General features: G+C 69.2%; 46 protein-coding genes and 4 pseudogenes. 21 read left to right on the top strand and 29 right to left on the bottom strand.

The window, feature by feature from the left end; translation table 11 throughout:
* The first annotated feature begins 44 nt into the window (after positions 1 to 44).
* Together ABTZ94_RS07100 and ABTZ94_RS07095 are read left to right on the top strand one after the other, a co-directional pair.
* Entirely contained in the window at positions 45 to 581 is a 537-nt protein-coding gene (locus tag ABTZ94_RS07100) for a TerD family protein (RefSeq protein WP_351198320.1), read from the top strand.
* Positions 582 to 1,367: 786 nt separating this feature from the next.
* A pseudogene (locus tag ABTZ94_RS07095) lies at positions 1,368 to 2,220 on the top strand (amidinotransferase); the annotation flags it as partial.
* Here ABTZ94_RS07095 and ABTZ94_RS07090 read toward each other — a convergent pair.
* Positions 2,204 to 2,716, bottom strand: a complete 513-nt coding sequence (locus ABTZ94_RS07090; RefSeq protein WP_351198318.1) for an IS3 family transposase — start codon at positions 2,714 to 2,716, stop codon at positions 2,204 to 2,206. The pseudogene ABTZ94_RS07095 and the gene ABTZ94_RS07090 sit on opposite strands and share 17 nt — an antisense overlap.
* A gap of 36 nt (positions 2,717 to 2,752) precedes the next feature.
* Between ABTZ94_RS07090 and ABTZ94_RS07085 the strand changes: the two are divergent.
* Positions 2,753 to 2,866: pseudogene (locus tag ABTZ94_RS07085) on the top strand (ISAzo13-like element transposase-related protein); the annotation flags it as partial.
* Positions 2,867 to 3,027: 161 nt separating this feature from the next.
* Here the strand turns inward: ABTZ94_RS07085 and ABTZ94_RS07080 are convergent.
* Both ABTZ94_RS07080 and nrdR read right to left on the bottom strand, forming a co-directional pair.
* Positions 3,028 to 5,931, bottom strand: a complete 2,904-nt coding sequence (locus ABTZ94_RS07080) for a vitamin B12-dependent ribonucleotide reductase (protein ID WP_351198316.1) — start codon at positions 5,929 to 5,931, stop codon at positions 3,028 to 3,030.
* 162 nt (positions 5,932 to 6,093) lie between these two features.
* Positions 6,094 to 6,606, bottom strand: a complete 513-nt coding sequence (gene nrdR / locus ABTZ94_RS07075) for a transcriptional regulator NrdR (RefSeq protein ID WP_351198314.1) — start codon at positions 6,604 to 6,606, stop codon at positions 6,094 to 6,096.
* 535 nt (positions 6,607 to 7,141) lie between these two features.
* Between nrdR and lexA the strand changes: the two genes are divergently transcribed.
* On the top strand, positions 7,142 to 7,936 hold the full coding sequence (lexA, locus tag ABTZ94_RS07070; protein WP_351198312.1) for a transcriptional repressor LexA: 795 nt from the start codon (positions 7,142 to 7,144) through the stop codon (positions 7,934 to 7,936).
* 83 nt (positions 7,937 to 8,019) lie between these two features.
* Here lexA and ABTZ94_RS07065 read toward each other — a convergent pair whose 3' ends face one another.
* Genes ABTZ94_RS07065 through ABTZ94_RS07045 form a run of 5 tightly spaced genes read right to left on the bottom strand, consistent with a single transcriptional unit; the run spans position 8,020 to position 16,149 of the window.
* A complete protein-coding gene (locus ABTZ94_RS07065; protein ID WP_351198311.1) occupies positions 8,020 to 9,990 on the bottom strand; it encodes an ATP-dependent DNA helicase in 1,971 nt (656 codons plus the stop codon).
* A gap of 38 nt (positions 9,991 to 10,028) precedes the next feature.
* A complete protein-coding gene (locus ABTZ94_RS07060) occupies positions 10,029 to 11,945 on the bottom strand; it encodes an IucA/IucC family protein (protein WP_351198309.1) in 1,917 nt (638 codons plus the stop codon).
* Between the two features lie 60 nt (positions 11,946 to 12,005).
* Positions 12,006 to 12,809 carry a GNAT family N-acetyltransferase gene (locus tag ABTZ94_RS07055; protein WP_351198307.1) on the bottom strand — a complete coding sequence of 268 codons (804 nt, stop codon included), beginning with the start codon at positions 12,807 to 12,809 and terminating at the stop codon, positions 12,006 to 12,008.
* Between the two features lie 44 nt (positions 12,810 to 12,853).
* Entirely contained in the window at positions 12,854 to 14,743 is a 1,890-nt protein-coding gene (locus ABTZ94_RS07050) for an IucA/IucC family protein (protein ID WP_351198305.1), read from the bottom strand.
* A gap of 47 nt (positions 14,744 to 14,790) precedes the next feature.
* On the bottom strand, positions 14,791 to 16,149 hold the full coding sequence (locus ABTZ94_RS07045; protein ID WP_351198303.1) for a diaminobutyrate--2-oxoglutarate transaminase family protein: 1,359 nt from the start codon (positions 16,147 to 16,149) through the stop codon (positions 14,791 to 14,793).
* A gap of 333 nt (positions 16,150 to 16,482) precedes the next feature.
* Between ABTZ94_RS07045 and ABTZ94_RS07040 the strand changes: the two genes are divergently transcribed.
* Positions 16,483 to 17,703, top strand: a complete 1,221-nt coding sequence (locus tag ABTZ94_RS07040) for a trypsin-like serine peptidase (RefSeq protein ID WP_351198301.1) — start codon at positions 16,483 to 16,485, stop codon at positions 17,701 to 17,703.
* 252 nt (positions 17,704 to 17,955) lie between these two features.
* Here the strand turns inward: ABTZ94_RS07040 and hflX are convergent, their stop codons facing one another.
* The 6 genes from hflX to miaA form a co-directional block, all read right to left on the bottom strand.
* Complete coding sequence (hflX, locus tag ABTZ94_RS07035; protein ID WP_351198299.1) at positions 17,956 to 19,467, bottom strand: GTPase HflX; 1,512 nt, start codon at positions 19,465 to 19,467, stop codon at positions 17,956 to 17,958.
* Positions 19,468 to 19,608: 141 nt separating this feature from the next.
* A complete protein-coding gene (locus ABTZ94_RS07030) occupies positions 19,609 to 21,063 on the bottom strand; it encodes a M1 family metallopeptidase (protein WP_351198297.1) in 1,455 nt (484 codons plus the stop codon).
* Positions 21,064 to 21,159: 96 nt separating this feature from the next.
* A complete protein-coding gene (locus tag ABTZ94_RS07025) occupies positions 21,160 to 23,316 on the bottom strand; it encodes a RelA/SpoT family protein (RefSeq protein WP_351198295.1) in 2,157 nt (718 codons plus the stop codon).
* 140 nt (positions 23,317 to 23,456) lie between these two features.
* Positions 23,457 to 24,323, bottom strand: coding sequence for a diaminopimelate epimerase (gene dapF, locus ABTZ94_RS07020; protein WP_351198293.1), 867 nt, complete (start codon positions 24,321 to 24,323; stop codon positions 23,457 to 23,459).
* Positions 24,324 to 24,474: 151 nt separating this feature from the next.
* Complete coding sequence (locus ABTZ94_RS07015; protein WP_351198357.1) at positions 24,475 to 24,912, bottom strand: hypothetical protein; 438 nt, start codon at positions 24,910 to 24,912, stop codon at positions 24,475 to 24,477.
* A 107-nt stretch (positions 24,913 to 25,019) separates the two neighbouring features.
* Positions 25,020 to 25,958, bottom strand: coding sequence for a tRNA (adenosine(37)-N6)-dimethylallyltransferase MiaA (miaA, locus tag ABTZ94_RS07010; RefSeq protein ID WP_351198291.1), 939 nt, complete (start codon positions 25,956 to 25,958; stop codon positions 25,020 to 25,022).
* A 295-nt stretch (positions 25,959 to 26,253) separates the two neighbouring features.
* On the opposite strand from miaA, the gene ABTZ94_RS07005 reads away from it, so the two are divergent.
* The gene (locus ABTZ94_RS07005) at positions 26,254 to 26,526 is read left to right on the top strand and encodes an antitoxin (RefSeq protein WP_351198289.1); all 273 of its coding nucleotides are present in this window, start codon (positions 26,254 to 26,256) and stop codon (positions 26,524 to 26,526) included.
* A 93-nt stretch (positions 26,527 to 26,619) separates the two neighbouring features.
* Here ABTZ94_RS07005 and ABTZ94_RS07000 read toward each other — a convergent pair whose 3' ends face one another.
* Positions 26,620 to 27,333 (bottom strand): class III extradiol dioxygenase subunit B-like domain-containing protein, encoded by a 714-nt coding sequence (locus ABTZ94_RS07000; RefSeq protein ID WP_351198287.1) that lies wholly within the window; start codon positions 27,331 to 27,333, stop codon positions 26,620 to 26,622.
* A 68-nt stretch (positions 27,334 to 27,401) separates the two neighbouring features.
* Positions 27,402 to 28,895 (bottom strand): tRNA (N6-isopentenyl adenosine(37)-C2)-methylthiotransferase MiaB, encoded by a 1,494-nt coding sequence (gene miaB, locus ABTZ94_RS06995; RefSeq protein WP_351198355.1) that lies wholly within the window; start codon positions 28,893 to 28,895, stop codon positions 27,402 to 27,404.
* 181 nt (positions 28,896 to 29,076) lie between these two features.
* Here miaB and ABTZ94_RS06990 point away from each other — a divergent pair, with 181 nt between their 5' ends.
* On the top strand, positions 29,077 to 30,075 hold the full coding sequence (locus ABTZ94_RS06990) for a TAXI family TRAP transporter solute-binding subunit (protein WP_351198285.1): 999 nt from the start codon (positions 29,077 to 29,079) through the stop codon (positions 30,073 to 30,075).
* 57 nt (positions 30,076 to 30,132) lie between these two features.
* Here the strand turns inward: ABTZ94_RS06990 and ABTZ94_RS06985 are convergent, their stop codons facing one another.
* The gene (locus tag ABTZ94_RS06985; RefSeq protein ID WP_351198283.1) at positions 30,133 to 31,527 is read right to left on the bottom strand and encodes a sensor histidine kinase; all 1,395 of its coding nucleotides are present in this window, start codon (positions 31,525 to 31,527) and stop codon (positions 30,133 to 30,135) included.
* Positions 31,528 to 31,542: 15 nt separating this feature from the next.
* Entirely contained in the window at positions 31,543 to 32,235 is a 693-nt protein-coding gene (locus ABTZ94_RS06980; RefSeq protein ID WP_351198281.1) for a response regulator transcription factor, read from the bottom strand.
* Positions 32,236 to 32,586: 351 nt separating this feature from the next.
* Here ABTZ94_RS06980 and ABTZ94_RS06975 point away from each other — a divergent pair, with 351 nt between their 5' ends.
* From ABTZ94_RS06975 to ABTZ94_RS06935, 9 genes are all read left to right on the top strand, one after another.
* Positions 32,587 to 33,372 (top strand): amino acid ABC transporter ATP-binding protein, encoded by a 786-nt coding sequence (locus tag ABTZ94_RS06975; RefSeq protein WP_351198279.1) that lies wholly within the window; start codon positions 32,587 to 32,589, stop codon positions 33,370 to 33,372.
* A 68-nt stretch (positions 33,373 to 33,440) separates the two neighbouring features.
* Entirely contained in the window at positions 33,441 to 34,286 is an 846-nt protein-coding gene (locus ABTZ94_RS06970) for a glutamate ABC transporter substrate-binding protein (protein ID WP_351198277.1), read from the top strand.
* A gap of 75 nt (positions 34,287 to 34,361) precedes the next feature.
* A complete protein-coding gene (locus tag ABTZ94_RS06965) occupies positions 34,362 to 35,027 on the top strand; it encodes an amino acid ABC transporter permease (protein ID WP_351198275.1) in 666 nt (221 codons plus the stop codon).
* Positions 35,024 to 35,923, top strand: coding sequence for an amino acid ABC transporter permease (locus ABTZ94_RS06960; protein WP_351198273.1), 900 nt, complete (start codon positions 35,024 to 35,026; stop codon positions 35,921 to 35,923). Before ABTZ94_RS06965 ends, ABTZ94_RS06960 begins: the two co-directional genes overlap by 4 nt.
* Positions 35,924 to 36,150: 227 nt before the next feature.
* Positions 36,151 to 37,764 (top strand): FAD-dependent monooxygenase, encoded by a 1,614-nt coding sequence (locus ABTZ94_RS06955; protein ID WP_351198271.1) that lies wholly within the window; start codon positions 36,151 to 36,153, stop codon positions 37,762 to 37,764.
* Between the two features lie 32 nt (positions 37,765 to 37,796).
* Positions 37,797 to 37,883: a putative leader peptide gene (locus tag ABTZ94_RS06950; RefSeq protein ID WP_311605579.1), complete on the top strand. Its 87-nt coding sequence runs from the start codon at positions 37,797 to 37,799 to the stop codon at positions 37,881 to 37,883.
* Between the two features lie 105 nt (positions 37,884 to 37,988).
* Positions 37,989 to 38,510, top strand: coding sequence for a cupin domain-containing protein (locus tag ABTZ94_RS06945; protein ID WP_351198269.1), 522 nt, complete (start codon positions 37,989 to 37,991; stop codon positions 38,508 to 38,510).
* Positions 38,507 to 38,914 carry a rhodanese-like domain-containing protein gene (locus ABTZ94_RS06940; protein WP_351198267.1) on the top strand — a complete coding sequence of 136 codons (408 nt, stop codon included), beginning with the start codon at positions 38,507 to 38,509 and terminating at the stop codon, positions 38,912 to 38,914. The genes ABTZ94_RS06945 and ABTZ94_RS06940 overlap by 4 nt, the downstream gene beginning before the upstream one ends.
* A gap of 535 nt (positions 38,915 to 39,449) precedes the next feature.
* Positions 39,450 to 40,088, top strand: coding sequence for a DUF6197 family protein (locus ABTZ94_RS06935; protein WP_351198353.1), 639 nt, complete (start codon positions 39,450 to 39,452; stop codon positions 40,086 to 40,088).
* Positions 40,089 to 40,121: 33 nt separating this feature from the next.
* Here the strand turns inward: ABTZ94_RS06935 and recX are convergent, their stop codons facing one another.
* Together recX and recA are read right to left on the bottom strand one after the other, a co-directional pair.
* Positions 40,122 to 40,841: a recombination regulator RecX gene (recX, locus tag ABTZ94_RS06930; RefSeq protein WP_351198265.1), complete on the bottom strand. Its 720-nt coding sequence runs from the start codon at positions 40,839 to 40,841 to the stop codon at positions 40,122 to 40,124.
* Positions 40,842 to 40,844: 3 nt separating this feature from the next.
* The gene (recA, locus tag ABTZ94_RS06925) at positions 40,845 to 41,972 is read right to left on the bottom strand and encodes a recombinase RecA (protein ID WP_351198263.1); all 1,128 of its coding nucleotides are present in this window, start codon (positions 41,970 to 41,972) and stop codon (positions 40,845 to 40,847) included.
* Between the two features lie 265 nt (positions 41,973 to 42,237).
* On the opposite strand from recA, the pseudogene ABTZ94_RS06920 reads away from it, so the two are divergent.
* Positions 42,238 to 42,438 (top strand): annotated as a pseudogene (locus tag ABTZ94_RS06920) (short-chain dehydrogenase); the annotation flags it as partial.
* A gap of 204 nt (positions 42,439 to 42,642) precedes the next feature.
* Here the strand turns inward: ABTZ94_RS06920 and ABTZ94_RS06915 are convergent.
* Positions 42,643 to 43,809 carry an AI-2E family transporter gene (locus ABTZ94_RS06915; RefSeq protein WP_351198351.1) on the bottom strand — a complete coding sequence of 389 codons (1,167 nt, stop codon included), beginning with the start codon at positions 43,807 to 43,809 and terminating at the stop codon, positions 42,643 to 42,645.
* A 163-nt stretch (positions 43,810 to 43,972) separates the two neighbouring features.
* Positions 43,973 to 44,167 carry a DUF3046 domain-containing protein gene (locus tag ABTZ94_RS06910; protein ID WP_351198261.1) on the bottom strand — a complete coding sequence of 65 codons (195 nt, stop codon included), beginning with the start codon at positions 44,165 to 44,167 and terminating at the stop codon, positions 43,973 to 43,975.
* A 79-nt stretch (positions 44,168 to 44,246) separates the two neighbouring features.
* Here ABTZ94_RS06910 and ABTZ94_RS06905 point away from each other — a divergent pair, with 79 nt between their 5' ends.
* Positions 44,247 to 45,161, top strand: a complete 915-nt coding sequence (locus tag ABTZ94_RS06905) for a hypothetical protein (protein ID WP_351198259.1) — start codon at positions 44,247 to 44,249, stop codon at positions 45,159 to 45,161.
* A 204-nt stretch (positions 45,162 to 45,365) separates the two neighbouring features.
* On the opposite strand, the gene ABTZ94_RS06900 is transcribed toward ABTZ94_RS06905, so the two are convergent.
* From ABTZ94_RS06900 to ABTZ94_RS06890, 3 genes are read right to left on the bottom strand one after another with little or no spacing between them, the layout of a single operon-like run.
* On the bottom strand, positions 45,366 to 45,680 hold the full coding sequence (locus ABTZ94_RS06900) for an AzlD domain-containing protein (protein WP_351198257.1): 315 nt from the start codon (positions 45,678 to 45,680) through the stop codon (positions 45,366 to 45,368).
* A complete protein-coding gene (locus tag ABTZ94_RS06895; RefSeq protein WP_502967192.1) occupies positions 45,677 to 46,483 on the bottom strand; it encodes an AzlC family ABC transporter permease in 807 nt (268 codons plus the stop codon). The genes ABTZ94_RS06900 and ABTZ94_RS06895 overlap by 4 nt, the downstream gene beginning before the upstream one ends.
* A gap of 10 nt (positions 46,484 to 46,493) precedes the next feature.
* Complete coding sequence (locus tag ABTZ94_RS06890; RefSeq protein WP_351198255.1) at positions 46,494 to 47,366, bottom strand: helix-turn-helix transcriptional regulator; 873 nt, start codon at positions 47,364 to 47,366, stop codon at positions 46,494 to 46,496.
* An 81-nt stretch (positions 47,367 to 47,447) separates the two neighbouring features.
* On the opposite strand from ABTZ94_RS06890, the gene ABTZ94_RS06885 reads away from it, so the two are divergent.
* From ABTZ94_RS06885 to ABTZ94_RS06875, 3 genes and pseudogenes are all read left to right on the top strand, one after another.
* Positions 47,448 to 52,130, top strand: coding sequence for a DEAD/DEAH box helicase (locus tag ABTZ94_RS06885; RefSeq protein ID WP_351198253.1), 4,683 nt, complete (start codon positions 47,448 to 47,450; stop codon positions 52,128 to 52,130).
* 138 nt (positions 52,131 to 52,268) lie between these two features.
* On the top strand, positions 52,269 to 53,060 hold the full coding sequence (locus tag ABTZ94_RS06880) for a DNA-formamidopyrimidine glycosylase family protein (protein ID WP_351198251.1): 792 nt from the start codon (positions 52,269 to 52,271) through the stop codon (positions 53,058 to 53,060).
* Positions 53,061 to 53,610, top strand: a pseudogene (locus ABTZ94_RS06875) (SDR family NAD(P)-dependent oxidoreductase); the annotation flags it as partial.
* A 710-nt stretch (positions 53,611 to 54,320) separates the two neighbouring features.
* Here ABTZ94_RS06875 and ABTZ94_RS06870 read toward each other — a convergent pair.
* The 4 genes from ABTZ94_RS06870 to rimO all read right to left on the bottom strand — a co-directional run bounded on the left by ABTZ94_RS06870 (position 54,321) and on the right by rimO (position 57,574).
* Positions 54,321 to 54,704, bottom strand: coding sequence for a helix-turn-helix domain-containing protein (locus ABTZ94_RS06870; RefSeq protein ID WP_018105285.1), 384 nt, complete (start codon positions 54,702 to 54,704; stop codon positions 54,321 to 54,323).
* A 109-nt stretch (positions 54,705 to 54,813) separates the two neighbouring features.
* Positions 54,814 to 55,323 carry a CinA family protein gene (locus tag ABTZ94_RS06865; protein WP_351198249.1) on the bottom strand — a complete coding sequence of 170 codons (510 nt, stop codon included), beginning with the start codon at positions 55,321 to 55,323 and terminating at the stop codon, positions 54,814 to 54,816.
* On the bottom strand, positions 55,320 to 56,102 hold the full coding sequence (gene pgsA, locus ABTZ94_RS06860; RefSeq protein WP_351198247.1) for a CDP-diacylglycerol--glycerol-3-phosphate 3-phosphatidyltransferase: 783 nt from the start codon (positions 56,100 to 56,102) through the stop codon (positions 55,320 to 55,322). Before pgsA ends, ABTZ94_RS06865 begins: the two co-directional genes overlap by 4 nt.
* Positions 56,099 to 57,574 (bottom strand): 30S ribosomal protein S12 methylthiotransferase RimO, encoded by a 1,476-nt coding sequence (gene rimO, locus ABTZ94_RS06855; protein ID WP_351198245.1) that lies wholly within the window; start codon positions 57,572 to 57,574, stop codon positions 56,099 to 56,101. Before rimO ends, pgsA begins: the two co-directional genes overlap by 4 nt.
* Positions 57,575 to 57,671 lie beyond the last annotated feature (97 nt).

Here is a 57,671-nt window from a genome sequence, read left to right as displayed (position 1 = left end):
ACGGCCCGACGACGGCCCAGCGGCAAGCCAGGGAGGCAAGTCCGATGAGCACGCCCAACAAGGACATCGAAAAGGTCGAAATCAGGCTCAAATGGGATCCCAGCCCTCCGGGTGCCCCGGCCCATGACCTGGACATCATCGCGGCGACCTACCTCGCGCAGGCGCCGTACGGCAGCCCTGCGTATCTCGTGCACTTCGACAGCCGCTCCCCGGACGGCACCATCACCCTCAACCGTGACAGCAGGACCGGTCAGGGCCTCGGTTTCGACGAGGTCATGACTCTCGAGCTGGACCGGTTGTCGACCACGTACACCCGGGTTGTCGTCGGAGTCGCCATTCAGCAGCGAGACGGCCGCAGGACATTCGCCGAAATAGCGAACACCGGCGTTCAGATTCGAGAGGGCTACACGAACCTTGCGGAGGACGACTTCTCCGCGGTCGGCGCCGCCACCGCAGCAACCGTCGCCGAGTTCGTCCGCGGTGCGTCCGGCGTCTGGGAGTTCCACGGATCGGTCCGGAGTTTCGACGGGGACCCCGATTCGTTCGCCGCAATGATGGGAAGCCGTACGCCCGGAACGTGACACGTCACAGGGCACGGTCCACGCAGCACACCTGGGCAGCCACCGTGTGCAGCCACTCGGCTGTGCCGGTCCGAATTCCCGGCCCGGGCGGTGATCCCGGAGATCGCGCCGCGCGGCGCTTGCCGGAGTGGCGGGTGCCGCAAATCCCCCGCTGTGCCGTGCGCGCGGAGACGCGGTAGGTGGCGGTTGAGGGCAGGCTCACCCCGCCCAATAGCGGAACTTCAACAACCAAGACCAGCCGTGAATTTGACGCACCCGTGCGAGGGCGAACTGAGGAAACAAGGCCTCCTGGGCGGACCGGCCGGTTTCAATACCCCCGAACTACTCAAGAGGCCCTGTCCTCATGCGCCGATCGCCCCGAGATCATCCGATCAGGAAACCCGGTCCGATTCCCGAGCTCGATAACCGGTACGAATACGGCTTCCTGACTTCCCGTCAATGGGCTGAAGAGAGCGAGCCGGCACCGCTCTTCCCCACCTGATTCTCGGCTGCCGATGGAAGCGTGGACCGCTCCGGGCGCGCTCCGCGTGTGCACACGGCTGCCCGCAACCGAGAGGCCGGTTTTCCCAGTCCGAGGGTTCATCCGTAGTTGCCAGAGGCCAGGCAGATGGTTCTGTCCGTTGACACAGATAGCCAGACCAGGACACCGTGAGCAGTTTATTGGATACAGTGAGTCACTGACTTCTGCGATCGAAAGCGGTCGAGCATGGCGGTAGTACAGAGGCCCGACATTCTGACGGCGGCGGCAGACAACGATGCCCATACGTGGGCTGCGGACCACGCGTGATGTCGGCGCTATCGCCCATGATCGACAGCGCTGCGGAACCCCTCGTTTCGCCGGTCAATTCGCACAACGAGTGGGACCCGCTGGAGGAGATCATCGTCGGGCGTCTCGATGGCGCGACGATCCCCTCCAGCCATCCGGTCGTGGCCTGCAACATCCCACGATGGGCGGCGCGGTTGCAGGGGGTTTGCCGCCGGCTTCAAGTATCCGCGCATGCTGATCGAGCCGGCGCAGCAGGAGCTCGATCAGTTCATTTCCCTCCTGCAGTCCCTCGGTATCACGGTCACGCGCCCGGACGCGGTCGACCACAGGCAACGCTTCGGTACCCCCGACTGGTCGTCGCGCGGTTTTTGCAACACCTGTCCTCGTGACAGCATGCTCGTGATCGGCGACGAGATCATCGAGGTCCCGATGGCATGGCCGTGCCGATATTTCGAGACCCACTCCTATCGCGCGATCGTCAAGGACTACTTCCGGCGCGGTGCGCGCTGGACGGTGGCACCAAAGCCGCAGCTCACCGACGCATTGTTCGAGGCGGATTTCTGTATCCCCGAGGTCGGCGAGCCTATGCGCTACATCCTCACCGAGTTCGAGCCAGTGTTCGACGCGGCGGATTTCGTGCGCGCGGGACGCGACCTGTTCGTTACGCGAAGCAACGTCACCAACCGAATGGGCATCGACTGGTTGCGCCGCCATCTCGGACCTGGCTATCGCATCCACGAGATCGAGAGCCGCTGCCGCGCTCCCATGCACATCGACACGACATTTCTCTTGCTCTCGCCCGGCAAGGTACTGATCAACCCTGAATACATCGACGTCGACCGCCTGCCCGACGTCCTCAGCTCGTGGGACATCCGCCATTTAGCGACTTCACTCCTGCCACCGGCAAGTACGTGATGTCGCCTACGTACTTGGTGTTCGGCAGTGAGGCGGTGAAGTCGCGTCCGATCAGATCGGTCGCCTTCGCGGAGGCCGGGTCCGCAACTGTCGTGCGGTGCTTGCGGCGCAGGCCGGCGAGCCCGATGCCGCGCGTGACAGGGGCGATGCGCTTGTCGTTGACGCGCTCGCGGTCCTCGTGGAGTTCGGCGGTGATGCGCCGGACGCCATAGCTGCCGTCCGACTCGGCGTGGACGACCTGTATGCGTCCGGCAAGCCTGGCGTCGGGCGCATGCCGGGCGGCCCGGGCAGGCGCGGTCTTGCGCCAGTAGCAGAAGCTCGAGCGGGCGATCCCGAGGATGGTGCACAGCCGCTTCACGCCGAAGCGGCGCCGGTGGTCGGCGACGAACTGGAAGCGGGTCAGGAGCCGTGAGGAAACTACTGCCGGATTCGAGCCAACTTCTCGGTGCGGCATGGTGGATGGGCTGCTGCGGCGATACCGGATGAGGTTGAGCCGGTCACCGCCCCGGGCCACGACTTCCTGGACCCGGACACCCCGATCGCCATCCCGTACGGCATCTACGGTCTGGGGCGCGACAGCGGCTGGGTGAACGCGGGCACCGACAGCAGCGTACGGAAGTCCGTGAGCTCGCCGATCGTCTGCTCCGACTGGGCCAGCCGCTCCGGAGAGGGTGCCGACCGATGGCCGGCACCCTCTCTCAAGTGCGGATCAGCGCCCTCAGCAGCAGATGCTCAATGTTGCATCAGGCGCAATTCCGCTCGTTTTCAGCTGCAACCGCTAGTCGAGCCGCAGCCCTCGCAGATGTAGCAGGATCCGGCGCGCTGCATCTTCGTACCGCAGGAGAAGCAGAGCGGCGCGTCCGCGCTGATGCCCAGCTGCATCTCAACGAGCTCCGCCGAGGTGTGCGCCGTCTTCGGGGCCGGCTTCTCGGCCTCCTGCACGGCGGCCACCACCTTCAGGGGCTCCGTCCGCACCGGGGCGGACTGGGCCAGGCCTTCGACGTCCAGCTCGTCGTCCTCAAAAGAGGGCTCGTACGAACCGGTGTCGAGGTGACGCTGACGCTCCTCGGCCGAGTGGATGCCGAGCGCCGAGCGGGTCTCGAAGGGCAGGAAGTCCAGCGCGAGGCGGCGGAAGATGTAGTCGACGATCGACTGCGCCATCCGCACATCCGGGTCGTCCGTCATACCGGCCGGCTCGAAGCGCATGTTGGTGAACTTCGAGACGTACGTCTCCAGCGGGACGCCGTACTGCAGACCGACCGAGACTGCGATGGAGAAGGCGTCCATCATGCCGGCGAGGGTGGAGCCCTGCTTGGACATCTTCAGGAAGACCTCGCCGAGACCGTCGTCCGGGTAGGAATTGGCGGTCATGTAGCCCTCGGCGCCGCCCACCGTGAAGGAGGTGGTGATGCCGGGACGGCCCTTGGGAAGGCGCTTACGGACCGGGCGGTACTCGACGACCTTCTCGACCGCGGTACGGATGGTCTCCTCGGCCTTGGCCGTGACTGCGTCCGTTGCCGACTTTTCCTTCTTCTTGGTCTTCGCGGAGAGGGGCTGGCCGACCTTGCAGTTGTCACGGTAGATCGCGAGCGCCTTGACGCCCATCTTCCACGCCTCGAAGTAGACCTCTTCGACGTCCTCGACGGTGGCCGTCTCCGGCAGGTTCACCGTCTTGGACAGCGCGCCGGAGATCCACGGCTGGATCGCGGCCATCATGCGTACGTGGCCCATCGCGGAGATGGAACGCTCACCCATCGCGCAGTCGAAGACCTCGTAGTGCTCGGTCTTCAGACCGGGGGCGTCGATCACATTGCCGTGCTCGGCGATGTGGGCGACGATCGCCTCGATCTGCTCCTCCTGGTAGCCCAGGCGGCGCAGGGCCTGCGGGACGGTGCCGTTGACGATCTGCATCGAGCCGCCGCCGACCAGCTTCTTGAACTTGACCAGGGCGAGGTCGGGCTCGAGGCCGGTGGTGTCGCAGGACATCGCGAGACCGATGGTGCCGGTGGGTGCGATGACCGAGGCCTGGGCGTTGCGGAAACCGTTCTTCGCGCCGAGGCGGATCACGTCCTGCCAGGCCTCCGTCGCGGCGGCCCAGATCGGGTTGTCCAGGTCGTCCATGTGGACGGCCGCGGCGTTGGCGTCGGCGTGCTGCTTCATGACGCGCTGGTGCGGCTCGGCATTGCGGGCGTAGCCGTCGTACGGGCCGACGACCGCGGCGAGCTCGGCGGAGCGCTTGTACGAGGTGCCGGTCATCAGTGAGGTGATGGCACCGGCGAGGGCTCGGCCGCCGTCGCTGTCGTACGCGTGGCCGGTCGCCATCAGCAGGGCGCCGAGGTTGGCGTAACCGATGCCCAACTGGCGGAAGGCGCGGGTGTTCTCGCCGATCTTCTGGGTCGGGAAGTCGGCGAAGCAGATGGAGATGTCCATCGCGGTGATGACCAGCTCGACGACCTTGGCGAAGCGCTCGGACTCGAAGGACTGGTTGCCCTTGCCGTCGTCCTTGAGGAACTTCATCAGGTTCAGCGAGGCCAGGTTGCACGAGGTGTTGTCCAGGTGCATGTACTCGCTGCAGGGGTTCGAGCCGTTGATCCGGCCGGACTCCGGGCAGGTGTGCCACTGATTGATCGTGTCGTCGTACTGGATGCCCGGGTCGGCGCAGGCCCACGCCGCCTCGGCCATCTTGCGGAAGAGGGACTTGGCCTCGACCTCTTCGATGACGTCACCCGTCATCCGCGCACGCAGCCCGAACTTGCCGCCGGACTCGACGGCCTTCATGAACTCGTCGTTCACGCGCACCGAGTTGTTGGCGTTCTGGTACTGGACGGACGTGATGTCATCGCCGCCCAGGTCCATGTCGAAGCCCGCGTCGCGCAGGGCGCGGATCTTCTCCTCTTCCTTCACCTTGGTCTCGATGAAGTTCTCGATGTCGGGGTGGTCGACGTCGAGAATGACCATCTTGGCCGCGCGCCGGGTGGCGCCACCGGACTTGATCGTTCCGGCGGAGGCGTCGGCACCGCGCATGAAGGAGACCGGTCCGGAGGCGTTGCCCCCGGAGGAGAGCAGCTCCTTGGAGGAGCGGATACGGGAGAGGTTCAGGCCGGCACCGGAGCCGCCCTTGAAGATCATGCCCTCTTCCTTGTACCAGTCGAGGATCGACTCCATGGAGTCGTCGACGGCCAGGATGAAGCAGGCGGAGACCTGCTGCGGCTGGGGGGTACCGACGTTGAACCAGACCGGCGAGTTGAAGCTGAAGATCTGGTGCAGGAGGGCGTACGCCAGCTCGTGCTCGAAGATCTCGGCGTCCGCGGGAGAGGCGAAGTAGCCGTGGTCCTCGCCGGCCTTGCGGTACGTCTTCACGATCCGGTCGATGAGCTGTCGCAGACCGGTCTCGCGCTGCGGGGTGCCGACGGCCCCGCGGAAGTACTTGCTGGTGACGATGTTGACCGCGTTCACCGACCAGAAGTCGGGGAACTCGACGCCACGCTGCTCGAAGTTGATCGAGCCGTCGCGCCAGTTGGTCATGACGACGTCACGGCGCTCCCATGCCACCTCGTCGTACGGATGTACGCCGGGGGTGGTGTGGATGCGCTCGATACGCAGACCCTTGCTCGACTTGGATCCCTTGGCTCGGGAACCTCGTGCCGGGCCGCTCGCCGTCTCTGTCATGCCGCCTCCCATATGTGGGCAAAAACGCCCTGAAGTGCCCAGAACTTCCCGGGGCACAGTCTGTCTCTGATGCTTCGGGCGCCACGCATAGCGCCCGGAGCAGGTCTATATACAGCCGCCCTGTCACCGATCCACGGACCTGTGCCGATCGGCCGGTGTCGCTCAGTCGGCGGCGACGGCGGGAACGGGGACCTCAAGGGTCTCGCCCCTCCCGCACTCCTCCACGGGAGACCGTCGTTCGCGGAGTTCCGCGATGGCGGCCTCGAAGTCTTCAAGTGTGTCGAACGCCCGGTACACGGACGCGAAACGCAGGTACGCGACGAGGTCGAGTTCCTGCAGGGGGCCGAGGATGGCCAGACCCACGTCATGGGTGGTCAGCTCGGCGCTGCCGGTGGCACGCACCGCCTCCTCGACCCGCTGACCGAGCTTGGCGAGGGCGTCCTCGGTGACCGGCCGCCCCTGGCATGCCTTACGCACGCCGGAAATGACCTTGGTGCGGCTGAAGGGTTCCGTCACACCGCTGCGCTTCACCACCATCAGCGAGCAGGTCTCCACCGTCGTGAAACGGCGGGAGCAGTCGGGGCACTGACGGCGACGGCGGATCGACGTGCCGTCATCGGTGGTGCGACTGTCGACGACCCGGCTGTCGGGGTGCCTGCAGAAGGGGCAGTGCATGGCTCCCAACCCTCCTTCACAGCACGATCGAATAGCCTCTGCAGGGCCCGCCAGGGCCCCTCGAAGCAGTCACAAGCATAGGCGATGGCCGCACCCCCGACGGACCGGGGACCACAACTTCTGGGCGACTGGAACAATCCAACCACTAGATCTTGGGTTTGGTCGCACGTTCGGCCCTAGCGCGTGTCGCGCATCGCGGGCGGACCGCAGGCAGCGTACGGCGAAGCACGAGGTTACGGGAACCGTGGGGCTGCCAGGATTGCGGGGCTTCCGCTGTCAGACTCGGACAACGACGCGGAGGCCACCCCGCGTGGCGACGCCGCGCCGGCGAACGCTACCGTAATAGTCCGAATTGCCGGTCACCCCAAGGAGTCGCCCCAAGCAGGGGTCCCGGCCACTCCGGCCGTCGCGCATACACCCAGCAGTGAACACACGACAGATTTTTATTCGTTTTTCACTCGAACGTGTGTTTGGCGCAACCTTTCGAAAGCTACTACCGTTGTCCAGCTAGGGAGACCATTCGAGAGGGGCCGACGTGACCACCACCGCAGACAGTGCCACCATCACTGCCCAGGACCGCTCCCAGAGCCGACTCGAGCCGGTGCATGCCATGAATGACTCAGTCACGAACACGGAGGAGCCGGAGCCCGTGCGCCCAGCGCGCTCGTTGCCCGGCCGACCTCCAGGTATCCGGGCGGACAGCTCGGGGCTCACGGACCGGCAGCGGCGAGTGATCGAGGTGATCCGGGACTCCGTGCAGCGGCGTGGGTACCCGCCCTCGATGCGGGAGATCGGTCAGGCGGTGGGCCTGTCCAGCACGTCCTCCGTCGCCCATCAGCTGATGGCTCTGGAGCGCAAGGGTTTCCTGCGTCGCGACCCCCATCGCCCGCGGGCGTACGAAGTCCGCGGTTCGGACCAGCCCAGCTCGCAGCCCACCGATACGACAGGAAAGCCCGCGGCGTCGTATGTGCCGCTGGTCGGCCGGATCGCAGCCGGTGGTCCGATCCTCGCCGAGGAATCGGTCGAGGACGTCTTCCCGCTCCCCCGCCAGCTGGTCGGTGACGGAGAGCTGTTCGTCCTCAAGGTCGTCGGTGACTCGATGATCGAGGCGGCGATCTGTGATGGCGACTGGGTCACCGTGCGCCGCCAGCCAGTCGCGGAGAACGGCGACATCGTCGCAGCCATGCTGGACGGCGAGGCCACGGTCAAGCGCTTCAAGCGGGAGGACGGCCATGTGTGGCTGCTCCCGCACAACTCCGCATACCAGCCGATCCCGGGCGACGAGGCGACGATTCTCGGCAAGGTAGTGGCGGTGCTGCGGCGGGTGTGAAGACTCGCCGCTTTCCGACCGGCCCCGGGATCCACTGCGCCGATCCCGGGGCCTTGCCTGTGCCGCCGGGCACCCGGGGCGGGCTACTGGTCGTTGGCCTTGGCTGCCGCGTCGATAGCCGCGAGTGAGCGGCGCGCCTGGTTGCGGTCGGTGGTGTACCAGAAATCGGGCAGCGAGGCGCGCAGATAGCTGCCGTACCGGGCGTTGGCCAGCCGCGGATCGAGCACCGCGACCACACCCTTGTCGCCCGTGGCCCGTACGAGCCGGCCGGCGCCCTGAGCCATCAGCAGCGCGGCATGCGTCGCCGCGACAGCCATGAACCCATTTCCTCCCGCCTCCTCGACCGCCTTCTGGCGTGCACTCATCAGCGGGTCGTCGGGGCGTGGGAACGGGATCCTGTCCATGACCACCAGCTGGCAGCTGGCCCCCGGCACATCCACGCCCTGCCAGAGCGAAAGCGTGCCGAAGAGGCAGGTCTCGGGATCGGCCGCGAAGTTCTTGATCAGCTCTCCGAGGGTCTCCTCACCCTGCAGCAGGATCGGCTTGTCGAGCCGACCACGCAGTTCCTCGGCGGCGGCCTGGGCCGCCCGCATGGACGAGAACAGCCCGAGGGTGCGCCCGCCCGCCGCCTCCACCAGTTCGGTGAGCTCATCCAGCATGTCGGTGCGAGAACCCTCCCGCCCGGGCGTGGCCAGATGCCTGGCGACGTACAGGATTCCCTGCCTCGGGTAGTCGAACGGCGACCCGACGTCGAGCCCCTTCCACTGCGGAATGTCGTCGCCCGCGGTGCCTTCAGGAGCGAGTCCGAGCGACGCCCCCACCCCGTTGAAATCCCCACCGAGCTTGAGCGTGGCCGAGGTGAGGACAACGGATCGCTCGGCGAAGAGCTTCTCCCGCAGAAGTCCGGAGACGGAGAGCGGGGCGACCCGCACAGAGGCGCCGAAACGGTCATGACGCTCGTACCAGACGACGTCGTACTCCGAGCCCTGGGTGATGCGCTCGGCGACGCCGTGAATCGTCTCCACCGATGCGAGTGCCTGCTTGCGGACGGCGTCCTCGTCCTGGACGGACTTGTCCCGGGAGGTACCCAGGGCCGAGATCACCGTACGCGCGGCGTCACGGAGAGCGAGCAGTGCGTAGCCGAGGTCCTCGGGGACCTCTTCCAGACGGCCGGGGAGCGCCAGCTCCATCACTCGCTCGAAGCCCTCCGACGCGGTCTGCAGGGCGTCGGCGGCCTTCTCGTTGACCAGCTTCGCCGCTCGGCGTACCGCGCGGTTGACCTGGCCGGGCGTGAGCTCGCCGGTGGCCACTCCGGTGACCCTGGAGACCAGCTCATGGGCCTCGTCGACGATCAGTACCTCATGCTGCGGAAGCACCGGAGCGCCCTCGATGGCATCGATGGCAAGGAGGGCGTGATTGGTGACGACGACATCGGCGAGCTTGGCACGCTCACGGGCCTGCTCCGCGAAGCACTCCGCGCCGTACGCGCACTTGCTGGCGCCCAGGCATTCGCGGGAGGAGACGGAGACCTGCGCCCAGGCACGGTCGGATACGCCCGGGGTGAGGTCGTCGCGATCGCCGGTCTCGGTCTCGTCCGACCAGTCCCGCAGCCGCAGCAGATCCTGACCGAGCTTGCTCGACGGGGCCGCAGCCTCGAACTGGTCGAAGAGCCCCTCCTCCTCGTCCTGGGGCACTCCTTCATGGAGCCGGTGCAGGCAGAGATAGTTCGAGCGGCCCTTGAGCATAGCGAACTGGGGGCGGCGGCGCAGCAGCGGATGCAGAGCGTCGACCGTACGCGGAAGATCGCGCTCCACGAGCTGGCGCTGCAGTGCCAGGGTCGCCGTCGCCACCACGACGCGCTCCCCGTGTGCCAGCGCGGGCACCAGGTAGCCAAGGGATTTGCCGGTGCCGGTGCCGGCCTGTACGAGCAGATGGGCGTTGTCGTCGACAGCCTCGGCAACAGCCTCGGCCATGGCGGCCTGGCCAGGCCGTTCCGTACCACCGACGGCGGTCACGGCGGCGTGGAGGAGCTCGGGAAGGGATGGCTTTGTCATAGCCCGACCACCCTACGGGTCACCACTGACAAGGGCGATCACTCCCGGACTCGGACGGAGGGATGGAGAGGGTTGGGAATGGTCCCATGGATGGCGGCGTGCGGGCGCCGGGGGCGGTCCCGGTATCCGTCCACGTGCAGGCGGTTGCGGTTCAGACAGAGACGTTCGATGCGGGGCGTCAGCATGTCGAACATCTCGAATCGCTCCTTGAGCTCGGGAAAGCGGGCGTGGTAGCGCAGGATCTCGGCCCTCACGAGTGACCAGAAATCGGCCTCCGGAACTCCCAGCTGTTCCTCGCACAGCGGGGACAGGAAGCGGAAGACACCGATGAACAGTCCGGAGTGGATGAACTGGGTGAGGAAGGAGGGCTCCTCGGTGAGCAGGATGCGGCGTACACCCTCCGGCATCGACTCGTGCTCCGGCAGCGGCTGGGCGCTGATGTTCACGTCGTCCACGAAGTCCTTGATCGCCAGGCGAACCGGTACGTCCTGGTCGTCGAAGACGACGATGGCGTTCTCTCCGTGCGGGGAGAACACGGTGCCGTAGCGGTAGAGGAAGTGCAGCAGCGGCGGGAGCAGCGCGGCGAAGAGCCGGGTCAGCCAGGTGGTGGGCGTCAGCCCCGAGCGGGCGACGAGCTCGGCCGCGAAAGCGCGGCCCTGTGGATCGGTGTGGAGCAGCGAGGCAAGGGTTCGGGCCCGTTCGCCCGGCGCGAGCCGGGGCTGGAGGGGTTCTCGCCAGATCGCGCCGAGGATCTCCTTGAACTGGTACGGAGCCTCCGGAAGGTGGTCGTAGAGCGGATGCTCGACGGTCACCGAGGCCACCTCGCCGAGCAGGATGACCCTGCACGTATCCCGCAGAAATGCGTCCCGGTCGCGCAGACCCTGGACCCAGGTGGTGACGGCGGGGGCCGCAAGGGTGCGTTCGGTCGGCAGTCCTCGCCAGACCAGCGTATTGAGGATCGACAGGGGCAGTTTGACGGTGTGCCGGTCGGGGCGGGACACGTTGGCGAAGGTGCGGATGGACTGCTGAGGCAGCCGGAGGTCGGCGTCGGTGTGGAGCGGCACGATGTCGCCTGCGGCGATGGCCGGGGCGAAAACCGGAACGATCCATTCGTCCCACTGCCATGGGTGCACGGGAAGACAGAGATAGCTGCCGGGATCGAGGTCGCGGGCGCGGAGCACGGCAGCGAAGGAATCGCGGACCGCCGGATCGAGTTCCTGTACGTACAACTGCTCGGGTGTGGCCAGGCCGGTCACCCCTCGGTAGGCGGCGATCCGGGTGGAGACGGCGATCCACGGCAGCCTGACCGGCCTGCGGGCCTCGGGTGTGTAGCGGGAGGCGTCGGCGGCGGAGAAGCCGAGCCGCCCCTTGTTGGCGACGAGCCAGGGGTGCCCTGTCTGGTGCCCTTCCAGCTCGGCGTAGTCGAGATCAGCCAGCCGGGCGGCGGAGAGCGCGGTGTGGTCGAGCCGGGCGTCGGCGGCGAGGGTGGTGGTGATCTCGCGGATGAGGTGGCCGAGGGTGGCGCCGTCGATCCTGAGGAGGTGGCGGGCGCGGGCGAGGAACTGCAGCGGGTCACGGAAGGGGACGGTGCCGGTGTTCCGGTCCCGCAATGGCTCGGCAGGCGCGCCCCGGCCGCTGTCCCGCGTCGAGTCCGTCGGCGACTCCCGGACGCTCCCGCACGTCTCCAGAATCGACTCGGGGGCGATGTGCCAACTGCCGTACACGCCCCGCCGGGCGCTGAAGCTCAGGGTTCCACCGTCGTCGAGCCCGAGGGTGTACGTATCGCCCTCGTCGGCCTGCGGGACCGGCTCGATGACTTCCTCGTAGGCGAATTGACCGAGCATCTTCGCGAGCAGTCGGGCGGCAGCTCCGTCCCAGACCGTCCGGTTCAGTTCTGGCGTGCTGAGCAGGGCGGCAGACTCCGCTGGATCATGGCTCGCAGGATATTTCGGCACGGGGACTCCTCGGGATGGAACCGATGGGGTTCGAGCGGTGTATGCAATGCAGCAGATCGTTCACAGCTGGGCACGGTGCGTTCGGTCGCGGACCATCAGGGCGGCTCGTTTGTCGGGGAGTTCGACTTCCGCGGAGAAGCGAAAGCCTGCGCTCAGGAAGGCGGAGACGGAAGGGGTGTTACGCAGGTCGGGCTCTGCCACGACTCGAGCGCACAGGGGACGGTTGTCGAGTACGAGGTCGGAGACGGCCCGGAGCAGGGTGGTGCCGACCCCGCGTCCGCGGTTGTTCACACCACCGATGAGGAGGTGGATTCCGGTGTCGTGCGGTCGAGCGGGGTAGTGACGCGCCAGGGGATCGAGATCCGCGCGGTAGATCTCCCAGTAGCTCATGGGAATGCCTGCCAGCACGCCGAGGCACGGGACGCTGCGTCCGTCGCCGTCGAGTTGAGGGCGCAGATGGTCGGCTGTGACGGCTTCGGATCCGGCGAGTTCCCAGAATGCGGCGACCGCGGGGTCGTTCATCCAGCGGCTGATCACGGCGAGGTCGCGTTCCAGTCGCACGGGTACGAGTTGGAACACTCCGGCCGGGGTGGTGACCGGTCCCCAGTCGGCAGGGTGGTCGAGCAGGTCCGAGGCGGCCGGCCTGCTCATGGTTGCCCGCGTGCCTGCGGCCGGGCCGGCCTCGTCCGGATCGGATGACGCGGAAGCGTCCAGCGGCTGGGGGCGCGCGGTGGCCGGTGCGTCCTCGCCGAACAGGGCGAGGAGTTCTCCGGAGAGCGGCAGGTCCAGGGTGTCCTCCGCGCCTGTGTCGGCCCTTGGGGCAGGGCCGGTACCGGCGCCGGTGTGCGCATCGGCGGGAGCCACTGTGTCGCTCTCCTCTCGGCGGTTCAGGCGGTGGTCATGTTCCCTCAGGCACATAGGGGGTTGGCAATGGTGACGTAGACGGACTGCGTGTCGACAGGCCCGACGAGTTCATCGAGGCCGTGCAACCGGGTCAGCAGGTTGGCCTTGCACCGCAGGTGGGAGTTTTCCAGCAAATGTGCGGGCAGCGGGGAACCCAGTGCGGCGGCCGAGCCGAGGAATCGACGGAACGCAGCGATGAGCACGTGTTCATCGGCGAGGTGCTGGGCGCCGAAGGCTCCGATCAGGCCGAACACATTGTTGATGCCGAGGTAGTAGGCAAAGCGCTCGTCGGTGACCGCGTCGGAAACGAAGGTGTCGCTGACCGACCCGATGCCGGGGAGCCGGTGCTCCAGTGCCGCACGGTGGGAGTCGCGGAAGTAGTAGCCCTGATTGTCGCGGTACCGGCCGCCGACGGGCCAGCCGTGCGGATCGAGCAGCACCAGGGTGTTCTGCTGGTGGGCTTCGAGGGCCACGCCTGCGTGGGCGTCGAGCCAGAGCACGGGACGTACGACGCGGTCGAGATAGCGCAGGAACCACTCGGTGGCGACGGCTCCTACTGCTCTTCCGGTGGCAGCGGCCAGGGAGATCACGATCTCGGCGAGGCGTGAATGCATGCCCGTCCGGCCCGGCCAGGGGCGCGGGGCGGTGAGCGCGGCGATGCAGACCGCGTCGTCGTACGGAGCGAACGGGTTGTGGCGCAGCATCACGTCGAGGCCCGCGACAGGCTCGCCGTCCGGGCCGTCGACGGCGAGCCAGGCGGGGTCGCGGACGATGTCGAAGCCCGGGTGGACGGCGTGCCACTGCGCGGCGAGTCCGCTGCGGAGCAGTCGGTGGACCTCCACTCCACGGTGGAGTTCCTTGCGGAGATTCTCACGACGGGAGTTGGTGATGCGAACGCCGAGGGAGAGCTTGAGCATGACGTCGGCACCCGGTCGATGCACGGTACGGACGGATGAGGTGGGGTGCCAGTGCTTCCCGTGCGGTCCGAGGTCGTGCAGGAGTCCGGCGTCGAGCAGGGCGGCGGCTTCGGGCCGGTGTCCGAGTTCGCGGGCCTGCCAGGGGTGGAGTGGAATCGGCGCGGTGTTGTCGGGGAGTTGCAGCCCTTCGGCATGGGAGGTGATCAGTTCCGTGGCCGACACGGGACGGCCGCGGTCGGTCCAGGCGGAGTCGGTGGCCAGCACGGACCGGTCGACAGCCATCCAGTACAGCGGGAAGGAGCCGTGCAACTCGGGTGAGTAGAGGCGGGATTCGGATTCCGAGAGACCTTCGCGGCTTTTGGGGGTGGGGTGGAGCGGATGTCCGAGGAGAAGTGACTGCTCGGCGGTGAGGAAGAGGTCCGCTTCGGCCGGGGCGCCCGGGGTGCGGCGCCGCTCGGCGATGAAGCCGGCCGTCCGCTGCACGGAGTCGGCGACCCGGGCCACCATGTCGGTGCCCTCGTGGCGGTCGGCCTCGCGGCCCAGGAGAGCGGCGACCGTGACGGCGTCGGTGGGCGGGGCTCCTTCGGGTGCCCCCTCCAGGGCAGGCATACCGAAGCGGTGCCAGCCCGTGGCGGACCAGTAGAGGACGGGGACGAGCAGAGCGGTCCCGCTGGCAGGGAGCGGGATGCGCAGCGTGTCCAGATCCGGCCGGGGCAGGTCGCCCTCCCGGACCCAGCAGCGGAGCAGATTCTCGACGCCCGCGGCGTCGGCGGCCCGCAGCGGGTCCGGATGATCGAGGAGGTCGGCCGGTGCCGCACCGGTGAACGTGGCCATAGGGACGTACCGCTCGTCGTGCAGTGCCGCCATCTGGCGGGGCACGGTGGTCTGTTCGACGACGAGGTTGCCGGTGAGTCCGGCCTGCCCTCGCTGCTGGGTGGGGGGAGGGCCGTCGGCCTGGGGCGCGGGAGTGGGGTTCACGGCGGTCTTCCTTGTGAAGGGTGTCCGGGGTCAGCGGGCCGACCCGGTCAGGTTCGGCGGTGCGACGAGCGCTCGGCTGCTGCCAGGGCATCGGCGAGGCGGTCCACGACCGCTGCTGCCTGTTCGTCGGTGAGCGTGAGGGGAGGGAGCAGACGTACGACGGTGGAGTGGCGTCCGCCGAGTTCGACGATGAGGCCGCGGTGCAGGCATTCCTGTTGGACGGCGGCGGCGAGGACCGGGGCGGGCGGCGGCTCGGGGCTGTCGCCCCGCGCAGCGGCCTCGGGGTCGACGAGTTCCACCCCGATCATCAGGCCCCGCCCGCGGACGTCCCCGATGGACGGGTGGTCCGTGGCCAGTGCCTGGAGGCGTGCGACCATCCGGGCGCCGAGTGTCGCGGCGCGCTCGGCGAGGTGGTGCTCCCGTACGAAGGCAAGGGTGGCCGTGCCCGCCGCCATCGCGAGCTGGTTGCCCCGGAAGGTGCCGGCGTGGGCGCCCGGCTGCCAGGTGTCGAGTTCGGAGCGGTAGACGATCACTGCGAGCGGGAGGGAACCGCCGATAGCCTTGGAGAGCACCATCACATCGGGCACGATCCCGCTGTGCTCGACCGCCCAGAATGCACCGGTGCGGCCGACGCCCGTCTGAACCTCGTCGGCGATCAGGGGGACGGACCGGGTCTCGGTGATCTCGCGCATCCGGCGCATCCAGCTGTCCGGGGCGGGGTTCACACCGCCCTCCCCCTGCACCGGTTCGAGGATCATCCCGGCCGGCGCGGGTGCGCCTCCCTTGGGGTCGTCCAGGAGGTTCTCGGTCCACCGGGCGGCGATCTCCGTGCCGCGCTCGCCGCCGATACCGAAGGGGCAGCGGTAGTTCTGCGGGAAGGGCAGACGCGTCACCCGTACGTCCTCGGCGCCGCCCGAGGCGGCAAGGGCTCCTGCCGTCATGCCGTGGTAGGCGCCGGTGAAGGCGAGGAGTCCACTGCGACCGGTCGCGGCACGGACCAGTTTGAATGCTGCCTCGACGGCGTCCGTACCGGCAGGTCCGCAGAACTGGATCCGGGCGTTGTCGGCGAACTGCCGCGGCAGGGTGGCGAACAGCTCCGTGGTGAAGGCGTCCTTGACCGGGGTGGCGAGGTCGAGCACATGCAGCGGTGCACCCGAGTCGATCACCTTCTTGATCGCCTCCAGGACCACCGGATGGTTGTGCCCGAGCGCCAGGGTGCCGGCTCCGGAGAGACAGTCGAGGTATCGCCGCCCGTCCGCGCCTTCGATGGTCATCCCACGGGCGCGTACCGGCACGATCGGCAGTGAACGCGCATAGGTACGGGCGGCGGATTCACGCAGCGACTGGCGGCGAAGGATCCCCTCGTGCTCCGGTGCTGCCACCGGAGCTGGTTCGGTCACGGCCACGGCTGTTGGTCCTCCTGCTGTGACAGTTGCGTTGCACGTCAGTACGTCGGCGCATGGACGGACTGCGGGGATGAACGCTGTCCTCGAGTCCCTTGTGCGTACCAACGACGCCCGGCGCCGGGGATCACGGGTAGATCCGGAGATCCTTGCGGGAGGGGGCGTAACCGTGGCCCTGCTGCGCACCGTCCCCATCGGCACCGGCATAGTGGGGGCCGCACGGAGGACTCGGGCCAATTTCCGGGAGTCTTCAGGACGTTCGGAGCGGGTGGCTCGGAGCAGTACCGAAGTGCAGTACAGAAGTGTTGAGTTTCGAAGTCCCAGGGGGATCATCACATGCGACTCATTCGACCAGTTCTCACCGCACGTCAGGGGAGCGCACGTCGCACGCGTTCCTCGGTGCTCGCCGTGGCCACGGTCACTGCGGTCCTTGCGCTCACCGCCACTGCCTGCGATCCGGGCGAGGACAACGCCAGTGACAAGGCGAGCAGTCCCGCCGGCCAGTCCTCGGACGGCAAGATCACTATTCCGGACGAGCTGAAGGACCGGCTCAAGGAACACGGGATCGACCTCGACCAGTGGAAGAACGGCGAGTGGAAGAACTGGGACAAGGACAAGTGGCTGCGCGAGGCCAAGGACTTCGTCAACCCGATCATCGAGGGCCTCTGGGACCCGGACCGGATGCGGGATGCCGACAAGTCGCCGGAGAAGCCGGTCGACAACGACATCTCGGGTGACGTGGGCGTGACGGACCCGACGCCCTCGCCGGTCCAGGCCGCCGGTGTCCGGACGCCGTACCACGCCAGTGCCGTGGAGTCCGGGAAGTTGCTCTTCGACAGCCCCGAGGGCTCCATGGTCTGCTCCGCGACCGTGGTGAAGGACCCGGCGCACCCCGGAAAGTCCAACCTGGTGTGGACCGCGGGGCACTGTGTGCACGCAGGCAAGAAGGGCGGCTGGTACCGCAACATCGCCTTCGTGCCGTCGTACAACAACAGCGGTCTGTCGACGGCCGAGTTGCAGAAGGCGACCAAGCAGGAGATCGCGCCGTACGGCGTGTGGTGGGGCCAGTGGGCGCGGACGTCCGACCAGTGGATCTCGCAGGGTTCCTCGATCGGCGGGCAGGGCGCCCCGTACGACTTCGCGGTGCTGCACGTCACGCCGGAGAAGGGATCGACGGGTAAGTCCCTGGAGGAAACGGTCGGCTCCGCGCTGCCCGTCGAGTTCAACGCCCCGGCCGTGCCGAAGATCGACAGTATGACGGCCACCGGCTTCCCGGCCGCTCCGCCGTACGACGGCCAGAAGGCCTTCCGGTGCGCGGACAAGCCGGGCCGGCTCTCTCTGACCGCGCAGGACCCGACGATGTACCGCATCGGCTGCACCATGACGGGCGGCGCCTCCGGTGGTGGCTGGGTCGCGGCGGGCCAGGACGGCAAGCCCGCGCTGGTCTCGAACACCTCAATCGGCCCGGTGACGGCCGGCTGGCTGGCCGGACCGCGCTTCGGCAAGGAAGCCAAGGGCGTCTACGAGTCCGTCAGCAAGAAGTACGCAGGGCAGTGACGACGGACCGTCACCCGGCCAGGTTCGAGTGACGGTGACGGCACAGCAGGGACCCCGGTGCGGCAGTTGCCCGCCGGGTCCCTGCTGTGGCGCTACGGCCCCGAGTGGCCCGCACCCCATGCGGGTTGTGTCTCCGTGGCAAAGAGCACGGTCCGCACGTTCGGCAGCCAGTGCGGCCACCCGCACGCGCGAAGGCCCGCTCCCTCCTCGGGAGCGGGCCTTCGGTCCGTACTGAGCGGTTCCGCGCTGCGGTCAGTGCGCCACGGGGACCAACGAGGAGAGCTCGGCTGCCAGTTCCTCATGTACCCGCGCCTTGAGCAGGGTGCCCTCCGACGTGTGCTCCTCGGAGATCACCTCGCCCTCGGCGTGCACCCTGGAGACCAGTCCGCCACGGGTGTACGGGACGAGCGCCTCGATCTCGACCGAGGGCCGAGGCAGTTCGGTATCGACGAGTGCGAGCAGTTCTTCGATACCTGCGCCGGTACGCGCCGAGACGGCGATCGCATGCTTCTCGATGCGCAGCAGCCGCTGCAGCACCAGCGGATCGGCCGCATCCGCCTTGTTGATCACCACGATCTCTGGCACGTCCACCGCGCCCACTTCGCGGATCACCTCGCGCACCGCGGCGAGCTGTTCCTCCGGCACCGGGTGAGAGCCGTCCACCACATGCAGGATCAGATCGGATTCACCGACCTCCTCCATGGTGGAGCGGAACGCCTCAACGAGGTGGTGCGGCAGATGCCGTACGAACCCGACGGTGTCGGCCAGGGTGTAGACCCGGCCGCTCGGCGTTTCGGCCCGGCGCACGGTCGGGTCCAGCGTGGCGAACAGTGCGTTCTCCACCAGGACGCCCGCACCGGTCAGCCGGTTGAGCAACGAGGACTTGCCCGCGTTGGTGTAGCCGGCGATGGCGACCGACGGCACCTTGTTGCGCTTGCGCTCCTGGCGCTTGATCTCGCGGCCGGTCTTCATCTCCGCGATTTCCCGGCGCATCTTCGCCATCTTCTCGCGGATCCGACGCCGGTCCGTCTCGATCTTTGTCTCACCGGGACCACGGGTTGCCATGCCGCCACCGCCGCTGGAACCGCCGCCGCCCATCTGACGGGAGAGCGACTGGCCCCAGCCGCGCAGCCGCGGCATCATGTACTGCATCTGTGCCAGCGAGACCTGCGCCTTGCCCTCTCGGGACTTGGCGTGCTGGGCGAAGATGTCGAGGATCAGGGCGGTCCGGTCGACCACCTTCACCTTCACGACGTCTTCCAGGTGGATCAGCTGGCCGGGGCTGAGCTCACCGTCGCAGACGACGGTGTCGGCCCCTGTTTCGAGGACGATGTCACGCAGCTCCAGCGCCTTGCCCGAGCCGATGTAAGTGGCCGGGTCGGGCTTGTCGCGGCGCTGGAAGACGGCGTCGAGAACCTGGGCGCCCGCCGTCTCCGCAAGCGCGGCCAGCTCCGCGAGGGAATTCTCCGCGTCCTGCACGGTCCCCGAGGTCCAGACACCGACCAGCACCACACGCTCCAGGCGCAGCTGTCGGTACTCGACCTCGGTGACGTCCTCGAGCTCGGTCGAGAGGCCCGCCACACGCCGCAGTGCGGCGCGCTCGGAGCGGTCGAACTGCTCGCCGTCCCGCTCTCCGTCGATCTCGTGGCTCCAGGCGACGTCCTCTTCCATCAGGGCGTCGGCCCGAAGGCTCTCGGTGAGGCTCTCGGTGACATTCTCCGTAGCGCTCTGCGCGTCCTGGGGAAGGGAAGAAGAGGAGGTCATTGGATCCTTACGTCGATGGAAGTCCGATACATCAGTCACAACGCGTGACCTCTCCCGATGATTCCCGCTGTCGGGAATCCGGTCCGGCCGCCGCGGCGACCTGTCGATAGTGGCATGGTCCGCCGGGCCCGTCACCCGGGTTTATCGCTGTCCGCCGGGCTTGGCGCTGTGCCAGTCCGGGTGCCCCGGCATCGGCGGGGTCTTCTTGCCGTACAGCCAGCCGTCGAAGAACGAGGTCAGGTCGCGGCCCGCGGTCTGTGACGCCAGCCGGACGAAGTCCGCGGTGGCGGCGTTGGAGTCCCGGTGATCCTTCACCCAGCTCCGCTCCAGCCGGTCGAAGGCGGCCTCGCCGATCTCCTGACGCAGCGCGTAGAGGATCAGTGCGCTGCCGTCATACACCACCGGCCGGAACAGGCTGAGCTTCCGCCCGGCTGCCGGAACGTCGGGGCGGGCCGGCGGGCCGCCCGCGGCGCGCCAGCCGTCGGACCTGCTGTAGGCGTCGTGCATCCGGTCTTCCAGTGGCTTGTCGGCGTGTTCCTCGGCGTAGCGCGCCTCGTACCAGCTGGCATGCCCCTCGTTGAGCCACAGATCGGACCATGCCTGTGGGGAGACGCTGTCGCCGAACCATTGGTGGGCGAGCTCGTGCACCATGATCGATTCGACGTACCACTTGGGGTAGGTGGTCCGGGTGAACAGGGACCGTTCGAAGAGCGAGAGCGTCTGGGTCTCCAGCTCGAAGCCGGTGTCGGTGGCGGCGACCAGCAGTCCGTATGTCTCGAAGGGGTAGCGGCCGACCTGCTGTTCCATCCATTCCAGCTGACCGGGTGTTTTGCTGAGCCAGGGTTCCAATTGCTTGCGGTCGGCGCTCGGCACCACGTCGCGTACCGGCAGTCCGTGCGGCCCGGTGCGTTTCAGGACGGTGGAGCGGCCGATGCTGACCTGGGCCAGTTCGGTGGCCATGGGGTGTTCGGTCCGGTAGGTCCAAGTGGTCTCGGCACCTTGTCGGGCTGTGCCGGCGGGCAGGCCGTTGGCGACCACCGTGAGGTCCTTGGGTGCGGTGATCCGGAAGGTGAAGTAAGCCTTGTCGGCGGGGTGGTCGTTGCTCGGGAAGACCCGGTGTGCGGCGTCGGCCTGGTTGGCCATGGCCAGACCGTCGGCGGTGCGCAGCCAGCCGCCGCTGTCCTGGCCGCCGTTCGGGTCACTGGTGTGCTGGACGGTGATGTGCAGAGGCACTCCGGCCGGGAGCCGGCCGGGGGGATGGATGACCAGGTCCTCGTCCACCACGGCGAAGTCGGCGCGCAGGCCGTTGACTTCGACCGTACGGACAGTGCCCCGGGCAAAGTCGAGATTGATCCGGTCCAGCGGCTCGGTGGTCCGCGCGTCGATCGTGGTGACGGCATCCAGCGGCTTGCTGTTGCTGCCGTGGTAGGTCAGTCCGATGTCGTACGAGAGGACGTCGTACCCGGGATTGCCGAGGCGCGGGAAGAGTGGATCGCCGATGCCGAGCGGCACGGGTGAGGGGAGGGCAGCGGCAACGAGGGCGGCCGATGCGGTGGCCAGCAGAGCGGCCCGCAGACGGCGGGGAATGATCGGCATGGACTACCGCTACCAGCGACTCCCACCTGGGCAGGTGCGGCGCGCGCCACGCCACTCGAACGAGATCGCTATGGCAGATGGCGCTGCGCGGCGGGGTCAGACGGTGGCGGCGGGGTGCTGGGCGCGGCTCACGTCGTACACCCCGGGTACGTCACGCATCGCGCGCATCAGCGCCGGCAGTCCGGCGGCATCGGGGAGCTGCAATGTGTAGGTGTGCCGGACTCGCTGTTCGCTGGGCGGTTCGACGGTGGCGGAGATGATCGCCGCGTCCGCCGTCGCGATCGCCTCGGTGAGATCGGCGAGCAACCGTGGCCGTCCGAAGGACTCGGCGACCAGGGTGACCCGGCACCCGGCCGCGTCGCCCCAGCTCACCGAGACCGGCACCCGGCCGACGGACTGCATCCGGACCACCTCGGAACACTCCAGACGGTGCACGGTGACGGCGCCGCCGCGCACGACGAATCCGGTGACGGCGTCGGGTGGTGCGGGGGTGCAGCAGCCCGCGAGTCGCACGGTGGCATCCGGCCGGTCCACCACGGCGCTCGCGACGCGGCTCGCGAACCTGGCGTGCCCGGGGCCGGGGTTTTCCTGGAACTGTGGCTCGGACCTGGGCTCCGCGGGCCTGCTGCTGTGCGGGCCCTGGGCATCCTCGGGGTGGGCGTCCAGCCAGCCGGTGATGGCGATACGGGCGGCGGGGGTTCGGGCGTGGTCGAGCCAGTCGGGCGAGGGACCGGAGGCGGTGTCCTCGGTGAGCAGCAGCTGCACGGTGTCGCCGTCGCTCAGTACCGTGCCGAGAGTGGCCAGTCGGCCGTTGATCCGGGCGCCGATGCAGCTGTGTGCCTCGTCCCCGTACTGCACGTAGGCGGCGTCGATGCAGCTGGCTCCGGCGGGCAGCCCGAGCGTGCCCCCGTCGGTGCGGAAGACCGTGATCTCCCGGTCCTGGGCGAGGTCGGCGCGGAGTGTGGTCCAGAAGGTGTCCGGGTCCGGGGCGGACTGCTGCCATTCCAGGAGCCTGGAGAGCCAGCCGGGCCGGGTCGGGTCCGCACGCTCTCCGTCCGCGGGTTCGGCGGACTGCAGCGCTGAGCCGCTGTCCGCGGCGTACGGATTACCGAGGGCGATGACGCCCGCCTCGGCGAACTTGTGCATCCGGTGCGTACGGATGAGGACCTCGGCGACCGCCCCATCGGGGCCCACGACCGCGGTGTGCAGTGACTGGTACAAGTTGAATTTGGGGGCGGCGATGAAGTCCTTGAACTCGGAGATCACCGGGGTGAAACAGGTGTGCAGTTCACCGAGCACGGCATAACAGTCGGCGTCCTCGCCGACGAGAACCAGCAGTCGGCCGAAGTCGGTGCCGCGTAGTTCGCCGCGTTTGATCCTGACCCGGTGCACGGAGACGTAGTGGCGCGGCCTGATGAGGACTTCTGCGGGAATGTCGGCCTCCCGCAGCACCGCCGCGACGTTCTCGGCGATGGCGGCGAGCAGATCCTGGGGCGCCGGGGCGCCGGAGGCGTCCGGTTGCACCGACGCGGCCGCGATCAGTGCGCGGGTGTGTTCGTACTCCTCGGGGTGGAGGATCGCGAAGACGAGGTCCTCCAGCTCGGTCTTGAGGGCCTGTACGCCGAGCCGTTCGGCCAGCGGGATCAGCACGTCGCTGGTGACCTTGGCGATCCTGGCCTGTTTCTCGGGGCGCATCACGCCGAGGGTGCGCATGTTGTGCAACCGGTCGGCGAGCTTGATCGACATCACCCGGACGTCGTCCCCGGTGGCGACCAGCATCTTGCGGAAGGTCTCGGGTTCGGCCGCCGCTCCGTAGTCGACCTTCTCGAGTTTGGTGACGCCGTCGACGAGGTAGCAGACCTCTTTGCCGAACTGTTCCCGCACCTGATCGAGGGTCACTTCGGTGTCCTCGACGGTGTCGTGGAGCAGTGAGGCCGTGAGTGTTGTGGTCTCGGCGCCGAGCTCGGCGAGGATCAGCGTGACGGCGAGCGGGTGTGTGATGTACGGCTCGCCGCTCTTGCGCATCTGCCCGCGGTGCGAGGACTCCGCGAGTACATAGGCCCTGTGCAGGATGGAGAGGTCGGCATCCGGGTGGTGCGCCCGGTGGGCCTCGGCGACATGACCGATCGCGTCGGGCAGCCGGTCGCGGGAGACGGGGCCGAGCAGCGCGACGCGGCCGAGCCTGCGGAGATCGATCCGGGGACGGCCTCGTCTACGGATGGGAGCACCTGGGTTGGTGGCCTCTGCGCTCATGGGGCACCTCCGGCGACGTCGACCGGCGGTGGAGAGGTGCGGACGCGCCTCCGGGCCGGTGCTTGATGCTATCGAGCCCACCACGTGGCGGAGTCCGGCTCTCGCTCAGCGTGAAACGGATCACCCATTCGAGCGAAGGTCTAGGGCGTGTCGAGCCAGGCAGAGTCGATCAAGCCTTCGGCAACGATCACGGCGGCTCCGGTCATCTCGATCTCGCCGCCCGGCCGCTCGGTGATCACGAGGGTGCCGCCGGGCAGATCCACCGTGTACGTGACCGGCGTGCCGGTCTCCGCGGGGTCGACGCCGTCCCGGCGGGCCGCGGCGACGGCCACGGCGCACGCGCCCGTGCCGCAGGAACGGGTCTCGCCCGAGCCGCGCTCATGAACCCGCATCGCGACATGGCGCGGTCCGCGGTCCACGACGAATTCGATGTTGACGCCGTCGGGGTACACGGCCGCGGGGCTGAACGGCGGTACGGAGAGCAGATCGCCGGCGTGCGCCAGATCGTCGACGAAGGCGACCGCGTGCGGATTGCCCATGTTCACATTGCGGGCGCTCCAGCTTCGGCCGTCCAGGCTGACCGTGACGCCGTCCTCGGGCAGGAGCGCGCGCCCCATGGAGACTGTGATGTCACCGCCCTTGGCGATGTGCACCTTCTTCACGCCGCCCCGGGTCGCGACGGCGAGGTCGCCCTCCTCGACGTGTCCGGCACGCTGCAGATAGCCGGCGAAGACCCGTACGCCATTGCCGCACATCTCGGCGATCGAACCGTCGGCGTTGCGGTAGTCCATGAACCACTCGGCCTCGTCCGCCATGGCCCGCGCCTCCGGGTGCGCGGCGGACCGTACGACGTGCAGCACCCCGTCACCACCGATACCGGCCCGGCGGTCGCACAGGCGGGCGACGGCGGAGGCGGGCAGGTCGAGGGCGTTGTCCGGGTCGGGAACGATCACGAAGTCGTTCTCCGTGCCGTGGCCCTTGAGGAAGGCGATCTGCGAGGTGCTCACAGGGCAACTGTACGAGGCGGCACCGACAGCCGAGGAAACCGGCCCACGGGACAGCGCACCGTACGGGGGCCGTGGGCATGACACCGGAGCAGGAGCTGGGCAGCGCGCCGGACGGAAGCCGGGCGTCACGCCGACGGGGCCGCTGCGTCCGTCAGCGCAGCCGTGCCACGCGCCAGACGGCCAGTGCGACCAGTGCGGCGCACACGGCGACGTACAGCGCGATCACGCGCCAGTCGGACCGCTCGCCCGAGCCACGCTGCGGCAGACCGGGCCAGGTGTAACCCACGCGGCGGGCGGCCATCATGCCCCAGCCTGCGGCGCAGCAGCTGATCAGCAGACCCAGCATGGCGACGACCGCGCCGCCGTCGCCGAACTCGAATGCCAGCGGGAACGCGAACATCAGCGATCCCAGCGCCGCGAGCATGACGATCGGTGCAAGCTGCCAGATGCGCAGACGCCGCGCAGGCCGCAGCTCGACCTCGACCTCGGGGGTCACCTCGAGCTCATCGGGCCCGTCGGGGCTCAAGCGTCCTGCCTCGTGCAACGTGTCCGGTGTGTCTTGTTCTGTGTCGCGAGGGCCGGCCTCCATCGCCACGCGCCCTCCCAACTCGGACTCCACTGGTCGATCGATGCTCGATGATGGCACGCTCCCGGGCGCCGAATTGACGGGCAGGGCTTCCCGATGCCATCACGTGATCAGGCTGTAACCGCTCGTTCGACCAACGCCAGCGCCTGGTGCGGGAGTTCCCCGCGATGCTCCGCGGCGCCATTCAGCCAGTGGACCCGTGGGTCGCGGCGAAACCATGAGTCCTGACGGCGCGCGAATCGTTTGGTGGCACGTACGGTCTCGGCACGCGCCTCGTCCTCGGTGCACTCCTGGGCCAGCGCGGCAAGCACCTGCTGATAGCCGAGCGCCCTGGACGCGGTCCGTCCTTCGCGCAGACCGTGCGCCTCCAGGGCGCGCACCTCGTCCACGAGTCCGGCCGCCCACATCCGGTCGACCCTCAGCGCGATGCGTTCGTCGAGTTCGGGGCGGGCCACGTCGACGCCGATCTGGACGGTGTCGTACACCGCATCGTTACCGGGGAGATTGGCGGTGAAGGGCTTGCCGGTGATCTCGATGACTTCGAGAGCCCTGACGATTCGGCGGCCGTTGCTCGGCAGGATGACCCGGCCCGCTTCGGGGTCGGCGGCGGCGAGCCGGGCGTGCAGCGCCCCGGAGCCCCGCTCGACCAGTTCCTCCTCCAGCCTGGCCCGCACGCCGGGGTCCGTGCCGGGGAACTCCAGGGCGTCGATGGCGCCCTTCACATAGAGCCCGGAGCCGCCGACCAGCACGGGGGTACGGCCCGCGGCGAGCAGCCGGTCGATTTCTGCGCGGGCCAGCCGCTGGTACTCGGCGACGCTGGCCGTCTCGGTGACGTCCCAGATGTCCAGCAGGTGGTGCGGAACGTTTCCGCGTTCGCGGAGCGTCAGCTTCGCGGTGCCGATATCCATCCCCCGGTAGAGCTGCATGGAGTCGGCGTTGACCACTTCGCCGTCGAGCTGCTGAGCAAGGAATACCCCCAGATCGGACTTTCCGGCTGCAGTGGGACCGACGACGGTGATGACCCGCGGTGCGGGAGCTGAACTTCTCACCGCCCCAGTCTCGCAAACCTCCGGCCCTCTTCCGGAACGAGTGGGGTGACCTGCTCCGAGCAGGAGTCGTTTGCCGTTCCGGCCACAAGCCGTCTGCCCCGGCCCCGGGGCGGGCGAGTGGCGGGGTGCGACGCCGCGAGCGACGCGGATCTTCGCCCGTGCCAGTAGAATTCATAAGTGAATACGGGCGTTTTTTCACGATTTGCCGGTCGCCCTCGGGGCTGCCTGATGAGGCCGTCGGCAACGAGGTCGGAGAGGACGCCCGCCCCTAGTCCCCCAGCAGGGAAGGTGCCCGATGGGCTTCCTGGACAATTTGAAGGCCAAGCTGAGCCCCGCCAGGGACAAGGTCGGCGATCTCGCGCAGCAGCACGGGCACAAGATCGACCAAGGGCTCGACAAGGCCGCACGGACGGTCGACGAAAAGACCAAGGGCAAGTACAGCGACAAGATCGAGTCCGGCACGAAGAAGGCCAAGGACGCGGTCGAGCGCCTGTCCCACAAGCACGGCGAGGGTGATACCAAGCACGACGAGGGCGGTACGCCGCCGGGTACGCCGCCCGCTTCCTGAACATCAACCGATCAAGCCCGACGGACGGCCGTGGAGCGGCGACGTTTCACGGCCGTCGGCTGTATCGGCTCGGGCAAGGGTACGGACGGGGGCTCAGGACCAGGTGGCGACCAGGTAGCCCACGCCGTACGGGGCGTCCTCGTACAGCAGCTGTCCGCCCAGGCCCGCCCCCTCGGCCGCGCCCGCGAGCACCTGCCAGGGCGCCCGGCCCGCCGCCTTCAGTTCGTACGCCAGCGACTCGTCCAGCGCGATCAGCGCGTCGGGGTCCGCCGTGCCCAGCGCATGGGCGGCCGCCGCATCGAACGCTTCGGCACGGTCGTCCAGGTAGCCGGGGGCCTTGAGCGTGCGGCAGGCGCTGCCGTCGCCCATCACCAGCAGGGCCACCCGGTCCGCCCTGGCGGCCAGGTCCCGTCCGGTGCTCGTGCAGCGACCGCTTTCGAACGATTCACCGACGCCGAGCCCTTCGACCGGCGCCTCGGCCCACTGCGCGCGGGCCAGCAGCCAGGCACCGACGGCGAGGGACGCCGGAAGCGGGCGGTCCGCCACCGGCCCCCTGTCGCGCCCCAGCCGTACACCGAGGTCGACGCCGAAGCCCTTGAAGGTGCCGGTGGCCCCCTCGGGATGCGGGCCACGCCCTTCGTGGTCCGCGGGCCCGATCACGATCAGCAGATCGGGCCGGGCGGCAGCCAGCACGCCGAGGGCATCGGCGCAGGCTTCTCTCAGGGCGTCGAGCTCGGGCGCGGCACCGGCGGCGACCGCGGGTACCAGCAGGAGCGGGCAGGGGCAGACAGCGGCGGCGACAAGCATGGTGGGCAGCGTACTGCCTGGATGCGACGCACCCGCCGGCCACCGTCGCCGTCTGCGTCCTGCCGTTGTCAGTCGCAGCCGCAGCCGGGGGCCGCGGCGGCGGGCAGTGGCGCCGGGGCGCCGATACCGGGCAGTCCCAGCATCACTCCGGCCGGCTTGGCGGCCTCGGTGGCGGTGCGCTTCTCCCAGGCGTCCCCGGCCCTGGTCCGCCGTACACCCACCGGAACGCCCTCGGCGAGCAGGTGGTGCGGGGCCGCGTAGGTGATCTCGACGGTCACCACATCGCCCGGACGCACGTCCTCGTCCGGCTTGGTGAAGTGGACCAGGCGGTTGTCGGGGGCGCGGCCGGAGAGGCGGTGGGTGGCGCCGTCCTTGCGGCCCTCGCCCTCCGCGACCATGATCTCCAGCGTTCGGCCGACCTGCTTCTTGTTCTCCTCCCAGGAGATCTCCTCCTGGAGGACGGACAGGCGCATGTACCGCTCCTGGACGACCTCCTTGGGGATCTGCCCCTCCATCTCGGCCGCCGGGGTTCCGGGGCGCTTGGAGTACTGGAAAGTGAACGCGTTGGCGAAGCGCGCCTCGCGGACCGCGTGCATGGTCTGCTCGAAGTCCTCCTCGGTCTCGCCGGGGAAGCCGACGATGATGTCGGTGGAGATGGCGGCGTCCGGCATCGCGGCGCGCACCTTCTCGATGATGCCGAGGAAGCGCTCCTGCCGGTACGAGCGCCGCATCGCCTTGAGGGTCGTGTCCGAGCCCGACTGCATCGGCATGTGCAGCTGGGGCATCACATTGGGCGTCTCGGCCATCGCCGCGATCACGTCGTCCGTGAAGTCACGGGGATGCGGCGAGGTGAAACGGACCCGCTCCAGGCCCTCGATCTTCCCGCAGGCGCGCAGCAGCTTGGAGAAGGCCTCACGGTCGCCGATGTCGGAGCCGTACGCGTTCACGTTCTGGCCGAGCAGGGTGATCTCCGAGACGCCCTCGGCGACCAGCGCCTCGATCTCGGCGAGGATGTCGCCGGTGCGGCGGTCCTTCTCCTTGCCGCGCAGCGCCGGGACGATGCAGAAGGTGCAGGTGTTGTTGCAGCCGACGGAGATGGAGACCCACGCCGCGTAGGCGGACTCGCGGCGGGTGGGGAGTGTGGAGGGGAATGCCTCCAGGGATTCGGCGATCTCGATCTGCGCCTCTTCCTGGATACGGGCGCGCTCCAGCAGCACCGGCAGCTTGCCGATGTTGTGCGTACCGAAGACGACATCCACCCAGGGGGCCCGCTCGACGATGGTGTCGCGGTCCTTCTGCGCCAGGCAGCCGCCGACGGCGATCTGCATGCCGGGCCGCTTGGTCTTCATCGGGGCGAGCCGGCCGAGATTTCCGTAGAGCTTGTTGTCGGCGTTCTCCCGCACCGCGCAGGTGTTGAAGACGACAACGTCGGCGTCGCCGTCGGAACCCTCGGCGGCACGTACGTAACCCGCGCCCTCCAGCAGCCCCGACAGCCGCTCGGAGTCATGGACGTTCATCTGGCACCCGTAGGTGCGCACCTCGTACGTCTTCAAACCGTCCACTACTCCACCAGCCACATCGTTGCCGCTCACCCGTCCAGGGTAAGGGCTCCGACCGGGCCGCAATGATGAATACCTTTCCGGCCGGACTCACGGCTCCTGTGCCCGGGCGCGGGGACTGCGGATCCGGGTCGCCGGGGCCCTGCCCTGGTCATCGCCCCGGCGGGCTGGCAGGATCGCCGCCATGCTCCAGGCACTGTCCCGTATCGGCCGACGACGCACCCTTCAGGCGTGTGCCGCCCTCGTCGTCGTGCTCGGGCTGCTGCTGTGGTGGCTGCTCCCGCTCGGGGAACCGGCGCCGAACGGCACACTGACCTTCAGCACCGGCGTACGCAGCGGGGTCTACCATCGCTACGGCGAGCGGCTCAGGGGCGACCTGGCCAAGGATCTGCCCCAGGTGTCGATACGGCTGCAGACCAGTGAGGGCTCGCAGCAGAACATCGCACGGGTGGCGACCGGGAAGGCCGACTTCACCATCGCCACCGCCGACGCTCTCGCCACTTATCTGCGCGGTGGCGGGCCCGGCGCCGACCGGCTGCGGGGCTGTGTGCGGCTGTACGACGACTACGTCCAGCTGGTCGTGCCCCGGGACTCGGAGGTGCGCAAGGTCTCGGACCTGATCGGCAAGCGCGTCGGGGTGGGGCAGCCGGGTTCGGGGGTACGGCTGATCGCCGACCGGCTGCTGACGGCTGCCGGTCTCAATCCCGCGAACGACGTGACGCCGGTTCCCGACAGTATCGACACCATGCCGCAGCGGCTGGAGAACGGCCTGCTCGATGCCTTCTTCTGGTCCGGTGGGCTGCCCACCTCCGCCGTGCAGGAGCTGTCGGACCGGTTCGCGATCCGGCTGGTGCCGCTGGAGGCCTCGCTGATCAAGGAGCTTCAGGCCGTGGGCGGGTCCGCCCGCTACTACCGGTCGGCCGTGATGCCCGCCGATGCCTACCACAACGCGCAGCAGGGGCAGGCGGTGCCGACGGTGGCGATCGCCAATGTGCTGGTGACCACGGACCGTACGGATCCGGCGATGACCGAGGCGTTCACCCGGACCGTGATCGACAGCCGGGACCGGATCGGGCGCGAGGTGCACGCGGCCCAGCTGGTGGATCTGCGTACGGCGATCTACACCGATCCGCTGCCGCTGCACGAAGGGGCCAGGCGCTACTACCGCTCGGTCAAGCCCTGATCCCCGCCGCCGCTCGGTCGAGCCTGACCCCCGCGCCGGGCACTCCCCCGCCCGCGCTCAGCCCTGCGGGCCCCTGCGCGGCACCGACACTGTCACCCGCAGCCCGTGCGGCTCATGGGCGGCGTAGCTGAGAGAGCCGCCGCCCGCCGCCAGAAGGGCCTGGGAGATGGAGAGCCCGAGGCCGGAACCCCGCACGTTCTGATGCTGGGCGCTGCGCCAGAAGCGGTCTCCGACGCGCTCCATCTCCTGTGTGGTGAGGCCCGGTCCGCGGTCGGCGACGACGACCATGACGTCATCGCGGCCGGAGGCGACCGTGACGAGGACCTCTTCGTCGGCAGGGGTGAATTTCAGGGCGTTGTCGATGATGGCGTCGAGGGCGCTCGACAGGGCGATGGGGTCCGCCCAGGCGGTCACGGCGAATGAACCGTCCACCATGAGCCGTACTCCCTTCTCCTCGGCGACCGGCCGCCAGGAGGCGATGCGTTCCGCGGTGAGCGCGCCTATGTCCGTGAGCTGAAGATCGGCCGCGGCGTGTTCGGCCAGCGCCAGGTCGAGCAGGTCGTCCAGGACCTGCGCGAGGCGCTTGCCCTCCGTGCGCACGGAGGCGATCTCCTCGTTGCCCTCGGGGAGTTCGAGTGCGAGGAGCTCGATCCGCAGCAGCAGCGCGGCGAGGGGGTTGCGCAGCTGGTGCGATGCGTCGGCGACGAAGGCTCGCTGCTGCTCCAGCACGTCCTCGACGTTGTCGGCCATCTCGTTGAACGAGCGGGCCAGGCGCCTTAGTTCCGGCGGTCCTCCGGAGGCCGCGACCCGGGATCTCATCCGGCCGCTGGCGATGTCGTGGGTGGCCGCGTCCAGGGTCCGTACGGGCAGCAGTACCCAGCCGGTGAGCCGGATCGCGGCGCCGACCGCCACCAGCATCGCGACCGCTTCGCCGGCCGCGATGAGCAACCAGCCGCGCAGCGTGCGTGCGCGCATCTCGGAGGTGGGCGAGTCGATGACCACGACGGCCACGACATCGCCGTCCCGTACGACAGGTGAGGCGACGACGACCCTGCCCCGCTGCCAGGGCCAGACCTGCGGCGGATCGTGACTGCGACGCCCCAGGAGCGCTTCCTTGAAGGCCTCTCTCCCCTCCCCCTCGATCGGGAGCTGCCAGGCGGCCGGGGCCTTCGCCATGGCGCTGTCGTCGCGGTAGAAGACACCGGCACGGATGCCGTACACCGATGCGTAGGTGTCGAGTTCGCTCCGCAGGGTCCGGCGCCGCTCGTCGTAACCGGGGGTCCGCTCGGCGATGAACTGGGCGAGCGCGGCGAAGCGTGTCGTGTCGTCGATGCGGTCGATGACGACGCGTTGCTGCTGGGCGGCTGCCACGCTGACGGCCAGCGGGAAGCCGAGGGCGAGCAGCACGCTCGCCATGAGAATGATGAGCAGGGGAAGCAGCCGGGTGCGCACCTGGGACGTACGCCTCTACACGGACGGGGCGACGAGGCGGTAGCCGACCCCGCGCACCGTCTCGATCAGTGCCGGCAGCCGCAGTTTGGAACGCAGGGACGCGACGTGCACTTCGAGCGTGCGCCCCGTTCCCTCCCAGCTCGTACGCCACACCTCGCTGATGATCTGCTCCCGGCGGAAGACCACACCGGGGCGCTGGGCGAGCAGCGCGAGCAGGTCGAACTCCTTACGGGTGAGCTGGACTTCCGAGCCGTCGACACTGACCCGGCGGGTCGGCAGCTCGATGTGTACGTGTCCGAGGCGCAGAGCGGCGACGGGCGTGGACACGGTGTCCTCGCCGGCCGACTTGCGCCGGCTGACGGCGTGGATACGGGCGAGGAGCTCGCCGGTGTCGTACGGCTTGACCACGTAGTCGTCGGCACCGAGGTTGAGGCCGTGGATCCGGGACCGGACATCGGCGCGCGCGGTCACCATGATCACCGGGGTGGAGGTGCGCTTGCGGATCTTCCCGCACACCTCGTAGCCGTCCTGGTCGGGCAGGCCGAGGTCGAGGAGCACGACGCCGAAGGGCTGCGTGTCCGCGGGCAGCAGCGCCTGCAGTGCCTCTTCGCCGCTGCGTGCGTGCACGACCTGGAAGCCGTGCCGGGCGAGGATCGCGGAGAGGGCGGCCGCGACGTGGTTGTCGTCCTCGACGAGCAGCAGTCTCATAGCCCCCCTTTCCAAAGGTGCGGTGCCGGTTTTCCGAAGGTGCGGTATCGACGAGTGTCGATGCAGTCTCTCGTACGCCGCTCGTCATTTCCCCGTACCGAGATGTTTCACGTCATGGCGTACCAGGGCATCCACTCCGATGACCGGTAGGTCAGTCAAGGGCCCGCCCATCGCATCGGGCCATCTGTTATCCACCCGGTACGCCCCGGGTGCCTCGTCCGCCGCCCCGCTCACACGGAGTGCCCGGCTGCGACCGTATCGTTATCCTCAATTTCCGCTCAGATGTAATGACGCTGGTCGCACTCCGTCACTATGGTCCTTCTCAATCGAGGAGGACGGAGCAAGAAGCCGATGAGCGGAGTTTCAGTGACCAAGGGCGCCGAGGACGCCGCACCTGCGGCGAACGACCTTGTCGTACTGAGCAACGTCAACAAGCACTTCGGCGCGCTGCATGTGCTCCAGGACATCGACCTGACCATCGCCAGTGGCGAGGTCGTGGTCGTCATCGGGCCCTCGGGGTCCGGTAAGTCCACGCTGTGCCGCACGATCAACCGCTTGGAGACGATCGACTCGGGCGCCATATCGATCGACGGCAAGCCGCTGCCCCTGGAGGGCAGGGAGCTGGCCAGGCTGCGTGCCGACGTCGGCATGGTCTTCCAGTCGTTCAATCTCTTCGCGCACAAGACGGTGCTCGAAAACGTGATGCTGGGCCAGCTCAAGGTCCGCAAGACGGACAAGAAGGCTGCCGAGGACAAGGCCCGTTCGCTGCTGGACCGGGTGGGCGTGGCGACGCAGGCCGACAAGTACCCCGCCCAGCTCTCCGGTGGTCAGCAGCAACGCGTGGCCATCGCCCGCGCGTTGGCGATGGACCCCAAGGTGATCCTCTTCGACGAGCCGACCTCCGCGCTCGACCCGGAGATGATCAACGAGGTGCTGGAGGTCATGCAGCAGCTCGCCCGGGACGGCATGACGATGGTCGTCGTCACCCATGAGATGGGCTTCGCACGCTCGGCGGCGAACCGGGTCGTCTTCATGGCGGACGGAAAGATCGTCGAAGAGGCCACGCCCGACCAGTTCTTCAGCAACCCGCGCAGTGACCGGGCCAAGGACTTCCTGTCGAAGATCCTTCACCACTGACTGATCCTGCACTGCCGGGCCCGGACCGGCTGATCACTCACATCGCGTCAACTCTAGGGAAAACCACCATGCAGCTTCGTAAGGTCACCGCCGCCTCGGCCGCCGTGCTCGCCCTCGCCCTCACCGCCACCGCCTGTGGTTCCGACAAGAAGGACGGCGACTCGGCCGGTTCGGGCGGCGGCAAGAAGATCACGATCGGCATCAAGATCGACCAGCCCGGTCTCGGCCTGAAGACGCCCGACGGCAAGTACACCGGTTTCGACGTCGACGTCGCCACGTACGTCGCCAAGGAGCTCGGCTACGACGCCAAGGACATCGTCTTCAAGGAGACCAAGAGCGCCGACCGCGAGACGGCGATCGAGCGCGGTGACGTGAAGTTCATCGCCGCCACCTACTCGATCAACGACGAGCGGCTGCAGAAGGTCGACTTCGCGGGCCCGTACCTGCTGGCGCACCAGGACATCCTCGTCCGCGCCGACGATGACTCGATCAAGTCCCCGGCCGACCTGAACAAGAAGAAGCTGTGTTCGGTCGCCGGCTCGACCTCGGCGAAGAACGTCCACGACAAGCTGGCCCCGAAGGCGCAGCTCCTGGAGTACGGCGGCTACTCGGAGTGTCTGACCGGCCTGGAGAACAAGGCCGTCGACGCGCTGACCACCGACGACTCCATCTTGGCCGGCTACGCGGCGCAGCAGAACTTCCAGGGCAAGTTCAAGCTGGCCGGCTTCAAGATGACCAACGAGAACTACGGCATCGGCCTGAAGAAGGGCGACGCCGATCTCAAGAAGAAGATCGACGACGCGCTCACCAAGATGGTCTCGGACGGTTCCTGGGACAAGGCCGTGAAGGCCAACTTCGGCCCGGCGAACTACAAGTACGAGCCCGCCCCGAAGATCGGCAACGTCGTCAAGTGAAGCAGGGCTGACCGGGCGCGCCGTCCTTGAACGGCGGCGCGCCGTGCCCTCCGACACGCGGAAGCGCGGGAGATCGTGTTCGACTTTCTTGAAGGTTACGACCTGCTGGGGGCCTTCTGGGTAACGGTGCAGCTCACCGTCTACTCCGCCCTCGGCTCCCTCATATGGGGAACGCTACTGGCCGGCATGAAGGTCAGCCCGGTCCCCCTGATGCGCGGCTTCTCCACCGCGTATGTGAACGTGGTCCGGAGCATTCCGCTGACCGTGATCATGGTGTTCTCGTCGCTGGGTCTGTTCCAGACCCTGGACGTCAAGCTCGGCGCCAGCGATTTCACGGACATCAACTTCCGGCTCGCGGTGCTCGCCCTGGTCGCCTACACCGCCGCCTTCGTGTGCGAGGCACTGCGCTCCGGCATCAACACCGTCCCGGTCGGCCAGGCGGAGGCGGCACGTGCGCTCGGGCTGAGCTTCACCCAGGTGCTGCGGCTGATCATCCTCCCCCAGGCGTTCCGCGCGGTGGTCAACCCGTTGTCCAACGTGCTGATCGCGTTGACGAAGAACACCACGGTCGCCTCCGCGATCGGGGTCGCCGAAGCCTCGTACCTGATGAAGGACATGATCGAGGCCGAGGCCCAACTGATGCTCATCGCCGCCGTCTTCGCGTTCGGCTTCGTCGTTCTGACCCTCCCGACCGGCCTGATCCTCGGCTGGGTGAGCAAGAAGGTGGCGGTGAAGCGATGAGTTCCGTCCTCTACGACGCCCAGGGACCGCGCGCCAAGCGGCGCAACATCCTGTACACGGTGCTGTTCGTCCTGTGCGCCGCGGCGGTGGTGTGGTGGGTCTACGACGGCCTCGCTTCCAAGCACCAGCTCGACTGGATCAAGTGGAAGCCCTTCTTCACCAGCTCCCAGCCCTGGGAGACGTACATCTGGCCGGGCCTCCAGAACACGCTCAAGGCGGCGTTCTTCGCCCTGATCATCGCGCTGCCGCTCGGCGCCCTGTTCGGTATCGGCAGGCTCTCGGACCACCGCTGGGTGCGGATGCCGGCCGGCTTCATCGTGGAGCTCTTCCGCGCCGTCCCGGTACTGATCCTGATGATCACGGCGAACGCGGTGTACGCGGAGTACACCACCATCGATACTGATGTGCGTCCGCTGTACGCCGTGGTGACCGGACTGGTGCTGTACAACTTCTCGGTCCTCGCCGAGATCGTGCGGGCCGGGATCGAGACCCTGCCGAAGGGCCAGGCGGAGGCGGCCAAGGCGCTCGGCATGCGCAAGAGTCAGATCATGATGTCCGTGCTGCTGCCGCAGGCGGTGACGGCCATGCTGCCGGCGATCGTCAGCCAGCTCGTGGTCATCGTGAAGGACACCGCGCTCGGTGGCGCCATGATGACCTTCCCCGAGCTGCTGGCCTCGATCCGCCCGATGAGTGCGAACTACGGCGCGAACACGATCGCGTGCTTCACCATCGTGGCTCTGATCTTCCTCGTGCTGAACTTCGCGCTCACGTCGTTCGCGAGCTGGCTGGAGCGGTGGCTCCGGCGCAGCAAGAAGAGCAAGGGCACCGCGCCCGGGGGCGCACCGGAGACCATCGGTGAACCGGCGCTCGTCATCGATGACGGACGCGCCGTCTGACGGTTCGTCGCATCGAACGCCCGAGGGGCGGTGGCACATCTGCCACCGCCCCTCGCCGCTGTCCGGTGTCGCTTGACGCAAGCACCGGCAGTAGGTTGCATACGTTCTGTGATCGCGCCCCCAGCCCCCGCCGCCGCCACACTTCCTCCGTCGCCTACCCCCCCTTCGAGCCGTGCGCTCCTTTCGTCCGCGTCCTCGGCGTCGTTCGCACTTCGAGGAGCCGCCCCGTGGACCCCGTGATCGTCGTCGGCGCCGGGCCCGTCGGCCTGGCGCTGTCGCTCGCCCTCGCGGCGCAGGGCGTCCCCTCCGTCCTGCTCGACGAGGATCCGGCCAAGGACGAGACGCGTCCCGCCCGTACCGTGGTGCTGCGCGAGGACACCGCGGCCCTGGTGGAGCGGCTCGGCTGCAAGGCGCTCCGGCACGAAAGCATCCGGTGGTCCGGCTGGCGGTCCATGCGGCGCAGGCAACTGGTGCGTGACCTGGCGCTCGGCGTGGACTCCCCCGACAGCGACCCGTTGCCGGCCCCGATTCACCTGCCGCAGCACGTCCTGACGCACGGGCTGCGGGAAGCGGTGGCCGCACAGGAGCTGGTGCAGGTGACTCCGTACAGCCGGATCGACACGTTGGAGCAGGACCCGGCCGGGGTCACGGTGCACACCAGGGAGCCGAATTCGACCTGGTGGCGTGGGAGTTATCTGGTGGGCTGCGACGGTGCCAGGTCCACGGTGCGCAAGCTCCTCGACATCCGTTTCCCCGGACGCACGGCGGTGGAGCGGCATGCCGTCGCGGCGCTGCGCACCGAGCTGCCGTGGCCGGGGCAGGCCGTGCTGCACCGGCTGCCGCCCTGGCGCACCGGGGGCGCCGAGGTGACCGCACGACCGCTGCCGGACGGCGCCTGGCGGCTGGACTGGCTGCTGCCGCCACGTGGCGAGCTCGTCACTCCGGACGCCTTGATCACGCGGATCCGGGACACGCTGGCGGGCTGGTGCGGCGAGACACCGCCGTACGAACTGCTGGACACGGGCGTGTACACGTTGCACCACCGACTCGCTCTGCGCTGGCGGGTCGACCGGGCCTTCCTGGCCGGGGACGCCGCCCATCTGCTGGGCGCGCTCGGCACCCAGGGGCTCGACGAGGGACTGCGGGACGCCGAGAACCTTGCCTGGAAGCTGGCTCAGGCCTGGCACCACGGCGCCTCCGACGTACTGCTCGACAGCTACCAGGCGGAGCGCCGGGCCGCGGTCGCCGCACGGCTGCGCGCCGCGGACCAGTCGCTGCCGATACTGCGCGGTGGCGGAGGTCTGCGGACCCTGGTACCGGGGAGCGCACGGGGGCACGACTCTCTGCTCACCGACGGGCATCTGGGGTGCGGCCCCCTCGGTGCGCCCCCCTCGTACTCGCACTCGCCCCTTGCGCCCCCACGCTCCGAGGCGCACACATCCGTGGGTACGCCCCCCGGTGCGCCGGTCACCGATGTACGGGTGACGGCACCCGACGGCACGACCGTGCGGCTGCGCGAGCGGCTGGGGCAGGGGCATCTGCTGGTGGTCCTGGTGGCGCCCGGAACCGGGGTGTGGGACCGGCGGCACTGGATGACCGCGGGCGTCATGCCCCGTCTCGTCGCGGCTGTCGACGCGCTGCCGGTGAAGGGCGAGCTGCTGGTGACCGAGAGCTATCCGGGGGCGTCGGCGCACACCGTGCTGCTGATCAGGCCGGACGGTCACCTGGTGGCGTCGTTTGGTGGGGTACGGCCCGGGGAACTCTTCGCGGCGGCGGAGGCGACGCGTGGCGGCGCGGCCCGCACCTCCGTACGCTCCGACCAGACAGCGGACGTCAATTGACCACCGCGGGCGCACATGGTGCACTCCGAAACATGACCGACACCGATGTGCGCCTGTGGCGGAGGGTCCATATGGACCTCGTCCGCTATGCGGGCTGCGTGTGTCGCCCGTCCTGCTGAATCGCCTCCCCCCCTGCCGCGCCGTGCGCTCTGTCGTGCGGCCATGCATCCGCGCGAACCCTCAGGACGGTCTCTGTGTCTGCCCCTTCACCACTCTCTGTACGCATGTCCGCCCCCGGCGCCGATGGTGCTTCCGTTCCGACGGCCGCGGAGCTGCTCGACTTCGTCCGCCGTGTCGCCGCCGACGCCGAGATCGTCGCCTCGCTCCCTCTCGCTCCCGAAGGCCGCACCTGGGTCCAGCTCGAAGGGCCCGGCGGCAGTGAGGCGTGGCTGATCGGCTGGCCGCCGGGTACCGGCACCGGCTGGCACGACCATGCCGACTCCATCGGAGCCTTCACCACCGCGGCCGGCACCCTCAAGGAGCTGTCGCTCGCCGCCCGGCTGCCCACCGACGGCTGGAAGACCCTCGAAGTCGCCGAAGGCATCGACCGTTCCCGGCAGTTGGCCACCGGTCAGGGCAGGGCATTCGGCCGCCACCACGTCCACGAGGTGCTGAACGAGTCCGGCACGGAGCACGCCGTCTCCGTCCATGCGTACTACCCGCCGCTGCCGCAGATCCGGCGCTACAGCCGTAACGGTGCGGTACTCCGTCTTGAGCAGGTCGAACGGCCGGAGAGCTGGCAGTGAGCGACAGCCGTCGGGGTGGTACGGAGCCGGTCGGGATCGACGAACTGCTGGAACGGGCCCGGGCCGGGTTCGTCCGGGTCCGCCCGCAGGAGGCGGTCGCCGCCGCTGCGGACGGGGCGCTGCTCGTGGACATCCGCTATGCGGAGCTGCGGGAACGGGACGGACTGATTCCGGGGGCGCTGGTCGTCGAGCGCAATGAGCTGGAGTGGCGGCTCGACCCGCAGGGAAGCCATCGGGCCGCGGAGGCGGTGAGCCACGATCTCCAGGTCGTGGTGGTCTGCAATGAGGGCTACGCGTCGAGCCTCGCCGTCGCGTCCCTGCGGCAGCTGGGGCTGCACCGGGCGACCGATCTCATCGGCGGGTTCCAGGCGTGGCGTGCGGCGGGGCTTCCGGTCGAGGCCTGACGGACTCCGTTGGGACGGGGCAAGGGCGAGGCGTCCAACCGCAGGCCGGCATTGGGGCGGGGCGGAGTCTGGCGGGGCGTCCAGCCGGAGGACACCGACGCCGGATTCCGTCGAGGTTTCTTTCACTGCCTGGACGTGGCGACCTCCACCGGGCGGACCCTGAGTGCCAGTCGACCGGGCAGCGCCGTGGCGGTCGGTGCCAGCAGCGCGGCGGCGCCCACCACGTGACGTCGGCGCGTAGGGCCAGTGCACGCGGGTGGTAGCCGGTGGCATGCGCAGCGTCTGTGTCGTGCACGGCGTCTCCGCCACGTGTGGCGTCTCTGCCATGCGTCACACAGTGCTCTGTGCACTCAGATGTCCGTGCACTGGAGCGCGCCTGCGTGTTCGTGCTGGGGCAACCCCCTCCCGACGCCGTTCGCCAGTCCCCCGAATCCGCACCGACACACCCGTACGCCACGCTCCGGTGGAGCAATCCCCGTACCTGACGGACATTCACCTCAACACCAAGGACCGACGTGACGGAGACCTCGCACCCATGCCGACCCCCACCCTTACCCCCGACCAGCTCGACGTTCAGGCCGCTCGCCTCCATGACACCGAGGCGTGGCAGCAGATCGTCGCAGGCTGGGACCTCACCACCCCCGAACCCGTACTCCCCTCCTCCCCCTGCATTGTGGAACAACTGCCGGACAGCCACCCGGCCGACTGGCGCGACCTGTTGTCCGTACCGGTCGACCAGCTCATCGCCGACTCCGTCCGTGCCCTGCCGGCGACCGCGCCGCGCGAACGGCCCCTTCCCCGGCGCCTGGGTGCGATCCTCCCCGACTGGATCCACTCCTGGCGGCGCATCGGGCAGCCCGAGGTGCGGCCCTCCACCCATCTCACCTACGCAAGGCAGATCCTGACCGAGTGGGGCTGGCAGAACACCCCGTACCGGTTGCGCAACGCCCGCGGCGCTCGGTGCATCTGCGGCGCCCTTCTCACCGCACACCGTCTGGGCTACGGCTCCCGCGACACCGTGGACCGGGCCGGCGCCTGGCTCATCGCCGAGCTCCGTTCCCAGGGCTGGTCCGGGCTGATCGGACCCTGGAACCGGCACCCCGGCCGCACCGCCGCAGATGCGCTTGTCCTGATCGACGCCACCATCAGCCGCGCCGCACGCGCAGGGCAGTAATCACCACAACCGTCCCGCCCAGTACCGGCCCGGTCAGAAGGGCTCGTCCAGGCCTTCCGTGTCCTCGCCCTCTTCTTCCAGCGCCTGCCGCACCACACGCAGGGCCATGCCTTCCCCGTACCCCTTACGGGCGAGCATGCCCGCAAGGCGGCGCAGCCGCTTGTCGCGGTCCAGGCCGCGAGTGGAGCGCAACTTGCGCGCTACCAGCTCTCGGGCGGTCGCCTCCTCCTGCTCGGAGTCGAGCTGCCCGACGGCCTCGTCGATCACGGCGGAATCCACCCCCTTGGTGCGCAGCTCACGGACGAGAGCGCGGCGGGCCAGCCCTCGGCCGTGGTGCCGGGACTCCACCCAGGCGTCCGCGAACGCGGCATCGTCGATCAACCCGACATCCTCGAAGCGCGACAGCACTTCTTCGGCCGCCTCATCCGGGATCTCCCGCTTGCGCAGGGCGTCCGCAAGCTGCTTTCGGGTGCGCGGGGTCCCGGTGAGCAGCCGCAGACAGATGTTGCGCGCCTGCTCGACCGGGTCTCGCGGCTCCCCCTTCTCGGCCCTCGACGAGGAAGGGGAGCCGCTGCTCCTGGAGCGGGAGCGGGCACGACGCCCCGCCCCCTCACCGAATCCGGCGCCCGAGCCGGTGCCGTGACCGGCCTCCGGCTCGTACGCGCCCTCGGACTCGGCCGTGTGTCCGGCGGCGAATTCGGGACCGGCGCCATGGTCAGTGGCGCTGACCGGCCACTCCGTACGACGCGTCACGGTCTAGCTCTTGGCCGCCGCAGTCTTGGCCGGCTTGGCCTTGCCGGCCGGGGCGGGCGCCGACTTCGCGCTGTCGGCCGAAGCCGCGGCGCCGCCCGCCGCATCCGCACCGGGCTCGACGGCGTCGGCATCAGGCCTGACGCCGACGCCCAGCTTCTCAAGGATCTTCTTCTCGATCTCATTGGCGAGATCGGGGTTGTCCTTGAGGAAGTTACGGGCGTTCTCCTTGCCCTGGCCGAGCTGGTCGCCCTCGTACGTGTACCAGGCGCCCGCCTTGCGGACGAAGCCGTGCTCCACGCCCATGTCGATCAGACCGCCCTCGCGGCTGATGCCCTGGCCGTAGAGGATGTCGAACTCGGCCTGCTTGAAGGGCGGCGCAACCTTGTTCTTCACGACCTTGACGCGGGTGCGGTTGCCGACGGCGTCGGTGCCGTCCTTCAGCGTCTCGATCCGGCGGATGTCGAGGCGCACCGAGGCGTAGAACTTGAGCGCCCGGCCACCGGTCGTGGTCTCCGGCGAGCCGAACATCACACCGATTTTCTCGCGGAGCTGGTTGATGAAGATCGCGGTGGTCTTGGACTGGTTGAGCGCGCTGGTGATCTTGCGGAGTGCCTGGCTCATCAGGCGGGCCTGCAGACCCACGTGCGAGTCGCCCATCTCACCCTCGATCTCCGCGCGCGGCACGAGCGCCGCGACGGAGTCGATGACGATCAGGTCGAGGGCCCCGGAGCGAACCAGCATGTCCACGATTTCGAGGGCCTGCTCGCCGTTGTCCGGCTGGGACAGGATGAGGCTGTCGATGTCGACGCCGAGCTTCTTCGCATACTCGGGGTCGAGGGCGTGCTCGGCGTCGATGAAGGCCACCGAGCCGCCGAGCTTCTGCGCATTCGCCACCGCGTGCAGCGTCAGCGTCGTCTTACCGGAGGACTCCGGTCCGTACACCTCCACCACACGGCCGCGCGGCAGGCCGCCGACGCCGAGGGCTACGTCGAGGGCAGTCGACCCGGTGGGGATCACCTCGATGGGCTCGTTCGGCCGCTCACCGAGGCGCATCACCGCGCCCTTGCCGAATTGCCGTTCAATCTGTGCGAGTGCGGCGTCCAGCGCCTTCTCGCGGTCGGTTCCTGCCATGGGTTCCACCCGATTTGCTTGAGTCGATCGCTTCACGTCAAAGACGCTAACCCCTGCCACTGACAATGGGCCTCGACGTCCTCCCGGCCTGTGGACAACTCCACGGTCGGGCCCGGGAAAACCCGGCCGGAATCCCATGAGAATGGATGTTCGATTTTGGTGTCAAGCTCACCACGCCGGACGGAACTGCCCCCAGAGTGACCCCCTGACGCTCCGCCCCGGGGAGTCAAGATCAGCTATCAATGCCGCGCCGAATTCCCACCATATATGGACAAATCTGGCACGCAAAGTAGCTCTAATACCCGAGGCGACGCGGAGTGCGGACCATGGCATCGCTGTTCAGCTGGGTACGACCGGAGCGACCGTCTACGTCACGGGGCGGACGAGCGGGTCGCAACGCTCGGAGATGAAGCGCCCCGAGACCGTCGAGGAGACCGCGGCTCTCGTGGACGAGGCCGGCGGCCACGAGTTCCCGGCCCGCTCGCGCAGGACCCCCGGATGTCGCACCGGAACTGCAAGCCGCTCTCCGGCGGACAGCTGGCGCCCGTCTACGGCTTCACCGACCTCGACGGCAGTCGGCCCACTGCCTGGAGACATGCCACCGAGGTCCAGGACCCGGCCGACCGATGTAATGGGCTATCGCTGAGAAGGGCCCCTGCCACCGAGCCGGTCAGGCGCGCTCCGGTTGCTCCCGGGCCCTGTCCTGTCCGCCCCGGCCCTCGTTGCTCTCGGCACCCCGCCAGGACCGGCGCAGCCGCGTGAGCACCGGCTCACCACGTTGCTGGTGGTGGCCGTGCACCCGCGGGTCGTCCGTCACGTCGTACCGCTTCACATAGGCGCCGAGGAACGCCTGAAGCGTGGCGACGGCCGGGATTGCGATCAGCGCACCCACGGCGCCCATCAGCGCCGTGCCCGCGATGACCGATCCGAAGGCAACCGCCGGATGGATGTCGACGGTCTTGGAGGTGAGCTTGGGCTGCAGCGCATAGTTCTCGAACTGCTGGTAGACCACGACGAATCCCAGCACCCACAGCGCGTACCAGGGGTCGATGGTGAACGCGATGAGCATGGGCAGGGCGCCTGCCAGATACGTACCGATCGTGGGGATGAACTGGGAGACCAGTCCGACCCAGATGGCGAGCGCGGGCGCGTACGGAACACCGAGGATCACCAGCAGGATGTAGTGCGCGATCCCGGAGATGAGTGCCATCAGGCCGCGCGAGTAGAGGTAGCCGCCGGTCTTGTCGACCGCGATCTCCCAGGCCCGCAGGACCTCGGCCTGCTTGGCGGGCGGCAGTACGGAGCACAGGGCGCGCCGCAGCCTGGGGCCGTCGGCGGCGAAGTAGAACGAGAACAGGGAGATCGTCAGAAGACGGAACAGCCCGCCGAGCACGGTGGTGGAAATGTCGAGCACTCCGGTCGCGCTGTTCTGGACGTACTTCTGCAGCCAGTCGGAGTGCAGCACGCTGTCCTGGACCTCGACCCGGGAGAGGTCGGTGTGGAAGTTCTGGTTGACCCAGTTGATCACCGAATCCAGATACTTCGGGAACTCCTCGACCATGTCGACGATCTGGCCCGCGAGCATCGAGCCGAGCAGCACGACGAAACCGGCCGCGGCTATCAGCACGGCGAGGAAGACCAGGAAAGTAGCAAGGCCGCGACGCATGCCGCGCGCCGACATCCGGCTCACAGCGGGCTCGATGGCGAGCGCCAGGAAGAACGCGATCAGCACATTGATCAGCAGCCCGATGAGCTGGTCGAACGCCCAGCTGCCGAGCTGGAAACAGGCGTAGAGCGCCAGGGCGAGCACCATGGCACGCGGCAGCCATGCGGGCATGCGGGCCGGCCCGTTGCCGGACGGCGGAGCGGGCTGGGCGAGAGGCGTCTGGGTCTGGGCTGTCTCATCTGTCGGTGACACGGCTCCAGTCTCGCCTACAGCTGTGACAAACAGTCGCCCGCCCCGGACAACATCACAGGTCCGGCCACTGACGAGCCGACGATCAGCGCTTGTCGGCGGGGATGTCGACCGCCGTACAGACACCGCGCCAGACGTCCTTGGCATCCCAGCCCGCGGCCAGCGCCTGGTGCACCGTCTGCCCGCCGAGCTCGGCCATCACATGATCGCGCGCGAAGGAATCGGCGTACCCCGCACCGAAGTGGTCCGCCATCCGTTCCCAGAAAATCGTCAACCGCATGAGCTCAGTATCCCGCTCCTGAGAGTGCAGCCAGGCCGCTCCGTCTTGCCGAGAGCGCTTACCGCCCTACGGTCGGTCCATGGCTGGAACCGGAACAAGTCCCCTCAACCGTGCCGCGCAGTTCATTTGGCTCACGGCCCGCGTCCTAGAACAGCGGCGGTTCGCCCATTACTTCCTGAAAGGAAGTGCGGAGGACGTGGAGACCGCACTCACCGCATATCTGAATGAGGACGGCGGATACGGGCACGCGCTCGAACCCGATCTGCGTGGCCCCGTCAGTCAGCCACTGCACACCGCGCACGCACTCAACGTCCTCGACTCCATCGGCCACTGCAGCGGGCTGCGGGTGGAGCGGATCTGCCGCTTCCTGACCGAGGTGTCCACCAAGGAAGGGGCACTGCCCGCTCTCCTGCCGTCGCAGCGCGGCTATCCGGCCGCGCCGTTCATCCCGATCGTCGACGACCCGCCCGCGGAACTGCTGGCCACCGGCCCCGTCGTCGGGCTCCTGCACCGCAATGCGGTGTGGCATGCCTGGCTGTTCCGGGCCACCGATTTCTGCTGGGCGGCGGTCGACGCTCTGGACCGGTCGCATCCGTACGAGATCGAGGCGGCGCTCGCCTTTCTGGACGGCGCTCCGGACCGGGCCCGTGCGGAGGCGGCGGCCGACCGGCTCGGGCGGCTGGTGCGGGAACAGCGGCTCGCCGTGCTGGATCCGGAGCGGCGTGCGGAGTACCCGGTGGCGGCCGGATACGCACCGGGCGAGCAGCACTTCCCGTACGACTACGCCCGTACACCCGATTCACTTGCCCGCCGCTGGTTCACCGACGAGGAGCTGGCCCGCTCGCTCGACCATCTTGCGGCCGAGCAGCAGACAGACGGCGGCTGGCCGGTGAACTGGCGGCAGTGGGCGCCTGGGACGGCTCTGGAGGGGCGGCCCATCGTGACGCTCAAGGCGCTTCTGACACTGCGGGCCCATGGACGCAGCCTCGACTGAGACCGGGTGGGTGTATCTGCTGATGACGGGGCTCGCCCGCGGCGGCCGGTGTGCTCGCCGTCTGCTTCCTCCGGCCGGAGAAGGACGCGGCACGGCTGGACGTGACAGAGACCGCGCCGATGGGCCTCGCAGTGCACTGAACGGGTCGACGGGCACGTGTGTAAGGGGCTCGGTCCATTGGACGGAGCCCCTTACACACGTGCCTCAAGGTGTCCAGCCGAGGGCACGTACCCCTGCAGTGACGACCACAGCCGCCCCTACCACCACGAGGAAGGGCGCGCGCAGAACCAGTGCGAGCGCCGCCGCGGCGAGCCCCGCGCCCCTGGCGTCCAGCGTCAGGTGCTGCCCCTCGCCGAACGTCTGCTGCGCGGTGAGGGCGGCCAGGAGCGCCACGGGCAGCAGCGCGGCGAGACGCTGCGCGAGCGGACGTTCCAGCACACCGGCGGGCACCAGCAGACCGAGCAGTTTGGCCAGGTAGCAGCCGACGGCGGTCAGTGCGATGGCGATCCAGACGTTCATCGGTCCTCCTCCGTCGTGGCCATGCCCCGGCTCGTTCCCTTCCGGCGTCCGCTCAGGAAGAGGACGATGGGTGCGGCGAGCGCGGACAGCAGGACGGGGACGCCTGCGGGCAGTACGGGCAGCAGTCCGAGCGCGAGCAGAACCGCGATTGCGGCGGTGATGCGTTCAGTCGTGCTTTTCAGCATCGGCGCGAGCAGGGCGAGGAAGACCGCAGGCGATGCCGCGTCCAGCCCCCAGGCGTCGGTGTCACCGAGCGCCTCGGCGCCGAGGGCCCCCAGCAGCGTGGTCAGGTTCCACAGCACGTAGAGGGTGAGTCCAGTGACGGCGAAACCGATCCGTGCGGCCCGGCGGGTGGGCTGCGGCAGTGTCACTGCGGTCGTCTCGTCGATGACCCACTGGGCCGCGAAGGGACGGATCGCGCGTGGAAGGGCGAGCAGCTGCGACAGCCGCAGGCCGTAGAACGAGTTGCGTACGCCGAGGAAGAAGGCCCCGGCAGCCGCGGTGTACGGATTGCCGCCCGCCGCGAGAGCGCCCACGAGGGCGAACTGCGAGGCGCCGGTGAAGACGACGAGACTGAGTGCGCAGGTCTGCAGCAGGCTCAGTCCCGAGCCGGCCGACGTCACGCCGAAGGCGAAGCCGGAAAGTCCGACGGCTATGCCGACACCGAGGGCATCTCGTACGACGGCCGCGTCCGGCTTCGCCCCGGCCGCGTCCGGCTGCTGCACCCCGGGGACGGTCGCGCTGCCGTGGGGTTCGCCGGCTGCTTCGCCGACGCCCTCTGGGAATGTTGTCTGTTCTGCCACGACCGGAACGCTACGTGGGCAGGTCGCGACCGGTCTTGTACGTTCTTGCACGTTCGCGCCGGTACGCGCCGGGCGGCACTCCCACGATCCGGGTGAAGTGGCGGTTGAGATGCGGCTGATCGGTGAAGCCGACCTCGGCGGCCGCCTCCGCAGGTGTCGTCCCCGCGTCGAGCATCCGGCGCGCGGCCCGCACCCGGGCATCGGTGAGCCAGGCGTGCGGCGGCATCCCGTACTGCTTCTTGAAGGCCCTCAGCAGCGCGAACGGGCTGGTGCCGAGCTCCGCGGCCAGGGCCTCCAGGGTGGGCGGCTCCGCCATCCTGCCCTCCAGCACCGCCCGGGCCCGCGCCGCGTCGCGGGCACCCGCCGAGCGGGGCACACGGGCAGGCAGCGCGCTGCCGTGCCGACTGAGCAGCCGAGCGACCAGCACCCGCAGCACGGTGTCCGCGGCAAGTGGGTTGCCCTCCTCGGCGGCCCGGTGGACCTCGCCGATCAGCCGGGCCGCATACAGGTCCGAGACACTGGTCTCGGTGAAGCCGACCGTGCCGCGCAGACTCGTCGTATCGGCCGCAATATCGTTGATCACCTGCGCGGACGGGTACAACGTGGCGTACACCCAGCCCTCCGGAACACCCGCGCGCGCGGTGTGCGGAACCTCCGGATTGATCATGACTACGGCGCCGGGGCCCGCGTGTACGACAGTGCCGCCGGGCAGCCCGACGTCCTCCACCCCGCGGGTGATGGTGCCGAAGACATAGCCCTCGTGGCTGTGGCGCGGGAAGGTGTGGCGCACGTACCGGGCACGCAGCAGATCGAGGTCGGGCAGCTCCGCGTGCTGCCAGTGCCTCGCCCACTCTCCCGATCCCGATTCCGGTATGGCCACCATGGCCGAATTCTCGCAGCTCCCGGACGCGGTCGCCGATGGTCGTCACGGCCGTTGTCAGTGGTGGGGTGCACGATGGGGGACATGGCCGGCTCTGCGCTCGACTCGTTCTCTCCTGCGACCCGCAGCTGGTTCGCGGGTGCCTTCAGCGCGCCCACCGCCGCGCAGGAAGGCGCCTGGCGCGCGATCGGCGAGGGCTCGGACGTGCTGGTCGTCGCGCCGACCGGCTCCGGCAAGACCCTGGCCGCGTTCCTCGCCGCGCTGGACGAGCTGGCGTCCGTCCAGCCGCCCGCCGAGGCGAAGAAGCGCTGCCGCGTGCTGTACGTGTCGCCCCTCAAGGCCCTCGCGGTCGATGTCGAGCGCAATCTCCGCTCACCGCTGACCGGCATCCGCCAGGAGTCGGTGCGCCTGGGGCTGCCCGAGCCCGAGGTCCGGGTGGGAATCCGCTCCGGCGACACCCCGCCGGCCGAGCGCCGCTCGATGGCGACCCGGCCGCCGGACATCCTGATCACCACGCCCGAATCGCTGTTCCTGATGCTGACCTCATCGGCCCGGGAGGCGCTGTCCGGCATCGAGACGGTGATTCTGGACGAAGTGCATGCCGTGGCGGGTACGAAGCGGGGCGCCCATCTCGCCGTATCGCTGGAGCGTCTCGACGAGCTGCTGCCGCGGCCGGCACGGCGAATCGGCCTGTCGGCGACGGTCCGTCCGGTCGACGAAGTGGCGCGCTTCCTCTCACCGCAGCGGAAGGTGGAGATCGTCCAGCCGCCGTCCACCAAGCGGTTCGACCTGTCGGTGGTCGTGCCGGTCGAGGATCTCGGCGAGCTCGGCGGCTCCCCCGCCGCCGACACTGACCAGGCGGGCCAGGCGGACAAGCCATCGATCTGGCCCCACGTCGAGGAACGCATCGTCGATCTCGTCCAGGAGCATCGCTCCACCATCGTCTTCGCCAATTCCCGCCGCCTCGCGGAGCGGCTCTGCAACCGGCTCAACGAGATCGCGTACGAGCGCGCTACCGGCACTGTGCTCGATGAGCACGGCCCCGCCCAGACGCTGCCGGAAGCACACTCCCCGGCCGAGATCATGGCCCAGTCGGGCACGGCGAAGGGCGCCCCCGCCCTGCTCGCCCGCGCCCACCACGGTTCGGTCTCCAAGGAACAGCGTGCCCAGGTCGAGGAGGACCTCAAGGCGGGCCGGCTACCGGCCGTGGTCGCCACCTCCAGTCTGGAGCTCGGCATCGACATGGGGGCGGTCGATCTGGTGGTCCAGGTGGAGTCGCCGCCGTCGGTCGCCTCGGGGCTGCAACGGGTCGGCCGGGCCGGGCACCAGGTCGGTGCGGTCTCCACCGGAGTGGTCTTCCCGAAGTACCGGGGCGATCTGGTGCAGGCTGCCGTGGTCACCGAGCGGATGCGCGAGGGCTCCATCGAGGCGCTCCGGATCCCGTCCAACCCCTTGGACGTGCTGGCCCAGCAGCTCGTCGCCATGGTCGCCCTGGACAGCTGGCAGGTGGACGATCTGCTGGCCGTGACCCGCCGCGCCGCCCCCTTCGCCTCCCTGCCCGAGTCGGCGTTCACCGCCGTGCTGGACATGCTCGCCGGGCGCTATCCGTCCGACGCCTTCGCCGAGCTGCGCCCGCGTGTGGTCTGGGACCGGGTGGCCGGTACGGTCACGGGCCGCCCCGGCGCCCAGCGGCTCGCCGTCACCTCCGGCGGGACCATCCCCGACCGCGGGCTCTTCGGGGTCTTCCTCGCCGGCGCCGACCCCAAGAAGGGCGGCGGCCGGGTCGGCGAGCTGGACGAGGAGATGGTGTACGAGTCCCGGGTCGGCGACGTCTTCACGCTGGGCACCACGTCCTGGCGGATCGAGGACATCACCCGCGACCGGGTCCTGGTGTCGCCCGCCCCCGGGGTTCCCGGCCGACTGCCGTTCTGGAAGGGCGACCAGCTGGGCCGTCCGCTGGAGCTGGGCCGTGCGCTCGGCGCGTTCCTCCGCGAGATCGGCGGACTGTCCCAGGAAGATGCCCGGCAGCGTCTGCTCGCCGCCGGTCTCGACACCTGGGCCGCCGACAACACTCTGTCGTACATCGACGAACAGCGCCGCGCCTGCGGTCACGTACCGGACGACCGGACCATCCTCGTCGAGCGTTTCCGTGACGAGCTGGGTGACTGGCGGGTCGTCATCCACTCCCCGTTCGGCGCGCAGGTGCATGCCCCGTGGGCGCTGGCGCTGAACGCCCGCCTCGCCGAGCGGTACGGCATGGACGCCCAGGTGATGCATGCCGACGACGGCATAGTGCTGCGGCTGCCCGACGCAGACCTGATGGGCCTGGACCTCCTGGACTTCGATCCGACGCAGGACCCGGCCCAGGATCCGGCACCGCTGCCGGGCCCCTCGTACGACAGCGGACAACCGCCCGTCGGCGCTGCGGACGTGACCTTCGACCAGGGTGAGATCAACCAGATCGTCACCGACCAGGTAGGCGGATCAGCCCTGTTCGCCTCGCGGTTCCGCGAATGCGCGGCGCGCGCCCTGCTGCTGCCGCGGCGCAGCCCCGGCAAGCGCACCCCGCTCTGGCAGCAGCGCCAACGCGCCGCACAGCTCCTCCAGGTCGCCTCCGAGTTCGGCTCCTTCCCGATCGTTCTGGAAGCGGTCCGCGAATGCCTCCAGGATGTCTTCGACGTCCCAGGGCTGACGGAACTCATGGGCGACCTCGAAGCACGCCGTGTCCGGCTGGTCGAGGTGACCACCCCGGAGCCCTCTCCCTTTGCCCGCTCGCTCCTGTTCGGCTACGTCGCCCAGTTCCTGTACGAGGGCGACTCGCCCCTCGCCGAGCGGCGGGCCGCTGCCCTCTCCCTCGACTCCCACCTGCTGGCCGAGCTCCTCGGCCAGGCAGAACTGCGCGAGCTGCTCGACGCCGACGTCCTGACCGAGCTGGAGCAAGAACTCCAGTGGCTGACCGAGGACCGCCGGATCAAGGACGTCGAAGGCGTCGCCGATCTCCTTCGGGTCCTCGGTCCGCTCACCGACGCGGAGTTGGCCGAGCGCGGCGCCCAGCCGCCCTGGGCTCCGGGGCTCTCCGCTGCCCGCCGGGCCATCCGGGTCCGGATCGGCGGAGCGGACCACTGGGCCGCGATCGAGGACGCGGGACGGCTGCGCGACGCGCTGGGCACCGCCCTCCCGGTCGGCGTCCCCGAGGCTTTCACCGAACCGGTGAAGGACCCGCTCGGCGATCTCCTCGCCCGATACGCGCGTACGCACGGCCCGTTCACCTCCACCCATGCCGCCACCCGTTTCGGCCTCGGCACCGCTGTCACGGACGGCGCGCTGCAGCGGCTCGCCGCGACCGGCCGGATCGTCCAGGGCGAGTTCCACCCCGCCGGCATCGGCCAGGAGTGGTGCGACGCCACCGTGCTGCGCCGACTGCGCCGACGCTCGCTCGCCGCGCTCCGCCATGAGCTGGAGCCAGCCCCGCCCGCCGCCCTCGCCGATTTCCTTCCGCAGTGGCAGCACCTGGGCAGCAACAGCCTGCGCGGAATCGACGGACTGGCCCGCGCCATCGAGCAGTTGCAGGGTGCGCCCGTACCGGCGTCGGCCCTGGAGAAACTGATCCTGCCGGGCCGGGTCACCGGCTACTCCCCCGCGCTGCTGGACGAGCTGACCACCACCGGCGAGGTCGTCTGGGCCGGTGCGGGTGCCCTTCCCGGCAAGGACGGCTGGCTGACCCTCTACCTCGCCGACAGCGCACCCCTGCTCCTCCCGCCCCCGCACCCGCTCGAACTGAGCGCGTTGCACGAATCCGTCCTGACGGCCCTGGCCGGCGGTTACGGACTGTTCTTCCGGCAGATCGCCGACCAGGTCCGCGCCACCACGCACCCGGACTGCACCGATCCTCAACTGGCCGATGCCGTCTGGGACCTGGCCTGGTCGGGTCGGCTCACCAATGACACGCTGGCCCCGCTGCGTTCGCTCCTCGGCTCCGGTCGCACGGCAGGGTCGACCGCCCACCGCGCCAAACGGAGTGTCCCGCGCGGGCGTTACGGCTCACTCACCGCCGCCGCCCGGCCCGCGTCCCGCACCGGCCCACCCACCGTCTCGGGCCGCTGGTCCCTGCTGCCCGCCACCGAACCCGACCCCACGCACCGTGCGCATGCCCTGGCCCGCACGCTCCTCGACCGCCACGGGGTGGTGACCCGCGGCGCGGTCCAGGCCGAAGGCGTCGAGGGCGGCTTCTCCGCTACGTACCGCGTCCTATCCGCCTTCGAGGACAACGGGCAGGCCCGGCGCGGCTATGTCGTCGAGGGCCTGGGAGCGGCCCAGTTCGCGATGGACGGCGCGGTCGACCGGCTGCGTGCCACGTCCACCGCCCGAGAACGTACGGAGCCGGGCACCGCATCCCACGCCCTGGTCCTCGCCGCGGCGGACCCGGCCAACGCCTATGGCGCAGCTCTTCCCTGGCCCGAGCCACCGGACGGCGCCGGGCACAAACCTGGCCGCAAGGCGGGTGCCCTGGTGGTGCTGGTCGACGGCGAACTGGCGATATACATGGAGCGTGGCGGCAAGACACTGCTGGCCTGGCCCACCGACCGGGAGGACCCGGCACTCCTCGCGGCAGCCGGGGCGCTGGCGGCAGCCGCCCGCTCGGGGGTGCTCGGCACGGTCACGGTGGAACGCACCAACGGCGCCTCGTCCCTGACCTCCCCGCTCGGCCGCACGCTGGAGGCGGCCGGATTCCTGGCCACCCCGAGGGGGCTCCGCCTGCGCGCCTGAGCCACCCGCACACCTCACGCCTCGTACGCCATACCGCCCGCGCGCCCCCAACACCACGCGCCCCACACCACCTGCACCACCTCCCGCCGCCCACGCCCAGCACGCCACACTCCCCATCCGACCCCGCATCATGGAGGCATGCCCGAAGGAGACACCGTCCTGCAGACCGCCAAACGTCTGCACGCCGCACTCGCCGACCGGGTCCTCACTCGCTGCGACCTGCGCGTCCCCCGGTTCGCCACCGCCGACCTCACCGGCCGGACGGTTCTGGACGTCGCCTCGCGCGGCAAGCATCTCCTCACCCGTATCGAGGGCGGCCTGACCCTCCACAGCCATCTGCGGATGGACGGCGCCTGGCGCATCTATGCTCCGGGCGAGCGCTGGCGCGGCGGCCCCGCCCACCAGATCCGCGCCGTCCTCGCCAACGCGGAGCACACGGCCGTCGGCTACCGGCTCCCCGTCCTCGAACTCCTCCGCACCCGGGACGAGGAGAAGGCGGTCGGCCATCTCGGCCCCGATCTGCTGGGCCCCGACTGGAACCCCGACACGGCTCTGCACAATCTGCTCAGCGACCCCTCCCGCCCCCTGGGCGAGGCCCTCCTGGACCAGCGCAACCTGGCCGGAATCGGCAACATCTACAAGGCCGAGCTCTGCTTCCTCGCCCGTGCGACCCCTTGGCTCTCCATCGGCGACTTGGCCGCCCCCACCATCGCCCGGCTTGTCACCACGGCCAGACAACTCCTCGAAGTCAACCGCGACCGCCCCATGCGCACGACCACCGGCGCAGCGCCCCGCACGACCGAACGGCTCTGGGTCTACGGCAGGACCAACCGCCCCTGCCTGCGCTGCGGCACGCCCATCCGCACGGCCGATCAGGACGCCCGCCCCACCTACTGGTGCCCGCGCTGTCAAACAGGCCCTACGAGTTAGACCGACCGCAGTCGGATCAGGGCCGCGGTGGCCGCCGCGGGCGATATCGACAGCCTGGCAGCCGTGGCCGGAATCATGCATACGAGTAGCGTCCTGGAGACACGGACGACGACCTCGATCGGGTCCTCCCAGTCAATTTCAGAGGCGTTCTGTACGCCTGTCAGGAAGTGGCCCGCAGCATGATCACGCTCCGCGCACCCGGCTCGCTGATCACCATGGACTCGGGAGCGGTCGACGCCACGAGCCCGGGGCTGCTCTGCTGCAGCGCGGCCAAGGCGGCGGCCGTCCAGCTGACGACCCTTGCGACCGAGCTGGGGCCTCATTCCATCCGCGTCAACGCCGTTGCCCCGGGCTGGATCCCTACGCCCATGACCGCCCGCCACAACAGCAACACCGGGCGGAGGCCACGATGGCGCGGATCTCCCCGCTCGGCCGGGTCGGCGAGCCCGAGGACGTCGCCCACACCCTGCTCCATCTCGCATCCGATGCGTCGGCCTTCATGACCGGTCAGATCCTCCGCCCGAACGGCGGCGCAGCCATGCCCTGGTAGTCCGCCACGCCCAGCCACCGCACCGCATCCCAACAGCACACCACCGACTCACACACTGCGTCCCGATGCCGGACCACCAACCCGCACACCGCATCCCAAGAGCAGACCACCGCCCCGCACCCGCATCCGCCCCGCTCGCCCCCGTCGGCCCAGCGGTCGCGGCCACATGCACGGGCAGGAGGCTCAGCCCCCATCCGCCCGCCGCCACCGCGCCCTCGACAAGCCCCGCATGGGCCGGTTCCAGCACGAGCCGCAGCACGGCCCACCACCACACCCCGCCGAGAACGAGCGCCGGCACCCATCGCCGTACCATGGCTGCCTCCTCCGGCCGAACCTAGCCCGGCCCGCTCGGCCGACGGGAGGGCGCACCGGTGCAGCACCGGCGCGCAGTGCGCTGCCGCAGACCGTTGTGCGCTCTCCGCCCGGGACATCCGGGCTTGCTCCGGATCATTGACTCCCCCTGCGCCTGAGGCGCTCAGGGGCACCCCGGAGCAGACCGCATCAGGTCGCATCGAGACACGTCAACCCACGTCAGGCCGTGTCGAGCTACCCGCGATCTTCCTGATAGGCGCCTCATAGTCGCAGTCTCGCCCAGACACTCCCGAGCCGCATCCAGAACGGACCACGCCCATCCGCCCCGGACCGCGCAGAAGCCCCGGTCGCCCCCTTAGGGGCCGACCGGGGCTCCGCTTCACACTGGACCGCGCGGGTCAGGCGGCGACGACATCCACCGCTTCCGCGGGCGCCTTGATGGTTACCCGTCCCGTCGGCACACCCGCCACCGACGTCACGGAGACGGAATTGAGCATTGGGCGTACCGGTACAGGCACCGGGTCGCTGGCTGCTGCCGACTCGGCCAGTTCGGCCAGCGACAGCTCATCGCTCACTTCACGCATGAGCTCGGACATCCGTACGTCAAGCGCGTCGCAAATAGCGGAGAGCAGTTCGGAGGATGCCTCCTTCTGCCCCCGCTCCACCTCGGAGAGATAGCCGAGCGAGACTCGGGCGGACGAGGAGACTTCGCGCAGAGTACGGCCTTGGCGCTGGCGCTGCCGACGCAGCACGTCACCAAGCAGGCGACGGAGCAGAATCATCGGTGGCTCCCTCCTCGGACCGCGTAGCCGCATCCTTCACGCCCCACCGTACCGCCTTGCGCCGCGGCCGTGCGGGGAGCGATGTCGTGTTCACTCAGGGCTGCAAACATCAATTCCCCCCGTTGTGTTCCGTATCCTGTGCGCTTGCATTCTTGCCGAGTTCGGCGGAGAGCAATGCCAGCACGCTTCGTACGCTCTCTCTACGGATGTCCGCACGCCCGCCGCTCAACCGCAGCGCGGTCACATTCTCCGCGCCGTCCGGCCCGGCCACCGCAACATAGACCGTGCCGACGGGCTTGCCGTCCTGCGGCTCGGGTCCCGCAACGCCGGTGGTGGCCATACCCCAGTCTGCCCCCAGAACGCGCCGCACACCTGTCGCCATCTGCCGCGCCACCTCCGCGTCGACCGCACCGCGCTCCGCCAGGAGGACGCCGTCCACACCCAGCAATTCCCGCTTCAGCGGCGTTGCGTACGCCGTCACGGACCCGCGGAAGGAGTTCGAGGCACCCGGTACGGACGTCAGCTCCGCCGCGACCAGACCGCCGGTCAGGGACTCGGCCACGGCAAGAGTCTCACCGCGCTCCACGAGCAGCTCCAGCACCCGGGCCGCGGCAGTCACCGCTCGGCCTCCGCCGAACCACGGGCACCCGTGGCCCCGGAGACCGGCCCTGCACCCTCAGCGGCCCCTGATGCTCCAGCCGCTCCAGGCCCCGCAGACACCCCATACCCCCCAGCAGCCTCCGCCGCAGCGGCCCGCTCGGCCGCGAGCCCCTTGCGCCGCAGCACGACGGCCTGGCGCACATAGTCGAGCCCGGTGACGACCGTCAGCACGACAGCCACCGCCATCACCCAGAAGCGCAGGGTGGCAAGTGGACCGGTCAGCGCCAGGACGTACATCCCGGCGGCCGTCCCCTGTGCCAGGGTCTTTATCTTCCCGCCGCGACTGGCCGGGATCACCGCATGTCGTATCACCCAGAACCGCATCAGCGTGATGCCGATCTCGCGGAAGAGGATCACGCCCGTGACCCACCAGGGCAGATCACCGAGATACGACAGACAGATCAGCGCCGCACCCATGATCGCCTTGTCCGCGATCGGGTCGGCGATCTTCCCGAAGTCGGTGACCAGGTTGTATGTGCGTGCGAGATGACCGTCGAACAGGTCGGTGATCATGGCGATGGCAAACGCCGCCCAGGCGAACGACCGCCAGGCCGGGTCGTCGCCGCCATTGTGCAGCAGCAGCATCACGAAGCCGGGCACCAGCACCAGCCGCAGCATGGTGAGCAGATTGGCGATGTTCCACAGGCTGGCCTGATTGACGGCCGCAGTACCCAGCTTGCCGCCGCGGACCGGCGTCGCGCCGGAGCCGCCTGCCGCGGATGCCGGGACTCCCGTCATCTGGCCGCCTCCACGAGTTCGGAGCACTCGGCCACCAGGTCCACTCCTTCGGTGCCCACAACCTTTGCCTCGACCATACGGCCGGGCACGAGGCCGTCGCGTGCGGTGAAGAGCACCTGGCCGTCTGTTTCGGGGGCCTGGTGCGCCGCGCGTCCCACCGCACCGTCCTCTTCGTCCACGGACTCGACCAGCACCTGCAGGGACTCCCCCAGGCGCTCCTCGGCTCGCTGCGAGGTCAGCTCCTCGGCCAGTTGCGAGATATGCGCGAGCCGCTCCGCGATGGTGTCGGCGTCCAGCTTGTTCTCGTAACCGACCGCCTCGGTGCCCTCCTCGTCGGAGTAGCCGAAGACGCCGATGGCGTCGAGCCTGGCGCCGGTGAGGAAGCGTTCCAGCTCCGCCAGGTCGGCCTCGGTCTCGCCGGGGAAGCCCACGATGAAGTTGGAGCGTGCACCGGCCTGCGGCGCCTTGCTACGGATGGTGTCCAGGAGCTCCAGGAAGCGGTCGGTGTCACCGAAGCGGCGCATCGCCCGCAGCACGCCGGGGGCCGAGTGCTGGAAGGACAGGTCGAAGTACGGGGCGACCTTCGGGGTCGAGGTCAGTACGTTGATGAGGCCCGGCCGCATCTCCGCCGGCTGCAGATAGCTGACCCGGATGCGCTCGATCCCCTCGACGTCGGCGAGCTCCGGCAGCAGCGTCTCCAGCAGCCGGATGTCGCCGAGGTCCTTGCCGTACGAGGTGTTGTTCTCGGAGACCAGCATGACCTCCTTCACCCCCTGCTCGGCCAGCCAGCGGGTCTCCCCCAATACGTCCGACGGGCGGCGCGAGATGAAGGAGCCGCGGAAGGACGGGATGGCGCAGAAGGAGCAGCGGCGGTCGCAGCCGGAGGCGAGCTTCACCGAGGCGACGGGGCTGGTGCCCAGCCGACGGCGCAGGGGCGCCCGCGGCCCGGAGACCGGAGCGACTCCGTCGGGAAGGTCCTCGGGGACGGGGGCCGGTGCAGCCTCCTGTGCGTGCCCCGGCAGGGCCACGGCGGCGTCCTGCCGCTCGGCCGGGCTGATCGGCAGGAGCTTGCGGCGGTCGCGCGGGGTGTGCGAGGCGTGGATGCCGCCGTTGAGGATGGTCTGGAGGCGGTCGGAGATGTCTGCGTAGTCGTCGAATCCGAGGACGCCGTCCGCCTCGGGCAGGGCCTCGGCCAGGTCCTTGCCGTAGCGCTCGGCCATGCAGCCGACGGCGACCACGGCCTGGGTCCTGCCGTGGTCCTTCAGATCATTTGCTTCGAGCAGGGCATCGACGGAGTCCTTCTTGGCGGCCTCGACGAATCCACAGGTGTTGACGACGGCGACATCCGCGTCGGAGGCATCCTCGACGAGCTCCCAGCCGTCCGCTGCCAAGCGGCCTGCGAGCTCCTCCGAGTCCACCTCGTTACGGGCGCAGCCAAGAGTGACAAGGGCGACGGTACGGCGTTCGGGCATGGGCTCAAGACTACTTTGTCCCGGCGCTCGCCCTGCCGTGCAGGGTTCCACCGTCACGCCGAGTGACAAAGGCGGCGAGCGCCCGGCAGGATTGCCG

The organism is Streptomyces sp. NPDC002785 (genome assembly GCF_040295565.1).
GTDB lineage: Bacteria > Actinomycetota > Actinomycetes > Streptomycetales > Streptomycetaceae > Streptomyces.
The sequence above is the reverse complement of the archived record's forward strand: the minus strand, read 5'-3'. Positions and strand labels throughout refer to the sequence as shown.

Coding starts and splice junctions, on each gene's coding strand:
- ABTZ94_RS06910 (WP_351198261.1), bottom strand. CDS start 44,167: ATGCGGTTGACGATTTTCTGGGAACGGATGGCGGACCACTTCGGTGCG.
- ABTZ94_RS07015 (WP_351198357.1), bottom strand. CDS start 24,912: ATGGAGGCCGGCCCTCGCGACACAGAACAAGACACACCGGACACGTTG.
- ABTZ94_RS07065 (WP_351198311.1), bottom strand. CDS start 9,990: ATGACAAAGCCATCCCTTCCCGAGCTCCTCCACGCCGCCGTGACCGCC.
- ABTZ94_RS06980 (WP_351198281.1), bottom strand. CDS start 32,235: ATGAGACTGCTGCTCGTCGAGGACGACAACCACGTCGCGGCCGCCCTC.
- ABTZ94_RS06885 (WP_351198253.1), top strand. CDS start 47,448: ATGGCCGGCTCTGCGCTCGACTCGTTCTCTCCTGCGACCCGCAGCTGG.
- ABTZ94_RS07025 (WP_351198295.1), bottom strand. CDS start 23,316: ATGAGCGCAGAGGCCACCAACCCAGGTGCTCCCATCCGTAGACGAGGC.
- pgsA (WP_351198247.1), bottom strand. CDS start 56,102: ATGACGGGAGTCCCGGCATCCGCGGCAGGCGGCTCCGGCGCGACGCCG.
- hflX (WP_351198299.1), bottom strand. CDS start 19,467: ATGACCTCCTCTTCTTCCCTTCCCCAGGACGCGCAGAGCGCTACGGAG.
- ABTZ94_RS06945 (WP_351198269.1), top strand. CDS start 37,989: ATGTCCGCCCCCGGCGCCGATGGTGCTTCCGTTCCGACGGCCGCGGAG.
- ABTZ94_RS06870 (WP_018105285.1), bottom strand. CDS start 54,704: ATGATTCTGCTCCGTCGCCTGCTTGGTGACGTGCTGCGTCGGCAGCGC.
- rimO (WP_351198245.1), bottom strand. CDS start 57,574: ATGCCCGAACGCCGTACCGTCGCCCTTGTCACTCTTGGCTGCGCCCGT.
- ABTZ94_RS07005 (WP_351198289.1), top strand. CDS start 26,254: ATGGGCTTCCTGGACAATTTGAAGGCCAAGCTGAGCCCCGCCAGGGAC.
- nrdR (WP_351198314.1), bottom strand. CDS start 6,606: ATGCACTGCCCCTTCTGCAGGCACCCCGACAGCCGGGTCGTCGACAGT.
- ABTZ94_RS07080 (WP_351198316.1), bottom strand. CDS start 5,931: ATGACAGAGACGGCGAGCGGCCCGGCACGAGGTTCCCGAGCCAAGGGA.
- ABTZ94_RS06880 (WP_351198251.1), top strand. CDS start 52,269: ATGCCCGAAGGAGACACCGTCCTGCAGACCGCCAAACGTCTGCACGCC.
- ABTZ94_RS07100 (WP_351198320.1), top strand. CDS start 45: ATGAGCACGCCCAACAAGGACATCGAAAAGGTCGAAATCAGGCTCAAA.
- ABTZ94_RS06990 (WP_351198285.1), top strand. CDS start 29,077: ATGCTCCAGGCACTGTCCCGTATCGGCCGACGACGCACCCTTCAGGCG.
- recA (WP_351198263.1), bottom strand. CDS start 41,972: ATGGCAGGAACCGACCGCGAGAAGGCGCTGGACGCCGCACTCGCACAG.
- ABTZ94_RS07030 (WP_351198297.1), bottom strand. CDS start 21,063: ATGCCGATCATTCCCCGCCGTCTGCGGGCCGCTCTGCTGGCCACCGCA.
- ABTZ94_RS06975 (WP_351198279.1), top strand. CDS start 32,587: ATGAGCGGAGTTTCAGTGACCAAGGGCGCCGAGGACGCCGCACCTGCG.
- ABTZ94_RS06890 (WP_351198255.1), bottom strand. CDS start 47,366: ATGGTGGCCATACCGGAATCGGGATCGGGAGAGTGGGCGAGGCACTGG.
- ABTZ94_RS06970 (WP_351198277.1), top strand. CDS start 33,441: ATGCAGCTTCGTAAGGTCACCGCCGCCTCGGCCGCCGTGCTCGCCCTC.
- ABTZ94_RS06915 (WP_351198351.1), bottom strand. CDS start 43,809: ATGCCCGCATGGCTGCCGCGTGCCATGGTGCTCGCCCTGGCGCTCTAC.
- ABTZ94_RS06905 (WP_351198259.1), top strand. CDS start 44,247: ATGGCTGGAACCGGAACAAGTCCCCTCAACCGTGCCGCGCAGTTCATT.
- ABTZ94_RS07090 (WP_351198318.1), bottom strand. CDS start 2,716: ATGCCGCACCGAGAAGTTGGCTCGAATCCGGCAGTAGTTTCCTCACGG.
- ABTZ94_RS07000 (WP_351198287.1), bottom strand. CDS start 27,333: ATGCTTGTCGCCGCCGCTGTCTGCCCCTGCCCGCTCCTGCTGGTACCC.
- ABTZ94_RS06960 (WP_351198273.1), top strand. CDS start 35,024: ATGAGTTCCGTCCTCTACGACGCCCAGGGACCGCGCGCCAAGCGGCGC.
- ABTZ94_RS06935 (WP_351198353.1), top strand. CDS start 39,450: ATGCCGACCCCCACCCTTACCCCCGACCAGCTCGACGTTCAGGCCGCT.
- ABTZ94_RS06900 (WP_351198257.1), bottom strand. CDS start 45,680: ATGAACGTCTGGATCGCCATCGCACTGACCGCCGTCGGCTGCTACCTG.
- ABTZ94_RS06950 (WP_311605579.1), top strand. CDS start 37,797: ATGACCGACACCGATGTGCGCCTGTGGCGGAGGGTCCATATGGACCTC.
- ABTZ94_RS07040 (WP_351198301.1), top strand. CDS start 16,483: ATGCGACTCATTCGACCAGTTCTCACCGCACGTCAGGGGAGCGCACGT.